At 65.7% G+C, this 56746-nt stretch carries 52 protein-coding genes and 1 tRNA gene (2 of these 53 cut by a window edge); 29 read left to right on the forward strand and 24 right to left on the reverse strand.

The window, feature by feature from the left end; all coding sequences use genetic code 11:
- Positions 1-265 carry the 5' portion of a VOC family protein gene (locus tag Q9R14_RS03585; protein ID WP_306003525.1) on the reverse strand. The gene continues 158 nt to the left of window position 1, outside the view, so 265 of the gene's 423 nt are visible here — the first part of the coding sequence; it begins with the start codon at positions 263-265; its stop codon lies beyond the left edge, outside the window.
- Positions 266-339: 74 nt separating this feature from the next.
- On the opposite strand from Q9R14_RS03585, the gene Q9R14_RS03590 reads away from it, so the two are divergent.
- The 7 genes from Q9R14_RS03590 (at position 340) to Q9R14_RS03620 (ending at position 5704) form a co-directional block, all read left to right on the forward strand.
- Entirely contained in the window at positions 340-1656 is a 1317-nt protein-coding gene (locus Q9R14_RS03590; protein WP_306003526.1) for a replication-associated recombination protein A, read from the forward strand.
- Between the two features lie 71 nt (positions 1657-1727).
- On the forward strand, positions 1728-2171 hold the full coding sequence (locus tag Q9R14_RS03595; RefSeq protein ID WP_306003527.1) for a hypothetical protein: 444 nt from the start codon (positions 1728-1730) through the stop codon (positions 2169-2171).
- A 39-nt stretch (positions 2172-2210) separates the two neighbouring features.
- Entirely contained in the window at positions 2211-2933 is a 723-nt protein-coding gene (locus Q9R14_RS03600) for an RluA family pseudouridine synthase (RefSeq protein ID WP_306003528.1), read from the forward strand.
- A 63-nt stretch (positions 2934-2996) separates the two neighbouring features.
- Positions 2997-3485 carry a hypothetical protein gene (locus Q9R14_RS03605; protein ID WP_306003529.1) on the forward strand — a complete coding sequence of 163 codons (489 nt, stop codon included), beginning with the start codon at positions 2997-2999 and terminating at the stop codon, positions 3483-3485.
- 40 nt (positions 3486-3525) lie between these two features.
- Positions 3526-3921: a fluoride efflux transporter CrcB gene (crcB, locus tag Q9R14_RS03610; RefSeq protein ID WP_306003530.1), complete on the forward strand. Its 396-nt coding sequence runs from the start codon at positions 3526-3528 to the stop codon at positions 3919-3921.
- The gene (locus Q9R14_RS03615; protein ID WP_306003531.1) at positions 3918-4943 is read left to right on the forward strand and encodes an RluA family pseudouridine synthase; all 1026 of its coding nucleotides are present in this window, start codon (positions 3918-3920) and stop codon (positions 4941-4943) included. Before crcB ends, Q9R14_RS03615 begins: the two co-directional genes overlap by 4 nt.
- Positions 4940-5704, forward strand: a complete 765-nt coding sequence (locus Q9R14_RS03620) for an ATP12 family chaperone protein (RefSeq protein WP_306003532.1) — start codon at positions 4940-4942, stop codon at positions 5702-5704. The genes Q9R14_RS03615 and Q9R14_RS03620 overlap by 4 nt, the downstream gene beginning before the upstream one ends.
- A gap of 22 nt (positions 5705-5726) precedes the next feature.
- Here Q9R14_RS03620 and Q9R14_RS03625 read toward each other — a convergent pair whose 3' ends face one another.
- The gene (locus Q9R14_RS03625) at positions 5727-6506 is read right to left on the reverse strand and encodes a pseudouridine synthase (protein ID WP_306003533.1); all 780 of its coding nucleotides are present in this window, start codon (positions 6504-6506) and stop codon (positions 5727-5729) included.
- A 366-nt stretch (positions 6507-6872) separates the two neighbouring features.
- On the opposite strand from Q9R14_RS03625, the gene Q9R14_RS03630 reads away from it, so the two are divergent.
- Positions 6873-7277 (forward strand): hypothetical protein, encoded by a 405-nt coding sequence (locus Q9R14_RS03630; protein WP_295197077.1) that lies wholly within the window; start codon positions 6873-6875, stop codon positions 7275-7277.
- On the opposite strand, the gene Q9R14_RS03635 is transcribed toward Q9R14_RS03630, so the two are convergent.
- Positions 7278-7913, reverse strand: coding sequence for a DUF938 domain-containing protein (locus Q9R14_RS03635; RefSeq protein WP_371929755.1), 636 nt, complete (start codon positions 7911-7913; stop codon positions 7278-7280).
- A 195-nt stretch (positions 7914-8108) separates the two neighbouring features.
- Between Q9R14_RS03635 and Q9R14_RS03640 the strand changes: the two genes are divergently transcribed.
- Positions 8109-9956, forward strand: a complete 1848-nt coding sequence (locus Q9R14_RS03640; RefSeq protein WP_306003535.1) for a phosphoenolpyruvate carboxykinase (GTP) — start codon at positions 8109-8111, stop codon at positions 9954-9956.
- Positions 9957-10004: 48 nt separating this feature from the next.
- The gene (locus tag Q9R14_RS03645) at positions 10005-11018 is read left to right on the forward strand and encodes an FAD-binding oxidoreductase (RefSeq protein WP_306003536.1); all 1014 of its coding nucleotides are present in this window, start codon (positions 10005-10007) and stop codon (positions 11016-11018) included.
- Here the strand turns inward: Q9R14_RS03645 and Q9R14_RS03650 are convergent.
- On the reverse strand, positions 11015-11746 hold the full coding sequence (locus tag Q9R14_RS03650) for a TonB family protein (RefSeq protein WP_306003537.1): 732 nt from the start codon (positions 11744-11746) through the stop codon (positions 11015-11017). The genes Q9R14_RS03645 and Q9R14_RS03650 overlap by 4 nt on opposite strands.
- A gap of 166 nt (positions 11747-11912) precedes the next feature.
- Here Q9R14_RS03650 and Q9R14_RS03655 point away from each other — a divergent pair, with 166 nt between their 5' ends.
- Together Q9R14_RS03655 and Q9R14_RS03660 are read left to right on the forward strand one after the other, a co-directional pair.
- The gene (locus Q9R14_RS03655) at positions 11913-12710 is read left to right on the forward strand and encodes a transglycosylase SLT domain-containing protein (RefSeq protein WP_026108427.1); all 798 of its coding nucleotides are present in this window, start codon (positions 11913-11915) and stop codon (positions 12708-12710) included.
- Positions 12711-12798: 88 nt separating this feature from the next.
- Positions 12799-13938 carry a DUF2336 domain-containing protein gene (locus tag Q9R14_RS03660; protein ID WP_306003538.1) on the forward strand — a complete coding sequence of 380 codons (1140 nt, stop codon included), beginning with the start codon at positions 12799-12801 and terminating at the stop codon, positions 13936-13938.
- 117 nt (positions 13939-14055) lie between these two features.
- On the opposite strand, the gene Q9R14_RS03665 is transcribed toward Q9R14_RS03660, so the two are convergent.
- From Q9R14_RS03665 to Q9R14_RS03675, 3 genes are all read right to left on the reverse strand, one after another.
- On the reverse strand, positions 14056-14532 hold the full coding sequence (locus Q9R14_RS03665) for an Hpt domain-containing protein (RefSeq protein WP_168189913.1): 477 nt from the start codon (positions 14530-14532) through the stop codon (positions 14056-14058).
- Between the two features lie 61 nt (positions 14533-14593).
- Entirely contained in the window at positions 14594-15364 is a 771-nt protein-coding gene (locus Q9R14_RS03670; RefSeq protein ID WP_055808736.1) for an NAD kinase, read from the reverse strand.
- A gap of 55 nt (positions 15365-15419) precedes the next feature.
- Positions 15420-16544: a DUF2336 domain-containing protein gene (locus Q9R14_RS03675; protein WP_306003539.1), complete on the reverse strand. Its 1125-nt coding sequence runs from the start codon at positions 16542-16544 to the stop codon at positions 15420-15422.
- A gap of 173 nt (positions 16545-16717) precedes the next feature.
- Here Q9R14_RS03675 and Q9R14_RS03680 point away from each other — a divergent pair, with 173 nt between their 5' ends.
- From Q9R14_RS03680 to Q9R14_RS03695, 4 genes are all read left to right on the forward strand, one after another.
- Positions 16718-17482, forward strand: a complete 765-nt coding sequence (locus tag Q9R14_RS03680) for a class II aldolase/adducin family protein (protein ID WP_055754843.1) — start codon at positions 16718-16720, stop codon at positions 17480-17482.
- Positions 17483-17667: 185 nt separating this feature from the next.
- Positions 17668-18252 carry a hypothetical protein gene (locus Q9R14_RS03685; RefSeq protein ID WP_371929756.1) on the forward strand — a complete coding sequence of 195 codons (585 nt, stop codon included), beginning with the start codon at positions 17668-17670 and terminating at the stop codon, positions 18250-18252.
- A gap of 112 nt (positions 18253-18364) precedes the next feature.
- On the forward strand, positions 18365-19468 hold the full coding sequence (locus Q9R14_RS03690) for an efflux RND transporter periplasmic adaptor subunit (RefSeq protein ID WP_306003540.1): 1104 nt from the start codon (positions 18365-18367) through the stop codon (positions 19466-19468).
- Complete coding sequence (locus Q9R14_RS03695) at positions 19468-22674, forward strand: efflux RND transporter permease subunit (protein ID WP_306004115.1); 3207 nt, start codon at positions 19468-19470, stop codon at positions 22672-22674. Before Q9R14_RS03690 ends, Q9R14_RS03695 begins: the two co-directional genes overlap by 1 nt.
- A 4-nt stretch (positions 22675-22678) precedes the next feature.
- Here the strand turns inward: Q9R14_RS03695 and Q9R14_RS03700 are convergent, their stop codons facing one another.
- Positions 22679-23182, reverse strand: a complete 504-nt coding sequence (locus tag Q9R14_RS03700; RefSeq protein WP_242078489.1) for a cytochrome c family protein — start codon at positions 23180-23182, stop codon at positions 22679-22681.
- 151 nt (positions 23183-23333) lie between these two features.
- Between Q9R14_RS03700 and Q9R14_RS03705 the strand changes: the two genes are divergently transcribed.
- Genes Q9R14_RS03705 through Q9R14_RS03715 form a run of 3 tightly spaced genes read left to right on the forward strand, consistent with a single transcriptional unit; the run spans position 23334 to position 26265 of the window.
- Positions 23334-23600, forward strand: a complete 267-nt coding sequence (locus Q9R14_RS03705; protein WP_306003541.1) for a FeoA domain-containing protein — start codon at positions 23334-23336, stop codon at positions 23598-23600.
- Positions 23600-25468 carry a ferrous iron transporter B gene (locus Q9R14_RS03710; protein WP_306003542.1) on the forward strand — a complete coding sequence of 623 codons (1869 nt, stop codon included), beginning with the start codon at positions 23600-23602 and terminating at the stop codon, positions 25466-25468. Before Q9R14_RS03705 ends, Q9R14_RS03710 begins: the two co-directional genes overlap by 1 nt.
- Positions 25469-25500: 32 nt before the next feature.
- Positions 25501-26265, forward strand: coding sequence for an A24 family peptidase (locus Q9R14_RS03715; RefSeq protein WP_306003543.1), 765 nt, complete (start codon positions 25501-25503; stop codon positions 26263-26265).
- Here Q9R14_RS03715 and Q9R14_RS03720 read toward each other — a convergent pair.
- On the reverse strand, positions 26262-26888 hold the full coding sequence (locus tag Q9R14_RS03720; protein ID WP_306003544.1) for a TetR/AcrR family transcriptional regulator: 627 nt from the start codon (positions 26886-26888) through the stop codon (positions 26262-26264). The genes Q9R14_RS03715 and Q9R14_RS03720 overlap by 4 nt on opposite strands.
- Before the next feature lie 21 nt (positions 26889-26909).
- Positions 26910-26985: transfer RNA gene (locus Q9R14_RS03725), tRNA-Thr, on the reverse strand.
- Positions 26986-27195: 210 nt separating this feature from the next.
- Between Q9R14_RS03725 and uxaC the strand changes: the two genes are divergently transcribed.
- From uxaC to Q9R14_RS03740, 3 genes are read left to right on the forward strand one after another with little or no spacing between them, the layout of a single operon-like run.
- Positions 27196-28611: a glucuronate isomerase gene (gene uxaC, locus Q9R14_RS03730; RefSeq protein WP_306003545.1), complete on the forward strand. Its 1416-nt coding sequence runs from the start codon at positions 27196-27198 to the stop codon at positions 28609-28611.
- Positions 28608-30077 (forward strand): mannitol dehydrogenase family protein, encoded by a 1470-nt coding sequence (locus Q9R14_RS03735; RefSeq protein WP_306003546.1) that lies wholly within the window; start codon positions 28608-28610, stop codon positions 30075-30077. Before uxaC ends, Q9R14_RS03735 begins: the two co-directional genes overlap by 4 nt.
- Before the next feature lie 4 nt (positions 30078-30081).
- Positions 30082-31581, forward strand: a complete 1500-nt coding sequence (locus tag Q9R14_RS03740; RefSeq protein WP_306003547.1) for an altronate dehydratase family protein — start codon at positions 30082-30084, stop codon at positions 31579-31581.
- 117 nt (positions 31582-31698) lie between these two features.
- Here Q9R14_RS03740 and Q9R14_RS03745 read toward each other — a convergent pair whose 3' ends face one another.
- The 8 genes from Q9R14_RS03745 to rhmD all read right to left on the reverse strand — a co-directional run bounded on the left by Q9R14_RS03745 (position 31699) and on the right by rhmD (position 43491).
- Positions 31699-34455: a TonB-dependent receptor gene (locus tag Q9R14_RS03745; RefSeq protein WP_306003548.1), complete on the reverse strand. Its 2757-nt coding sequence runs from the start codon at positions 34453-34455 to the stop codon at positions 31699-31701.
- 207 nt (positions 34456-34662) lie between these two features.
- Complete coding sequence (locus Q9R14_RS03750; protein WP_306003549.1) at positions 34663-36114, reverse strand: oligogalacturonate lyase family protein; 1452 nt, start codon at positions 36112-36114, stop codon at positions 34663-34665.
- Between the two features lie 28 nt (positions 36115-36142).
- Positions 36143-38428: a hypothetical protein gene (locus Q9R14_RS03755; protein WP_306003550.1), complete on the reverse strand. Its 2286-nt coding sequence runs from the start codon at positions 38426-38428 to the stop codon at positions 36143-36145.
- A complete protein-coding gene (locus Q9R14_RS03760) occupies positions 38428-39693 on the reverse strand; it encodes a sugar MFS transporter (protein ID WP_306003551.1) in 1266 nt (421 codons plus the stop codon). Before Q9R14_RS03760 ends, Q9R14_RS03755 begins: the two co-directional genes overlap by 1 nt.
- A 60-nt stretch (positions 39694-39753) precedes the next feature.
- Entirely contained in the window at positions 39754-40656 is a 903-nt protein-coding gene (locus tag Q9R14_RS03765) for an amidohydrolase (protein ID WP_306003552.1), read from the reverse strand.
- Positions 40657-40666: 10 nt separating this feature from the next.
- A complete protein-coding gene (locus tag Q9R14_RS03770; protein ID WP_306003553.1) occupies positions 40667-41419 on the reverse strand; it encodes an SDR family NAD(P)-dependent oxidoreductase in 753 nt (250 codons plus the stop codon).
- Positions 41416-42264 (reverse strand): fumarylacetoacetate hydrolase family protein, encoded by an 849-nt coding sequence (locus Q9R14_RS03775; RefSeq protein WP_306003554.1) that lies wholly within the window; start codon positions 42262-42264, stop codon positions 41416-41418. Before Q9R14_RS03775 ends, Q9R14_RS03770 begins: the two co-directional genes overlap by 4 nt.
- A gap of 30 nt (positions 42265-42294) precedes the next feature.
- Positions 42295-43491 carry an L-rhamnonate dehydratase gene (gene rhmD, locus Q9R14_RS03780; RefSeq protein ID WP_306003555.1) on the reverse strand — a complete coding sequence of 399 codons (1197 nt, stop codon included), beginning with the start codon at positions 43489-43491 and terminating at the stop codon, positions 42295-42297.
- Positions 43492-43631: 140 nt separating this feature from the next.
- Between rhmD and Q9R14_RS03785 the strand changes: the two genes are divergently transcribed.
- From Q9R14_RS03785 to lldD, 3 genes are read left to right on the forward strand one after another with little or no spacing between them, the layout of a single operon-like run.
- The gene (locus Q9R14_RS03785) at positions 43632-44438 is read left to right on the forward strand and encodes an IclR family transcriptional regulator (RefSeq protein WP_306003556.1); all 807 of its coding nucleotides are present in this window, start codon (positions 43632-43634) and stop codon (positions 44436-44438) included.
- Between the two features lie 24 nt (positions 44439-44462).
- Positions 44463-45224: an SDR family NAD(P)-dependent oxidoreductase gene (locus Q9R14_RS03790; RefSeq protein WP_306003557.1), complete on the forward strand. Its 762-nt coding sequence runs from the start codon at positions 44463-44465 to the stop codon at positions 45222-45224.
- 9 nt (positions 45225-45233) lie between these two features.
- Positions 45234-46367, forward strand: a complete 1134-nt coding sequence (gene lldD / locus Q9R14_RS03795) for an FMN-dependent L-lactate dehydrogenase LldD (RefSeq protein ID WP_306003558.1) — start codon at positions 45234-45236, stop codon at positions 46365-46367.
- 59 nt (positions 46368-46426) lie between these two features.
- On the opposite strand, the gene Q9R14_RS03800 is transcribed toward lldD, so the two are convergent.
- From Q9R14_RS03800 to kduI, 4 genes are all read right to left on the reverse strand, one after another.
- Positions 46427-48070: a pectate lyase gene (locus Q9R14_RS03800; RefSeq protein WP_306003559.1), complete on the reverse strand. Its 1644-nt coding sequence runs from the start codon at positions 48068-48070 to the stop codon at positions 46427-46429.
- A gap of 158 nt (positions 48071-48228) precedes the next feature.
- On the reverse strand, positions 48229-49272 hold the full coding sequence (locus tag Q9R14_RS03805; RefSeq protein ID WP_306003560.1) for a sugar kinase: 1044 nt from the start codon (positions 49270-49272) through the stop codon (positions 48229-48231).
- A 21-nt stretch (positions 49273-49293) separates the two neighbouring features.
- The gene (gene kduD, locus Q9R14_RS03810; protein ID WP_045811470.1) at positions 49294-50052 is read right to left on the reverse strand and encodes a 2-dehydro-3-deoxy-D-gluconate 5-dehydrogenase KduD; all 759 of its coding nucleotides are present in this window, start codon (positions 50050-50052) and stop codon (positions 49294-49296) included.
- Positions 50053-50074: 22 nt separating this feature from the next.
- Positions 50075-50920, reverse strand: coding sequence for a 5-dehydro-4-deoxy-D-glucuronate isomerase (kduI, locus tag Q9R14_RS03815; RefSeq protein WP_306004116.1), 846 nt, complete (start codon positions 50918-50920; stop codon positions 50075-50077).
- A 172-nt stretch (positions 50921-51092) separates the two neighbouring features.
- Here kduI and Q9R14_RS03820 point away from each other — a divergent pair, with 172 nt between their 5' ends.
- Positions 51093-51755, forward strand: a complete 663-nt coding sequence (locus Q9R14_RS03820) for an RpiB/LacA/LacB family sugar-phosphate isomerase (RefSeq protein ID WP_306003561.1) — start codon at positions 51093-51095, stop codon at positions 51753-51755.
- Positions 51756-51795: 40 nt separating this feature from the next.
- Here the strand turns inward: Q9R14_RS03820 and Q9R14_RS03825 are convergent, their stop codons facing one another.
- On the reverse strand, positions 51796-52845 hold the full coding sequence (locus Q9R14_RS03825; protein ID WP_306003562.1) for a LacI family DNA-binding transcriptional regulator: 1050 nt from the start codon (positions 52843-52845) through the stop codon (positions 51796-51798).
- 135 nt (positions 52846-52980) lie between these two features.
- On the opposite strand from Q9R14_RS03825, the gene Q9R14_RS03830 reads away from it, so the two are divergent.
- The 3 genes from Q9R14_RS03830 (at position 52981) to Q9R14_RS03840 (ending at position 56275) form a co-directional block, all read left to right on the forward strand.
- On the forward strand, positions 52981-53817 hold the full coding sequence (locus Q9R14_RS03830; protein WP_306003563.1) for a 2-keto-4-pentenoate hydratase: 837 nt from the start codon (positions 52981-52983) through the stop codon (positions 53815-53817).
- 88 nt (positions 53818-53905) lie between these two features.
- Positions 53906-55192, forward strand: coding sequence for an MFS transporter (locus tag Q9R14_RS03835; RefSeq protein ID WP_306003564.1), 1287 nt, complete (start codon positions 53906-53908; stop codon positions 55190-55192).
- Between the two features lie 96 nt (positions 55193-55288).
- Positions 55289-56275: an alpha/beta hydrolase gene (locus Q9R14_RS03840; RefSeq protein WP_306004117.1), complete on the forward strand. Its 987-nt coding sequence runs from the start codon at positions 55289-55291 to the stop codon at positions 56273-56275.
- Here Q9R14_RS03840 and Q9R14_RS03845 read toward each other — a convergent pair.
- Positions 56272-56746 carry the final stretch of a carboxylesterase/lipase family protein gene (locus Q9R14_RS03845; RefSeq protein WP_371929757.1) on the reverse strand. 1088 nt of this gene lie beyond the right edge of the window, so 475 of the gene's 1563 nt are visible here — the last part of the coding sequence; its start codon lies beyond the right edge, outside the window; its stop codon occupies positions 56272-56274. The two genes, Q9R14_RS03840 and Q9R14_RS03845, sit on opposite strands and share 4 nt — an antisense overlap.

Below are 56746 nucleotides of genomic sequence, written 5' to 3' on the forward strand. Positions count from 1 at the left end.
GAAGGTGCAGGGTCACGCCGGCCGGGCGGACATCTTGGGAACCGCCGTATTCCGGAAACTCGTCATTCAACATGACGCTGGCGCCGTTGATCCTCAGGTGGGCGTGCATCAGTCGCTCGCCGTCGTCGGCGAGACGGCGGTCCAACACCTCGGCCCCGAAGGCGATGATGTAGAAGTCGATCGCCGCAGAGGCCCCGCGCGACGGGATGGTCAGGTGGGGCGTCACGCCGGAAGTCGGACCCTGGTTCGGATTGGCGTCGGTCATGGGGCGGTCTCCGTGGCGGTTCGCCATACTAACGCGTGAAAAGCCTTTGGCGAACGCCTACATAGGTCGCACCCATGAGCGACCTGTTCGAAGCTTCCGGCATTCTGCCCCCCGACGCCCCATTGGCCGACCGCCTGCGTCCGCGCACGCTGGACGAGGTGGTGGGGCAGGATCATCTGCTGGGGCCAGGCGGGCCGATCCGGCGCATGATCGAGGCCGGGCGGTTGGGATCCATGATTCTGTGGGGACCGCCGGGGACGGGCAAGACCACGATTGCGCGCCTGCTGGCCCAGGCCGCGGGCTATGAATACCAGGCGATCAGCGCGGTGTTTTCGGGCGTCGCCGACCTGAAGAAGGCGTTCGAGGCGGCGCGGATGCGGCGTGCGGCGGGACAGAGCACGCTGCTGTTTGTGGACGAGATTCACCGCTTCAACCGCGCCCAGCAGGACGGGTTTTTGCCGTTCGTCGAGGCAGGCGTGGTGACACTGGTCGGGGCCACGACCGAGAACCCCAGCTTCGAGCTGAACGGCGCCCTCTTGTCGCGCAGTCAGGTCTATGTGCTGAAACGGCTGGACGATGCGGCGCTGGATCAACTGCTGAGCCGGGCCGAGACGCATATGGACCGGACCCTGCCGCTGACGCCGGAGGCCCGTCAGGCGATGCTGGCCCTGGCCGACGGCGACGGGCGGTATCTGCTGACCATGTCGGAGGTGCTGTTCGACCTGCCTGAGGGCGAAAAGCTGGACGTGCAGGGGCTGGCGGGCGTGCTGCAACGCCGGGCGCCCGCCTACGACAAGAGCCGAGAAGAACACTATAACCTCATATCCGCACTGCATAAATCGGTTCGGGGATCCGACCCCGACGCGGCGCTCTATTGGCTGGCGCGCATGCTGAACGGGGGGGAGGACCCGCTTTATCTGGCGCGTCGGATCGTGCGGATGGCGGTCGAGGACATCGGCGAGGCCGATCCGCTGTCGATCCTGGTCGCCAATGCCGCCAAGGACACCTACGACTTCCTGGGCAGTCCCGAGGGCGAGCTGGCCCTGGCCCAGGCGGTGGTGCACCTGGCCACGGCTCCCAAGTCCGTCGGGGTCTATGAGGCGTTCAAGGCGGCCAAGAAGGCGGCCTATGAGACAGGCTCGCTGATGCCGCCCGCCCATATCCGCAACGCCCCGACCAAGCTGATGAAGTCGCTGGGGTACGGCAAGGGCTATCAATACGACCCCGACACGCCCGAGGGCTTCTCGGGCGCCAACTTCTTTCCCGACGAGATGGACCGTCGCACCTTCTACAAGCCGAAGGGCGAGGGGCACGAGGAGAAGGTCAAGGCGCGTTTGGAGCGCTGGGCCGAGATGCGAGCACGGCTGGGGGCGGACGCGTCCGGCGACTGACTGAACGCTGTTCATTGTTGCCAGTCGATAAGGGGGTTAGCGTTCCGGCTTGACATCCTTGGGAGGGGACGATGATCGAGACGGTTAAAACGCCCTGGCATCTGTGGCTGGTGGGCGTGTTGTCTTTGTTGTGGAACGGGTTCGGAGCGTTCGACTTCATCCAGACTACGACGCGGGGCGAGGCCTACATGCGGGCGGCGGGTTTCGACGACGCCATGGTCGCCTATTACGAGGCCATGCCCGGCTGGATGTATCTGCCGTGGACGCTGGGAGTGTGGGGTGCGGTGATCGGTTCGGTGATGCTGCTTCTGCGCCGGCGCTGGGCGGTTCCGGCTTTCGGTCTGTCGCTAGTGGGCGCGTTGATCAGCCTGATCTATGGCAAGTTGATCGATCCTCCGCCGCCGGCGCCGCCCGAACTGGCGGCCATGAGCTGGATGCCGATCGTCATCCTGCTGATTGCGATTCTGCTTTTTGGTTATGCGTTCAATATGCGCAAACGCGGCGTGCTGCGCTGATGGGCTGACGCAGGGCGCGCCGTCGCGTATGGACGCCCCGTGACCCGCGTTCCTGCCGATCTTTCATCCGATGATATCGCCGCCGTCCGGTCGTGGGTGATCCACGAGGATGCGCACGTCATCGCGTTCTCAAAGCCGCCGGGCCTGTCCAGTCAGGGCGGGCGGATCAAGGCGCATACGCTGGACGACCTGCTGTGGGCGTTCGCGCGGTCAAACGGCAAGCGGCCGGAGTTGGTGCATCGGCTGGATCGCGACACCTCGGGCGTGATCCTGGCGGCCAAGACCAAGCCGGCGGCCAGTTTTCTGGGCAAGGCGTTGCAGATGCGGCGTTTCAGGAAACAGTATCTGGCCCTGCTGTCGGCCGCGCCTGATCCCAAGGCGGCGACCATCGACGCGCCGTTGCGCCGCGAGGAGATTGGGCGCGAGAGCTATATGCGGGTCGTCACCTTTGACGCGCCGGGCGCGCAAGGGTCGCAGAGCCGCTATCGGACCTTGGCCGCAGGACCTGAAGGGGCCGTGGTCGAGCTGGAGCCGCTGACCGGGCGGATGCATCAGCTGCGTGTGCACATGGCCCATATTGGTCGGCCGTTGATCGGGGACGTGCGCTACGGCGGCGCCCTGATCACGGCGGTCGGGCCGGCGCCGCGCCTGATGCTGCACGCTGCTAAACTGAGCTTTCCGCATCCCGAGGGCGGGACGACCACGGCCGAAGCCCCGCCGCCTGAGGATTTCGCGACGCTCAGGGCGGCGTTGGGTCTTTAGGCGCGGGCGCTTCAGGGAACGCCGTGTGCGTTTCGGCGCTATGTCGTTGAAAGGATACCTCTGATGAAGCGTCTCGCCCTTGCCCTGACTGGCCTTTCCGCCCTGGCTTTGACCGCCTGCGCCAGCCTGGCGCCCTATGGCGCGCAGATGGGACCGAACGGACAGGGGTATTCCGAGCAGCGGATTGAATCCAACCGCTATCGTGTCACCTACAACGGCGTCGGCGCCGCGGGCCGTGTCGCTGATTGGGCGCTGGTGCGCGCCGCCGACCTGACCACCGAACAAGGCTACGACTGGTTCGAGGTAACGCAGAGCTGGACCGACGGGCGGCCGGGAGGCGCAGGCGGCGTCAGCCCGAGCGTTTCCATCGGCGGCGGCAGCAGCAGATATGGCGGCTATTCAGCCTCGGGCGTCGGCGTGGGCCTCGGTCTGAACTTCAGTGGGCCGCAGCCGACCTCGACGACGCTGGAAGTCGTTTTGGGACGCGGCCAGAAGCCGGATCGTCCGAACGCCTATGACGCGCGCGCGGTCCAGAGCTCCATCCCGCGCTGACCATCGCTTTCGGCGCGGGCGGCGTATATATCGCCGCACGATGACACGTTTTCTTCTCGTTGCGGCAGGTGGCGCCATCGGCTCCATGGCGCGCTATGGCCTTGGCCTCGCTGCCGGGCGGCTCGCACCCAATGCCGGTTGGCCCGTGGGCACCTTCGCCGCCAATGTCGCCGGGGGTCTGCTGATGGGTTTGCTCGTCGGCTGGCTGGCGTTCCGGGGCGGGGCGCAGCAGGAGATGGTGCGCCTGTTCGCCGCCGTCGGCATGTTGGGCGGGTTCACGACTTTTTCGTCCTATTCGCTTGAAGCGGTGCAGATGATCGAGCGCCGCCAGATCGGCCTGGCCGCGGCCTATGTGATTGGCTCGGTGGTTCTGGCGATCGCGGCCCTGTTCGTCGGCCTGATGGTCGCCCGCCGCGCCTTTGGAGTTCCCGCTTGACCGATCAGCCGCCCGCAGCAGATGCGCCCAAACGCGAAGTCCTGACGATCTATGTCGCCGAGGACGAGGACGGCATCCGGCTGGACCGCTGGTTCCGCCGGCGCTGGCCGCACCTGTCCAACATCCAGGTGCAAAAAATGGCCCGCAGCGGTCAGATCCGCGTGGACGGCGCCCGCATCAAGCCCGAAGGCCGACTGACCGCCGGCGCCGCCGTGCGCGTGCCGCCGATCCCCGATGACACCTCTCGCCAAGCGGGGGACGCCCACACCTTGTCCGAAAGGGACATCGCCTTCGCCAAGTCGCTGGTGCTGTACGAAGACGACATGGTCATCGCCTTGAACAAGCCGCATGGCCTGGCGGTGCAGGGCGGGACCAAGACGAGCCGTCACGTCGACCGTCTGCTGTCGGCCTGGGGCGAGGGATTGGAGCGACCGCGCCTGGTCCACCGGCTGGACCGCGACACCTCGGGCGTCCTGCTGCTGGGCAAGGGGCCGGAGGCGGCCAAGCGACTGGCGGGCGCCTTTGCGCGGCGGCAGGCCAAGAAGACCTATTGGGCCATCGTCATGGGCAATCCGAAACCCTATTCGGGTCAGATCGACATGCCGCTGAAGAAGACCGGCATCAACGACTTCGAAATGATGCGACCGGCCGAGCGCAAGGACCCGCGCGCCGAACCGGCCGAAACAGCGTTCTCGACCATCAGCCGCGCCTCGCACCGGGCGTCATGGATGGCGCTGCGCCCCTTCACTGGACGGACCCACCAGCTGCGCGCCCATATGGCGGGGATCGGCCATCCGATCCTGGGCGATCCGAAATACGGCGACGAGAAATCGCGCGAACTGTCAGGCTCCCTGAAGCTGCAACTGCACGCCCGCAGCATCGAACTGGACCACCCGCGCGGCGGCGTTCTCAAGGTCACCGCCCCTTTGAGCCCCGAGATGAAAGCCGGCTTCGCCCACTTCGGTTTCTCCGAGGACGAGGCCGAAGACGATCCCTTCCTGGGCGTAAAGAGACTCCGATGAGCCATATCCCTCCGCTCGATCCCATGGTCGCCGCTCGCAAAGGGTTCCGCGAGACAGAAAACCGCATCTCCCGCTTCTGGACCGAAGCGACGGTGGGGCCGCATGCAGACGGGGGCTGGGCCGTGTTGCTGGATGGGCGCACGCCGAAGACGCCGGACAAGGCGGCGCTGATCCTGCCTACGCAGGCTGCGGCGCAGTTGGTCGCCGACGAATGGGCGGCGCAAGGGCAGTTTCTGGATCCGTCGACCATGCCCGCGACGCGGCTGGCCTCGACCGCTATCGACCGGATCGGTCAGGCGCGCGAGGCGGTGGCGGATGAGATCGCGGCCTATGCCGGATCGGACGTGGTCTGCTATCTGGCTGAGCATCCGACGCCGCTGGTCGAACGGCAGGCGCGGGAGTGGGGTCCCTGGCGCGATTGGGCCGCGCGCGAGATGGGTGTGGCGCTGGAGCCGGTCGAAGGCATCGTGCATCGGCCGCAGTCGCCTGACGCCATCGCAAAGGTGAAAGCGCATGCCCTGTCACTGGGCGACTTCCGCCTGACCGGACTGGCGACGGCCGTGCCTCTGCTGGGTTCGGCTGTATTGGCCTTGGCGGTGGAGCAGGGGGCGTTGGATGGCGGGGCGGCGTTCGACCTGTCGCGGATCGACGAGCTGTTCCAGGAAGAGCTGTGGGGCGTGGATGCCGAGGCCGCCGAACGCACCGAGGCGCGCCGTGCGGAGGCCCAACTGCTTGACCGGTGGTTCAGAGCGCTTGATTAGGGCGCTCGATTAGGGCGCTCGATCAGGGCGCTGGCGGCGTCGTCGAGGCCGCGATCAGCATCGCGCGTTCCTGATCGGTCAGGTGGCGCCAGCGACCCTCAGGCAGGTCGCCCAGCTCCAGCGGGCCGATGCGGATGCGATAGAGATCCACGACCTCCAGCCCGACCAGTTCGCACATGCGGCGGATCTGGCGATACTTGCCCTCGGTCAGGATGAAACGCAGGCTTTGCGGACCCGTCTGGGTGACACGGGCGGGCTTCAGCGGCTTGTCGTTCAGCGACAGGCCGTGGCGCAGCTTGCTCAGCTTGCCTTCGGTGATGTGGCCTTCGACGACGACCAGATATTCCTTGTCCAGCTCGGACGCCGGGCCGATCACCGCCTTGGCGACGACGCCGTCCGACGACAGCAGCAACAGGCCGCGTGAATCTTCGTCCAGCCGGCCGATGGGGGGCAGGGAGGCGTCGCGGGCAGGCGTCTCGCCCTCGCCGATACGATTGGGCGTCTTCAGCAGTCGCACGGCCGGGGTCTTGCCCGGATCGGGCTGGCCCGAGACGTAACCGACCGGCTTGTGCAGCACCAGGGTCATGCCCGTCGCCAAGGCCGCCTGGGCGGTGTCGTTCAGGGTCAGGGTTTCGCCGGGTTGAATCTTTCGGCCGGCGTCGCTGATCGTCTCGCCATCGATGGAGACCAGACCATTGGCGATCAGGGTATCGGCCTCGCGCCGCGAACAGACGCCGGTCTGGCCCAGCCACTTGTTCACGCGAACGGGTTCGTCGCCGTCATAGGTGCGGGTGAAAGCCATGCAATTCCGTCGTCCAGTCGATGCGGCTGTCTAGAGCCGGGCGGGATCGCGAGCAAGCGGGTCGCCATTTTCAGGATCAGCAAAGCCAGTCTTTTCAAACTGGCAGGTTGATCCAGACGGGATCTCCACTATATCTGGCGGCATTCCACAAATGATCAAGAGTGCGGGACGACACGCGTCGGACCCGTCGATTTTCTTTTTTCTGGTCATCGGCGTGGGTGGTTCGACAGCGTCGCTTGTCGGATCTGTATCAGTATTGAAACATCTCAAGGAGACGTCTTGTTCGCTCAAAACAAATCTTCCTCAGGCCCCCGTCGCACCGGTTACAACCGTCCTGTTCCCACCCGTCTGCGCATGGGGTTGGTGATGCGGCGTGACATGGCGTTTGGCGAGTTAGGCGACGTGGAGGGCGCGTTGCGGGCCGAGGGCGTGGGCCTGGCCCCGATCTCAACGGGCGACGCCAGCCTGATCGCCGGCGGCGTGACCGTGCTGGCCACCGCAACGGCCAAGGACATCGCCGAGGGGCGTTTGAAGGGTCTGGTCGTGCCAGGCGGTTCGACGGACGAGGCGTCGCTGGCGGCCGTGCGGTCGCTGATCGACCTGGCGCGCGTGAATGGCCTGACGGTCATCGCCTTCGCGGACGGCGTCGCGCTGGCGGCCGATAGCTTCGGCGTGTCAGCCAATGCCGAGGGCGCGGTGTTCAAGGACGGGGGGGTGACCCTGCTGAACGAGCGGGCCGAGTTGTCGAAACTGGTCGGCGCGATCGTCTGATCAGACGGCGCGAAACAGCAGGATCAGGTTGTTCGCCGGCATCTGAACCCGCAGCGTGGCCGCAAGGCCATGCGAGCGGGCCAGGGCCTCGACCGCTTCGCGATCACGCAAGCCCCAATCCACGTTTCGCGCCTTCAGGCTGGCGTCGAAGGCCGCGTTCGACTCCGCCAGCGGATCCTCGAACTCGCGGTAGGGGCCATAAAGCGCCAGCAGGCCGCCGGGGCGTCGCAAGACTCGACCGGCCAGATCCATCAGCCCCTCGGTCGCCGACCAGGGGCTGATGTGCGTCATGTTCGCACAATAGAGAGCGTCGAACGTGTCGGTCGGCCAAGTCATAGGATCGCTGGCGTCGAGGGACAACGGCGGGTTCAGGTTCGACACAGCGAGCTGACGGCTCCAGGCGGCGATGCTGTCGCGGGCCTGGTCGCTGGGGTCGCTGGGCGTCCAATCCATATCCGGCAGGGCGGCGGCGAAGGCGGCGGCGTGTTCGCCCGATCCGGACGCGATCTCAAGCACCGATCCACGCGCCGGCAGATGGGCGCGGAGCACGCGAAGAATCGCATCGGCGTTTCGACGCGCGGCGGGCGAAGTGAGCGCGCCGTCAGGCAGCACAGTGAGAGAATCCAGTGTTTGCACAGGCCCTTCTACCGCTCCGACGGCGCTCTCGCATCTGCGATCTTTTGCCGACGACACCGGTAGACAACGGCGCTTTCGTGCGCGGTTTGACGTGGCGGAAACGACGGCGCATTCCGCTTGTAACAGTGCGTGATCGTTATGTGTCGGGTCATGGCGGCGTCAGATCGCCGGGCTCTTTTTGCTCAGGAGACGTCCTTGTCCAATCCTTCCACGCCTGGTTTGCGCCCGGCGCCCACCGCCCATGCCGGGCTGATCGCCTGGGTCGAGCAGATCGCCGCCCTGACCAAGCCCGCCAAGGTCCATTGGTGCGACGGCTCAGAGGCCGAGAAAGAAGCCATTACCGCCGACCTGCTGGCCAAGGGCACGCTGAAGGCGCTGGATCAGACCAAACGGCCGGGCTGCTACTACGCCGCCTCCGATCCCCGCGATGTGGCGCGCGTCGAGAGCCGCACCTTCATCTGCTCGGATGACGAGGCTGACGCCGGCCCGACCAACAACTGGGCCGATCCGATCGAGATGCGTGAGCGTCTTGACGGTCTGTTCGACGGCTGCATGGCCGGGCGGACGATGTACGTCGTCCCGTTCTGCATGGGCCCGCTGGGGTCCGAGATCAGCGCCCTGGGCGTCGAGATCACCGACAGCGGCTATGTCGCACTGTCGATGGGTGTGATGACCCGCATGGGCAAACCGGCGCTGGATCAGCTGGGCGAGGACGGCGTCTTCGTGCCGGCCGTCCATACGCTGGGCGCGCCGCTGGCCGACGGTCAGGCGGACGTGGCCTGGCCCTGCAACGACGACAAATGGATCGTTCATTTCCCCGAGACGCGGGAAATCTGGTCCTATGGTTCGGGCTATGGCGGCAACGCCCTGTTGGGCAAGAAATGCTACGCCCTGCGCATCGCCTCGATCATGGCTCGCGATGAGGGATGGCTGGCCGAGCACATGCTGATCCTGAAGCTGACGGATCCGAAGGGCCGGGCGAAATACGTCGCCGCCGCCTTCCCCAGCGCCTGCGGCAAGACCAACCTGGCCATGCTGCAGCCCAGCCTGCCGGGCTGGACCGCCGAGACCATCGGCGACGACATCGCCTGGATGCGGTTCGGCGATGACGGGCGACTGTATGCGGTCAATCCCGAGGCCGGCTTCTTCGGCGTCGCGCCAGGCACGAGCCGCAACACCAATCACAATGCGCTGGAAACCCTGGCCTCCAACACCATCTTCACCAACACCGCCCTGACCAGCGATGGGGACGTCTGGTGGGAGGGTCTGACCAAGGAGACGCCCGAAGGCCTGACCGACTGGAAGGGCCGTCCGCACGATCCGTCGTCAGGCGAGCCGGCGGCCCATCCCAACGCCCGTTTCGCGGCGCCCGCCAGCCAGTGCCCGGCCATCGCGCCGGAGTGGGAAGATCCCAGGGGCGTGCCGATCGACGCGATCCTGTTCGGCGGGCGTCGCGCCAGCGCCGTGCCGCTGGTGACCGAAGCCTTCGATTGGGAGCACGGCGTCTTCATGGGCTCGACCGTGGCGTCCGAAGGCACGGCGGCGGCTGAGAACAAGGTGGGCGAACTGCGCCGCGATCCCTTCGCCATGCTGCCCTTCTGCGGCTACAACATGGGCGACTATTTCGCCCACTGGCTGAAGATGGGCCAGGGGCGAGACGCCTCGAAACTGCCGCGCATCTTCTTCGTCAACTGGTTCAGGAAGGATCAGGACGGCCGCTTCGTCTGGCCCGGTTTCGGCGACAATGCGCGCGTGCTGAAGTGGATCAGCGAGCGCATCGACGGCGACGCCGAGGCGGTCGACACGGCGGTCGGGCGCGTGCCGTCAGTCACGGCCTTGGACCTGTCAGGCCTGGACCTGACGGCGGCGCAATTGTCGACCCTGCTGGACGTGGACGCAGGCGTCTGGGCGGAGGAGGCGGCGCTGATCCCCGACTTCTATCGCCAGTTCGGCGATCGTCTGCCGACCGCCCTGTGGGACCAGCACTCGGCCCTGGTCGCGCGTCTGGACGACGCCGGCGCGGCCTCGATGGCGGCGGAATAGGCGAACGCCATCTTGCAATAGGATCGTCGCGGGTCGATCAGACGACCCGTGACGTCTTCCTCTCCCATCGTGATTGTCGGCGCCGGCGTGCTGGGCCTTTGCACGGCGTTCGAACTGCATCGGCGCGGCTGGGCGGCAGTGGTGGTCGATCCGGGCGAGGTGAACGCCTCCCTGGTGGCTGCCGGGATGATCGCCCCGGCGATGGAATCGGCCATCGACGACGTATCCGTTGATCGCGCGCGGCTGTTCCGAGTAGGCCGTAATTTGTGGCCCGCGTTCGCGACGGCAGCCGGCATCGCTCTGGCGCATCGACCCGCCGAATGGCGAGCCGGCGACGTGGAGGCGATGGAGACGCGGTTGCGCGCGCTGGGCTTCGACGCGCGGCGCGATGGCGCCGGCGTCACGACCGATGACGATTATCAGGTTGAGCCAGCACAGGCTCTAGAGGCGCTGAGGCAGTCGCTGGGCGAGGCTGTGATCGCGGGAAGGGTGACGACGATCGCCCGCACCGATGGCGGCTGGCGGCTCGAAGTCGGCGATCAGTGGCTGGATGCGGAGGCGGTCGTGCTGGCCACCGGCGCTGGTGACGCCATTGCGGGTCTGCCCGAGACCGCGCGCCGTTTGATCGCAGATATCGAGCCGATCCGGGGACAGATCGGCGTCGCAGTCGGACATCTTGTCGATCATGTCGTGCGCGGGCCGGGCGCCTATGTCGCGCCGATGGCGTGTGGCGCGGTCATCGGAGCGACGATGGAGCCGGGGCGGCGGGATACGGCGCCGGATGCCGAGGCGTCCGAGCGCCTGACGCAGGCGGCTTGGGCTGCGCTGGGGCGGTCGCCTGAGCCGCTGTCTATCGAATGGCGCGTCGGCATCCGGGGCGCGACGGCGGATGGTCTGCCGCTCGCGGGCGCGGCGCCCGGTGCAGAGGGTCTGTTCATGGCCTTGGCGCCACGTCGAAACGGCTGGCTGCTGGGGCCCTTGGTCGGCGCCGTGGTCGCCGATGCGATCGAGGGGCGGACGGCGTCGCCGCACGCCCGCGCCCTCGACCCTGGTCGGTTCTAGCCCTCCATCGCGAACCGGACGGTGAAGTTGACGGTCGCGCCGTCGACGGGGCGACCGTCCACGGTGCGCGGGTTCATGCGGAACGACCGCGTCAGGCTCTGCGCGGCGCGGCCGAAGCCCTGGCCGCTCGGCGTCTCGCCCACGACCCGGCAGCCGTTCAGGCCGCCGTCCGCATTGACCACGCAACTGAGCGTCGCCGAACCCGGCGTGCCGTTATCCGCTGCGCGGGTCGGATAGGCGCGCGCCATCTGCGCCGCCGACGGACGGCTGGCCCAAGACGGATTGTTGATCACCGACGGCGGACGCGGCGGCGTCTCGACGGTCGCCGTGCCGCCCTCGACGCCGGTGGGGGCGACGCTGATGGTCGGCAGACCGGGTTGAGCGGTCAAGACGCCGGGCTCGGGCGGCGTCAGCGGGATCGTCTGCACCGTCGAGGGCACGGGGATCGCCGACTTGTGAATGGGCGTGGGCGGCGCCGCCGTCTCAGGCGTGGGCAAGGGCTTGGGTTTGGGCGGCGCCATCATCACCGAGACCGGCGGGTCAAGGATGTCTTCGATGGGCGCCGCACTCAACTCGAACCGCTGATTATACAGCGCCACCCCCGCCGCAACGTGCAGGACCACCGAGACGCCGATGGCGCCCAGCATCCAGCGCGGGATAGGCTTCTTGCGTTCCCCGAAGTCGATCGGGCTGATCAAGCCGGGACCACCGGCAGCACGGATCATCATAACGTCACTCCCTCGTTCACCGCCCCCGCAGCGCCCGTAACTGGAAGTTGAGCGCGCAGGTTGTGGCGGCTTTACGGCGAAGTTTTCCCGTTCGACGAAGGTCGAGGCGTTAACGCGTCTGTTAAGAATTAAGAGTTGATTAACTACGTTCGCCGACCCTTCGCACATGGGTATCGGAGCGATTCCATCGACAGGCGGGGTAGAAGCGGCCATCCGGCGCGCATCGAACGCCGTTGGCGTGGACTATGACTTCCTGGTCAAGACCGCGCGGCGCGAGAGCGCGATGAACCCGTCGGCCAAGGCTCCGACCTCGTCGGCCGCCGGCTTGTTTCAATTCATCGAACAGACCTGGCTGGGCACGGTCAAGCAGCACGGGGCCCAGCACGGTTATGGCCAGTACGCCGACCTGATCCATCGCGGTTCGGACGGCCGTTGGCGCGTCGAGGGTTCGGCGCGCAATGTGGTGCTGGACCTTCGATTCGATCCGCATGCGGCCTCGACCATGGCGGCTGAGTTGACGGCGTCCAACGCCGCCTATCTGCGCGGACGCACAGGCAAGGAACCGGGCGCCGGGGATCTGTATGCGGCTCATTTTCTGGGGCCGGCCGGCGCCGCCGGTTTGATGGAGGCGATGGATCGCAATCCGGGAGGCAGCGCCGCTGCCCTGTTCCCGGACGCCGCGCGGGCCAATCGCAGCATCTTCTATCGCAATGGACGCGCCGCCACGGTCGCCGAGGTCCACGCCAATCTGCAGCGCACAGCCGGCGAGGGCGCACCCGCCGCCGGAGCCGGCGAGACGAAATACGCTGTGCCGAATCTGAGCGACAAGGACCAGATGCTGGCCGCGCGTCTGGATCGGCTGAAGCAGGATCAAGGGCTGCTTGCGCTACTGCTCGGTCAGGACGGATCGTCGAGCAGCGGCTTCGGCGGCGCTTTCTCGCCAAATGGCAAGGAAACAACCTGAGTCGTTGCATTGCAACCGATGGTAAACCGCCCGTTAAGCATGGCAGTCTCATTCTGGGATCAACGTCCGATTCCATCACGAGCCGTCCATGACCGCCTTCCGCGCCCGCCTGACAGAAGTGGACATTCGACGCCTGATCAAGGCGACGGACGACGATGAGCGGGCCGAGGCGGCGCACAAGCTGTGCCGCAACATGGAGCGCGCGGAACTGAATGAGGACGACCGGGCGGCGGCGCAGAAAATCCTGCGTCTGCTGGCCAATGACGCCGCCGAATTGGTGCGCCGCGCCATGGCCGTCACGCTGAAGGCGTCCGATCTGATTCCCAACGACGTGGCGCGCAAGCTGGCCGGCGATCTGGACAGCATCGCCCTGCCGATCATCGCCTCGTCGCCGGCGTTCAGCGACGAGGATCTGATCGAGATCGTGCGCGCCGGATCGGTCGTGCGCCAAGTCGCCGTGGCGGGGCGGGCGCGGGTGTCGCGCGATGTCGCGACCGTGCTGGCGGCAGAAGGATGCGAGCAGTCGGTTCGCACCCTGGCGGCGAATGACAACGCCGACCTGTCCGAAGGCGCGTTGGCGACGGTCGTCGATCGTTTCGCCGAAGCGCCCGAAGTCCTGACCGCCGTGGCCTATCGCCAGGTCCTGCCGCTGCATGTGACCGAACGGTTGATCCAGCTGGCCAGCGAGGCGGTGCGCGAACATCTGATCAGCCATCACGCTGTGGCGCCGGAAACCGCGATCCGTCTGGCCCAATACTCTCGTGAGCGGATGACGGTCGATCTGGTCGATCAGGCCAGCGTCAGCACTGATCTGGCGGCGTTCATGGCCCAGCTGAACGCCCGTCGTGTCCTGAACGCTTCACTGCTGTTGCGCGGACTGGCGCGGGGTCAGATGGCGATGTTCGAGTACGGGCTGGCCGAACTGGCCAACACGCCGCATCACCGCGCCTGGTTGATGGTGCACGACGCCGGTCCGCTTGGGCTGAAGGCCATCTATGATCGCGCGGGTTTGCCGCCGCGCCTGTTCCAGGCCTTCCGCGCGGGCGTCGACACCTGGCGCGCGCTGGCGGCGGAGGGGATCGATACATCGAGCGCCTATTTCCGCGATCAGATGCTGGAGCGGTTCCTGACCCAGCGTCCGGCGGTGCTGCGCGACGATCTGGCCTATCTGATGGAGCGGCTGGATCAGTCGCCGTCGCTCAGCCTGACCGCCGCCAGCGCAGCTTGATCCTGAGAGCCTGATTCACGGTATCGACGAGATCGCGAAGCGATTCGTCTCAACCGATCAGGCTCAAAGAAAAGGCCCGCCGGAGACGACGGGCCTTCGCAAGCGGCTGGAGGGACTTCAGCCTGCGAGGTGATCGGCGACGCGGGCTTCCAGCGTTTCGGCCAGGGCGCGGCCGGTCGGATGTTCGTCGGTCTTGATCTGGTCGCGGACGACGGCGCGGATGGCGTCGATGTGCGCGTCCAGGATGGCGATGGGCGCAGTCATGCGGCGATCGGCGTCGTCCAGCATCTTGCACAGCGAACCGGCGATGCGCGTTACCAGCGGATATTCATAGGTCGTGCCCAAACCCTTCAGATCATGAGCCCGGAAATACAGGGCCTCGGCGGTGGCGGGGGTGTAGCCCTGCTCACGGATGTCGGCCTGGGCCTTGTCCAGCTTGACGATCTCGTCGTTCAGCCATTGGCCGAACTGGGCCGACATGGCTTTCAGCGCCTCCTCAGCCTTGGCGATGGCGTCGGCGTTGATGCCGAAGCCGCCGCCGACCTTGAGCCGCAGCGAGTTGGTCGGAGGGGTGATCTGCGCCGGATTGCTCATGGCGGGCTCCATAGGACGTTCAGGCCAAGATACGGTAGCGGGCTTAAGAAGCCGTGACCGTTCAGTTGGCGAACTGTTCGGCCATCACGCGTTCGTCGAACGACCGGCCCGCATCGAAAAGCATGGTCAGGGTGACGTCACGACGCTCGCGCACCTCCACGCGGGCGACGCGTCGGACCTCGAAGTTGTCGGCGGTGGCCGAGACCGGGCGTTTGTCGGCCTCCAGCACTTCGAACCGCACCTTGGCGCCGTGCGACAACAGGGCGCCGCGCCAGCGACGCGGCCGGAAGGCGCTGATCGGCGTCAGGGCCAGGATGCGGGCGTCCAGCGGGATGATCGGGCCGTGAGCCGACAGGTTATAGGCGGTCGATCCCGCAGGCGTTGCTACGAGGCAGCCGTCGCAGGACAGTTCTTCAAGCCGCACGCGCTCATCCACGGTGATGCGCAGTTTGGCCGACTGGCGTGTCTGGCGCAGCAGCGACACCTCGTTGATGGCCAGGCCGGTGTGCACCTCGCCGCTTTCGGTCCAGGCGTCCATCTGAAGCGGGTGGATGACCGTTCTTTCAGCCGTCGCGATTCGCTCCAGCAAACCGTTGTCGTCGTAATCGTTCATCAGAAAGCCGACCGACCCCCGGTTCATCCCGTACACCGGCGTGCGCTGGCGCAGGTTGCCGTGCAGGGTTTCCAGCATCTGCCCGTCGCCGCCCAAGGCCACGATCACATCGGCCTCGTCTTCGGGCACAGCGCCATAGCGGTCGATCAAGGCCTTGCGTGCAGCCTGGGCTTCGGGCCGGTCGCTGGCGACGAAGGCCAATCGGGGCGACGACGGCACGGGAGAGGGGCTTGACTGAATCACTTGGCGACGTGGCCCGAGCTTGGGCGCAGAGTCAAACGGTCGCGGGCTTGTGCATCATCTGATGGAAGGCGCGAGAGGCGGCGTGCGCGCTCATCGGCGTCGCCTTCCAGCCGCCGTCGGCAGGCATTCCGCCCGAAAGTTTGCGCACCTCGACCAAGAGGGAGGCGAAGACGGCCTTATCCACGCCCACGGCGATGCAGGCCAAATAAAGCGGCTCGGCGGTTGGAGCCCGGATGGCGTGATGCACCTGGGCCTCGCTGAAGCCGCCCAGGACCGCCAAGGTCTGTTCGAACAGTTCGAAACGCTGTTCTCGCAGCGCGCGCACCAGCAGGCCAGGACGCAGTTGACCGGCGGATTGAAGCTTTTCCACCAGTCGTCGTTCCGCGTCGATGCGAGTGCGATCTTCGGTCATCCGGGCGGACATGGCGCGCCACTCGGGACTGCCGACAGCCTTCGCCGCCGCGTCCTGAACCGCCGCATTCAACTGGGCGTCGTCGATGCGGAAGCGTTCGCCGATCGACTGGCGCAGAGCCTGGCCGACCCATTGATAAAGCTGCTGAGCCAATTGCTCGTTCAGCCTGGGGTGACGCGTCAACGGCGCGCGCAGGCCCGCGATGCGGCGGGAGTGATCGACCAGCTTGCGCATGGCGTCTTCGCTGATGTCGGCCGTGCGGTTGGAAGCCAGCGCCGTCATGGTGACGGGTTCGGCGCGATCGACGATGGTGTCCACGACCGGCCGCGCCAGCTGCGGGCGCCGGGCGACGGCGATCTGATGCTCCAGCGTCGCTTCGATCAGCAGGCGTATCAGGTCGGCGTTCTGTAGAAGCGGGCTGGAGGTGATTACCGGGCGGGCGATCTCGATCTCATCCAGCGCCAGCATGTTGACCAAGGCAGGCGGCGCCCAGTCGACGCCCGCGATCCGTTCGGACAGGGCCAGGCGAATATCCCGCTCGGCCTGGGCTGTCAGAGCGAGGAAGATGTCGCTGAGCAGCGGCGCGACCTTGGGCGGCGGCGGATTGGATTCACAGAGGGAGGTGACCTTGAGCAGCAGGCGCTGACGGTCGTCGGCCGAACGGCTGCTGGCCAGCGCCAGAAGCTCAGACACAGTCCGGTCGTCCCAGGCGTCGCGGGGCGGCTCCAGTTGAACGACAGACAAGGCGGCTCCCCGAACCGGCGACGATGCTTAACCATATGCTTGCGTGATGAAGACCGGGTTAAGCAAGGTCGCCGCAGCGGGTGACGTGACGTCAACGGCGGCCTTGTCGGCTTGACGACGCGACCGCGCGGGGTGACGGTTTGTAAAAGCCCATCCAGAGGCAGGAGGAAATCATGGCGGACGGCACCAGTCCCTCGATCAAGTCGCGCGTGTCCGAAGCTGAATGGCAGGTCCGCGTCGAGCTGGCGGCCCTCTATCGGCTCGTCGCCCTGAACGGTTGGGACGACATGATCTTCACCCATATCTCGGCGCGCGTGCCCGGGCCGGAGCATCATTTCCTGATCAATCCCTACGGCTTCTACTTCGACGAGATCACGGCCTCGTCGCTGGTGAAGGTCGATCTGGAAGGGAATATCGTCCAGGACACGCCCTATTTCATCAATCCGGCGGGCTTCACGATCCACTCGGCCGTCCACGCCGCGCGCGAGGACGCCAAGTTCGTCATTCATCTGCATACGGTGAACGGGGTGGGCGTTGCGGCTCAGGCTGAAGGTTTGCTCCCCGTCAGTCAGAACGCGTGTTTACTACAGCATCAGGTTGCGTATCATGGGTACGAGGGGTTGGCCTTGAACCATGACGAACGCGAACGTCTGGTCGCCGACCTGGGGGACAAACCGCTGATGCTGCTGCGAAACCACGGCACGCTGGCGGTCGGGGAAACGGCGGCTCAGGCATGGATCGGCATCTTCTTTCTGGAGAGAGCCTGCGCGCAGCAGGTTGCGGCGTTGTCTGGCGGGCGCGAGCATATTTTGTTGGCGCCGGACGAGGCGCAGGCCGAGACCAAAGAGCAGGGGCGCGGCATCGGCTTCATCTCGTCTCTGGCCTGGCCGGGCGCGTTGCGACAGCTGGATCGCAAGTCGCCGGGCTACGACGCCTAGTTCCCTTTATCGCGGGGGCGCTGGTCCTCGCGGCGCTGACGCCGACCCAAGCGCTCGCCGGCGCCTGGACCCAGCCGAAGGGCAAGGGCCAGGCCATCGTCAAATACGAGCGGCTGAGCGCCGAGGCCGGCTTCGACGCTGCTGGCGATGAGCGTGACCTGCCTGGCCGGCGGCGTGACGCGACCTTGGCTCTGTTCGCCGAATACGGCGTGGCGGATCGGCTGACGCTTCAGCTGAAGGCGGACTGGCAGGACGGCGAGGACGCCTTCGTCGAGTACAGCGGGCGCGGCCCCATCGAGATCGGTGCGACCTGGCAGGTCTGGCGCGACGACCGAAACGCCGTCAGCCTTTACGGCGGCTATACTCAGGCCGGGGAGGGGCGCAACGCCGGCTATGCCGCGCCGGGCGTCGGCGATCACGATTGGGAGGCGCGAGTCTCGGTCGGCCGGTCCCTCGGCGACATGGGCGAGCGCTGGGGAATGGAGGGCGCATTTGTCGAGCTTCAGGCCGCACGCCGTCTTCGCGACGGCCTGCCGGATGAAACCCGCATCGACGCCACGGCGGGCGCCCGGATCAGCGAAGATTGGATGGTGCTGGGTCAGGCGTTCGGCGGCGCGGCCGACGGCGGCGCGCGCTGGCTGTCCCTAGAAGCCTCGGTCGTGCGCGATTTCGGTGCGTGGAGCATGCAGGCCGGATGGAGACAAACCGTCGCAGGCCAGGAGATTCCCATCAGTCGCGGGCCCGTTCTCGCGATCTGGCGAAGATTTTAGGGAAGATTTCTGCGACGGAAAATGTGATCCGGCACGTTACTGATACGTAACATTGCGCGCACTTCATTACCCGGTAATGCATGCGGCGTCCCCCTGACCGAGAGACCCCCGCGTGATCAAACGTCACTTCTTCCTCGTCGCCGCCGCCGTCCTGCTTGCCCTGATGGTCGTCGCCGCCATCGTCAAAGTCTCCGCTGGAGATGAAAAGAAGGCGGCTGGGCCGGGTGGCGGTCGCGGACGCGGAGCGCAGCAGGTGTCCGAGGCCGTCGTAGCGCAGCGACCCTTCTCGGATCAGATTCGCGTTTTGGGCGTGGCGCGCGGCGAGCGGTCGGTGAACGTCACCTCTTCGACCACCGAACTGATCACCCGCGTCCTGTTCGCGGACGGCCAGTACGTCTCGGCCGGCGCGCCACTGGTCGAACTCCAAGCGCGTGAAGAAGACGCCGCCATTATCGAGGCTCGCGCCAACGTCAATCAGGCCCAGCGCGAATACGATCGCTACAAGGCCCTGGCCGACCGGGGCATCGCGCCCCAGGTCATGCTGGAACAGGCCGAGACCGGGTTGGAAACCGCGCGGGCGTCGCTGCAGGCGGCCCAGGCCCGTCGGGGCGACCGGGTGATCCGGGCGCCTTTCTCCGGCCGTGTCGGTCTGACCACGGTGACGCCCGGCACGCTGATCAACCCGGGCGCGGTGATCACGACGCTGGACGACACCTCGACGATCCGCGTCGATTTCCCCCTGCCTGAGCGCTATCTGAACCTGCTGCGTCCCGGCGCCCAGCTGACCGCGACGGCAGACGCCTATGGCGACGAGCCGTTCACGGGCCGGATCGCCCTGATCGACACGCGCGTCAACGAAACGACCCGCGCCGCAACCGCGCGCGCGGAGTTCCCGAACCCCGGTGGTCGCATCCGTCCCGGCATGCTGATGCGTGTAGCGGTCCAGCAGGGCCAGCGTCAGAGCGCCGCCGTGCCCGAGTCGGCCGTGCAATATGAAGGCGCCGGCGCCTTCGTCTATCGCATCGCGCCCGGCCAGAACGGCTCCACCGCGCAGCGGGTCGAGGTCGAGACCGGGGCCGTCGAGAACGGCTTTGTTGAAATCCTGTCCGGCATAGAGGCCGGCGACCGCATCGTCGGATCGGGCCTGAACCGTATTCAGCCGGGCGCACCGGTCAGCGTGGGCGGCCAGGGTCGCAAGTCGGGCGCCGCCAAATGATGCTGTCCGATGTTTCGGTCCGGCGGCCCGTCTTCGCGGCCGTCGCGGCCATCGTGCTGTGCGTCATCGGCGCGGCGGCCTTCTTCTTCCTGCCCGTGCGTGAACTGCCCGACGTCGATCCGCCGATCGTCTCGGTCAACACCAGCTACGCTGGCGCCTCGGCCGAGGTGATCGAGAGCCGGATCACCGAGCCGGTGGAGCAGCAGATCGCCGGCATCCAGGGCGTCGAACGCATCAACTCGACCAGCCGCGACGGACGCTCCAACGTGAACATCGAGTTCTCGCTGGACCGCAACATCGACGATGCCGCCAACGATGTGCGCGACCGCGTCAGCCGCGTGGTCGGCCGCCTGCCGGACCAGGCCGACCCGCCTGAGGTGGCTAAGGCCGATTCCGACAGCCAGCCGATCATCATCGTCTTCCTGCGCTCGACCAGCATGAGCCGGCTTCAGCTGACCGACTATGCTGACCGCTATCTGATCGACCGGATGGCGACGGTGCCCGGCGTGGCCCAGGTCAACATCTATGGCGAGCAGCGCTATTCGATGCGGATCTGGCTGGATTCCGCCGCCATGGCGGCGCGGGGCCTGACGGTCAACGACGTCGAGACGGCCCTGACGAACCAGAACGTCGAACTGCCCGCCGGCTCGCTGGAATCGACGGACAAGGACTACACCGTCCGCGTGGCGCGCACCTACGCCCTACCGGAAGACTTCCGCCAACTGCCAATCGGCACGCGCGGCTCGGCCTCGACCTCGGCGACAGTCGCCACAGGGACCGGCAGCGGCTCGTCTGCCATAATTCAGGGGCAGCCGACCTATGTGACGCGCCTGGGCGACATCGCCCGCGTCGAGGAGGCGCCGGAAGAAGATCGTCGTCTGTTCCGCGGCAACGGGATGGATCAGATCGGCCTGGCCGTGACCCGGCAGGCGCAGTCGAACGACCTCGCCATCTCGGACGGCGTCCACAAGATGATCGAGGAAATCCGGCCGACCTTGCCGCCGGGCGTAACCATCGAGGTCGGATCCGACAACTCGGTCTTCACCTCGCACGCGATCGACGAGGTCTGGATCACCATCGGCATTTCCATGGCCCTGGTGGCCTTGGTCAACTTCATCTTCCTGGGCAGTCTGCGGGCCGCGCTGATCCCGTCCATCGTGGCGCCGATCTGTCTGCTGGCGACCTTCATCGTCTTGGCGCCGCTGGGCTTTTCGCTGAATCTGCTGACGCTGCTGGCTCTGGTGCTGGCGATCGGCCTGGTTGTGGATGACGCCATCGTCGTGGTCGAGAATATTCAGCGTCGCCTGGACCTGGGCGAACCGCCCCTGGTCGCGGCCGAACGCGGCGCGCGCCAGGTCTTCTTCGCGGTCGTGGCCACGACCATCGTGCTGCTATCGGTCTTCGCGCCCCTGCTGTTCTTGCCCGGATATGTCGGGCGTCTGTTCGTAGAGCTGGCGGCGGCGATCGCGGCGGCCGTGGCCTTCTCCGCCTTCCTGGCGCTCAGCCTGTCGCCGATGCTGGCCTCCAAGATTCTGCGACCCGCCCATGGCGGCGGCTGGGTGGCGCGCAAGGTCGACTGGAGTATGGACCGGCTGAAGTCGTCCTATGGCCGGTCGCTGGACATGCTGTTGGGCCGTCGCATCGCCGTGATCGGCGTCGGCGCCTTGATCCTGCTAGTTGCTGCGGGCGCGGGCGGCATCTTCCTGACCCTGCCCAACGAACTGGTGCCGGACGAGGATCGCGGCCGGGTCACGGTGCGCGTCGCCGGGCCCGAAGGCGCGGGCTTCGACTACACCCGCAAGATCATGCTGGGGCTGGAGCCCCTGCTGGCCGAATACAAGACCAGCGGCGAGGCCGACAGCTATCTGGTGTCCGCGCCCGGCTTCGGCGGCGGCAGCTTCAACTCGGGAAACGCCGTTCTCACGCTCGCCGACTGGTCCAAGCGCGACCGCTCGGCGGCCGAGATCGCTCAGGAATTGAACGGCAAGCTGCGCGGCCAGACGGGCGCCCAGGTCAACGCCTCTACTCCCGGCGCCTTCCAGCGGGGCGGCGGCAACTCCAACTCCATCGAGTTGATCGCGACCGGCAGCGACTACCAGCAGATCTACGCCTGGCTTCAGCCCATGCTGGCTGCGGCCCAGGCCAATCCCGGCTTCTCGCGTCCACGCCTGAACTATGAGCCGAACTCGCCGCGTCTGCTGGTCGATGTCGATCCGCAAAAGGCGGCGGCGCTGGGCGTTTCGTCTCAGTCTATCGGCCGCACGCTGGAGACCATGTTTGGCTCTCGCCGCGCCACGACCTACATCAAGGGCGGTCAGGAATACGATGTCATCCTGCAGACCGAGCGCGATAATCGTCGCGAGGTTGCCGACCTGGAAGCCCTGTATGTTGCAACTGGGGGCGGCCAACTGGTGCCGCTGTCGGCCGTGGTCACGACCAAGACCAGCGGCGACACGCCGGACCGTCGCCGACTGGACCGACAGCGCGCGATCTCCCTGCAGGCCGACCTCAATCCCGGCACCACCATCGACGATGCGATCCAGTTCCTCAACGCCGAGGCGGCCAAGCAGCCGCAAGGCGCCGTCGTCACCCAGTGGGGCGGGGCGGCGCGCGATCAGCAGGAGGCGGGCGGGGCCGTGTTCGCGGCCTTCGGTCTGGCGTTGTTGCTGGTTTTCCTGGTTCTGGCGGCCCAGTTCGAAAGCTGGATCACGCCTGCGGTCATCATGCTGACGGTGCCGCTGGCGGCGGCGGGCGGGCTTTTCGGCCTGCTGATGGCGAGCTCCAGCCTGAACATCTACAGTCAGATTGGCCTGATCATCCTGATCGGGGTGGCGGCCAAGAACGGCATTCTGATCGTCGAGTTCGCCAATCAGCTGCGCGACCAGGGGCGGTCGATCCGGGAGGCGATCATCGAGTCGTCGTCCTTGCGTCTGCGTCCGATCATCATGACCTCGATCGCAACCGCCTTCGGCGCCCTGCCGCTTGTGCTGTGGCAAGGCGCAGGCGCCGGCAGCCGTCAGACGATCGGCGTGGTGATCTTCACCGGCGCCATCTTCGCCACCGTCCTGACCCTGTTCGTCGTGCCGGTGATCTACGGCGTCCTGGCGCGCTTCACCAAGTCGCCGGAATGGACCGCCCGCAAGATCGAGGAGTGGGAAGCCCAGGAACTGCGCGAAGGCGGCCCCAGGGAACTGTCCGAGGCTTGACCGATCAGGCGGCGGGCGCAGGCTCCGGCTTGTAGCCCGTCTCCACCTTCAGGAAGGCGATGACGTCGCGGCGATCCGTGGCGTCGGGCAGACCGGGGAAGGTCATCTTGTTGCCGGGCAGGAAGGTGCGCGGGTTTTCCAACCAGTGATCCAGCTTCTCGGCGTCCCAGGTGAAGGTCGCCGTGCGCATGGCGTTGGAATAGTTGTAGCGCGGGCGATCTCCCGCCTTGCGGCCGAACACGCCGTACAGGTTTGGCCCTGCCATGTCTGGGCCGCCTTCGCCGATGGTGTGGCAGGCGCGACAGCGGGCAAACGCCCGACGCCCGTTCTCGAGATCGCCCGCATTGTAGGGGGCGGGCAGGGAGGCCAGCAGTGTCGCCTTTTCCACATCCGTCAGCACGTGGACCGGCGCGGCAGGCGTGGTTGCGGACGGCTCACCCTGACCACAGGCGGCCAGGGTCAAAAGCGGGGCCAGAAGAAGGGGGGCGACGAGGGCGTGGCGGGTCATGGCGGCTTCCTGTTTGCCTTGTGATAGCGCAACGCACCGGCGCGGCAATTGGTCAAGCTGTCCTGCTGGACGTAGCCCCCTCGCACCTGATAATCAGTGTCAAAGAAACGCGGAGCCGTTGGGGAGCGGCCTCGCCCGTGCGAGCGTAGAATTGACCGACACCATCAAGTTGAGCCAGGCCCGACGCGGCGATCGCGGCGTCATCGTTCAGGTGGGCGCCCATTGTCACCATCAGGGCGAGGCGGTCGAGTTGGAACGCCGTCTGCTGGAACTGGGCTTTGTCGAAGGCGCGCAGATCGAACTGCTGCACGAAGGTCTGTTCGGACGCGACCCGATCGCCATGAAGGTGGACGACATGCGCGTGGCCCTGCGTCGTCACGAGGCGGACAGCCTGTCGATCCGGCTGGGCGCCGCCTGATGGACATTGCGCTGAAGACCGCTCGCGTCGCCCTGGTCGGCAATCCCAATAGCGGCAAGACGGCTCTGTTCAACGCCCTGACCGGCGCCCACCAGAAGGTCGCCAACTACGCCGGCGTGACGGTGGAGCGCAAGGAAGGCCTGATCCGCGCCGCCTCGGGCCGCACGATGTCGGTGCTTGATCTGCCCGGCACCTATTCCCTGCGCGCGCGTAGCCCGGACGAGGAGGTCACGCGCGACGCCGTTCTGGGGCGATTGGTCGGCGAGACGCCGCCCGACGTGGTGGTCTGCGTCGCCGACGCCACCAATCTTCGCCTGGTCCTGCGCCTGATCCTGGAGCTGAAGGCCGTCGGCCGGCCCATGGTCCTGGCGTTGAACATGTACGACATCGCCCAGCGTCAGGGCCTGCGCATCGACCTGGAGCGACTGCGCGCCGAACTGGGCGTGCTGATCATCACCACCGTGGCCACGCGCAAGCGCGGCATCGACGATCTGGTCGCCGCCATAGAGGACCAGGCCGCCGTCGCGGCCGTGACCGAAAGCCAATGGCGCAGTCCGGACGCCGCCGAGCTACGAGCCGCCGCCCGCGAAGCCGAGCGGATCATGAAGGCCTGTGTCCGGCCGCCTGAACGGCCCGACACCCTTACCGGCAAAATCGACTCGGTGCTGCTGCATCCGGTCGGCGGGCTGCTGATCCTGTTCGCCCTGCTGTTCGTGATGTTCCAGGCCGTGTTCAGCTGGGCCGCACCCGTGATGGACGGGATCGAGGCCGGCATCGCCTGGTTGGGCGGCTTGGTCGCCAACGTCCTGCCCGACGGTCTGCTGCAAAGCCTGATCGTGGACGGCATCATTTCCGGCGTCGGCAGCGTGCTGGTGTTCCTGCCGCAGATTCTGATCCTCTTCCTGTTCATCATCGCGTTGGAAGACTTCGGCTATATGGCCCGTGCGGCCTTCCTGATGGACAAGATCATGGGCGGCGCGGGGCTGCACGGTCGGGCCTTCATCCCGCTGCTGTCCAGTTTCGCCTGCGCCATTCCCGGCGTCATGGCGGCGCGGGTGATCGATTCGCGACGCGATCGCCTGACCACCATCCTGGTCGCCCCGCTGATGACCTGCTCGGCGCGCATCCCGGTCTATACGCTGATCATTGCCGCCTTCATTCCGAACGAGACGGTTTGGGGCTTCGCCAATCTGCAAGGCCTTGTGATGTTCGGCCTCTACGCCGCCGGCATCGTCAGCGCCCTGATCGTGTCCCTGCTGATCCGCAAGGTGTTCTGGCGCGGTGCGGTCGAGCCCTTCATGATGGAGCTTCCGGCCTACAAGACGCCGGACCTGCGCAGTGTCGGCTTCAATCTGTGGCTCCGGGCCAAGATCTTCCTGAACCGCGCGGGCCGCATCATCCTGCCGTTGGTGATCATCTTGTGGGTGCTGGCGACCTTCCCCTATCCGCCGGAGAATGCGACCCTGCCAGCCATCGACTATTCGTTCGCGGGCATGATCGGCCGTGCTCTGGAGCCGATCTTCGCGCCCATCGGCTTCAACTGGCAAATGGTGATCGCCCTGATCCCCGGCATGGCGGCGCGTGAGGTCGCGGTAGCGGCGCTTGGCACGACCTACGCCATCGCTGACGCCGAGAATGCGACGGGCGTTCTGGCCTTGACCCTGGCGTCGCACTGGTCGCTGGCGACGGCCTTGTCCTTCCTGGCCTGGTACATCTTTGCGCCCCAGTGCGTGGCGACGCTCGGCGTCGTACGGCGCGAGACCAACTCGCTGAAATGGACTTGGATCATGATCGGCTACATGTTCGGTCTGGCCTATCTGGCGTCGCTGGTGACCTATCATGTGGCGGTGGCGCTCGGAGGCGGTTAAGCCTGAGCGGTTCGCCGCCGTCTGGACCCCTGATGAATCCTGTACTCGCCGCCGCCGTCATGGGCGGGCTGGGCCTGATCGTCGGCAGTTTCATCGCCGCCGTCAGCGTTCGCCTGCCGCGCGACGAGGACATCGTGGTCGCCCGCTCGCGGTGCCGAGGCTGCGATCAGACGCTCCGTCCCTGGGAGCTTGTGCCGGTCTTCAGCTGGCTTGGTTTGCGCGGGCGGTGCGCGCGATGTCACACGCGGATTTCGGCGCGTTATCCTCTGATCGAACTGGCGTCAGCCGGCGTCGGGATCTGGGCCGGGGTGTGGGGCGCGACAGGCGCCGCCTCGGCATTCATGATCGCCGCCACGGCCGTTCTGGGTTGGCAGCTGTTGCTGATCGCCATCGTCGACGGTGAACACTTCTGGCTGCCGGACAGTCTGACGCTGCCCTTGATCTCTACAGGCGTCACGGTCGCGCTGATTCTGGATTGGGGCCTCGGTTTATCCAATCTGATTGGCGCGGCTGTCGGATTTTGTGGTCTGTGGCTGGTCGGCTGGCTGTACCAGCTCGTCCGAAAACGCCAGGGATTGGGGGGAGGTGACCCCTTCCTGTTCGCAGGAGCAGGGGCCTGGGTCGGTTGGATGGGCCTGCCCAGCGTGCTGCTGTGGGCCTGCGCGGTCGGGCTCAGTCTCGTCTTCGGTATTTTGGTGGTCCGGCGCAGCGTCAGCGGATCGGAGAAGCTGCCCTTTGGCGTCTTCCTGGCCGTCGGGATCTGGTTGACCTGGTTGTACGGGCCGTTGGGGCTCTAGCGTCCCGTCGTCAGCTTCACGATAATGATGGCCGCCGTATCCAGGATGGCTTCGGGCGTATCAGCCCGCCGCAACAGATCGAAACTGGCCGCCGTCGATTCCGCAATCGAGGCGATCTGATAGGAGGCCAGACGCGGATTGTAATCCCTGGGATGCAGGCCGCTGGCGTGGGCCTGCGCCACACGGCGTTCGATGGACAGGTGCAGCCGGCGCAAACGGCGCACCCGGCTTTCGACGAAGGCGGCGTCGCCGTTGTCCGCCAGCATATGTTCGACACGCAGCACCTGACCGTGACTGCGCCAAATGGCCATCACGTCCAGAATGAAGGCGCGCGCGATGACGAAGGCCTTATCGCCCGGCCAGTCGGCCTGGAAATGCGCCGCCAGCCCCTGAAAATCCGTCGCGGCGACCTCGCACAACGCCAGAACAGGTTCTTCGACCGTCTTGAAATAGGTGTAGAAGTTTGAAGGCGATACACCGGCGGCTGAAGCCAGATCGGCGACGCGGATTTCCCCGTAATGCCGCTCGTTCAACAGGCGTTGGGTCGCGTCGAGGATCGCCTGGCGGGTTCTGCCGCCTCGCGCACCGATCTTGTGGCCCAGCTTGTTGGTTGTGTCGGCCATGTCCCCGATGGTCGAAAGGCGTGGTGCCGGCTGCAGGAATCGAACCCGCGACATCCAGTTTACAAAACTGGCGCTCTACCAACTGAGCTAAGCCGGCCCGCACGGGCGGTGAGCGGCCCTTATGTCCAGCCTCGCGCCCGGACGCAAGGCGCCAGCGCAGGCTTGCGGAGAATCCAACGTCTGACGCCGAAAACAAGCTGAGGTTCGACTATGGTAACCGGTGTCTTTTTGCGGCCCATGGTGTAGGTTTGTTGGATCAAGATCGAGAGGCGAACCAAGCCTCCGCCACGAGGCCATGAGGAACGCTATGGTTCATCCGCTCAAACTGAACCCCGATCGCCTGTTTCCGGCGGACGCCGACACCCGGGCGATCGCGCGTCGTCTGTATGGTGAGATCAAGGGGCTGCCGATCATCAGCCCGCATGGTCATACGGACCCGCGCTGGTTTGCGTTGAACGAACCCTTCGCCAATCCGGCCGAACTTCTGATCACGCCCGACCACTACGTCTTCCGCATGCTGCACTCGCAGGGCATGGCGATGGAGGATCTGGGCGTGCCGCGCGCCGATGGCGGGCCGGTCGAGACCGATCCGCGCAAAATCTGGCGGCGCTTCGCCGAGAACTATCACCTGTTCCGCGGGACGCCTTCGCGGATGTGGCACGACTGGGTCTATGCCGAGGCCTTCGGCATCGACGTGCGGCTGTCGGCCGAGACGGCCGACCACTATTACGACGTAATCGATGCGGCCCTGAAGACCGACGCCTTCAGGCCGCGCGCCCTGTTTGATCGCTACAATATCGAGGTCCTGACCACGACCGAGAGCCCGCTCGACACGCTGGAGCATCACAGGACCATCGCAGCCTCGGGCTGGAAGGGAAGGGTGCTGACCGCCTATCGCCCGGATCCGGTTCTGGATCCCGACTATGAAGGCTTTCGCGACAATCTGAAAATCCTGGCCGAACAGACCGGCCGCGACACCCTAAGCTGGGACGGGTACCTGCAGGCCCTGCGCGACCGGCGCGCCTTCTTCATCGAAATCGGCGCCACCTCGACCGATCACGGCCACCCGACAGCCTTCACTGCCGATCTACCCAAGGCCGAAGCCGAAGCCCTGTTCCGGCGCGTCTCGACCGCGCCCGCCAGCGCCGCCGACGCTGAACTATTCCGCGGCCAGATGCTGACTGAAATGGCCGCCATGTCGGTCGAGGATGGTCTGGTGATGCAGCTTCACCCCGGCAGCTTCCGTAACCACTCGGCCACCGTCTTCAACCGGTTCGGCCGTGACAAGGGCTGCGATATCCCGACCCCGACCGATTACGTCCGGGCGCTGAAGCCGTTGCTGGATCGGTTCGGCTCGGACAGCCGTCTGTCTTTGATCCTGTTCACCCTGGACGAGACCACATATAGCCGCGAACTCGCGCCGCTCGCCGGCCACTATCCGGCGCTGAAACTGGGGCCCAGCTGGTGGTTCCACGACAGTCCAGAGGGGATGCGTCGCTTCCGCGAACAGGTCACCGAAACGGCCGGCTTCTACAACACCGTCGGTTTCAACGACGACACCCGCGCCTTCCTGTCCATACCCGCCCGCCACGACGTGGCGCGGCGTATGGACTGCGGCTTCCTGGCGAAGCTGGTCGTCGAGCACCGGATGGAGGAGGACGAGGCCCACGAACTGGCCCACGCCCTGACCTATGGCCTGGTCAAGGCGGCCTACAAGCTGTGAGCAGACTGAATCCAGCCGCCCTGAAGGGGCTGCCCGCCGACGTCGCCGTCCCCGGCTACGACCGCGCCCAGGTGAAGACGGGTGTCGTCCATCTGGGCATCGGCGCCTTCCACCGCGCCCACCAGGCGGTCGTGTTTGATGATGCGATCAGGCGAGGCGATCAGCGCTGGGGCGTGCTGGGCGCCTCGCTCCGGTCGCCCGGCGTGCGCGATCAGCTGAATCCGCAGGACGGGCTGTACACCTTGGTCGTGCGTGACGGATCGGACGAGCATCTGCGGGTGATCGGCGCCTGTGCGGGCGTGATGGTCGGGCCGGATGACCCCGCCGCCTTGGTCGCCGCCATGGCCGCCGCCGATGTCCACATCATCACCCTGACCGTGACCGAGAAGGGCTATCGCCTCGACCCGGCGACCGGTGACCTGCTGCTGGACGACGCCGATGTGGCGGCGGACCTGGCCGACATCGCCTCGCCCCGCACGGCGCCGGGCTTCATCGTCGCCGCGCTTCAGGCCCGCAAGGCGGCGGGGCTAAAGCCCTTCACCGTCATCAGTTGCGACAACCTTCCCCATAATGGCAAGCGGATCCGTGCCGGGGTCATCGCCATGGCGCGCCGGATCGATCCGTCGCTGGCGGACTGGATCGAGGCCGAGGGCGCCTTCCCCCCGACGATGATCGATCGGATTGTCCCGGCGACCACCTCCGACGACATCGTCCGCCTAACCGCGCGTCTCGGAGTCGAGGACCGGGGCATGGTCAAGGCCGAACCCTTCACCCAGTGGGTGATCGAGGACTGGTTCGCCGGCGAGCGGCCGGACTTCGCCGCCCTCGGCGTGCAAGTGACCGACGCGGTCGAGCCTTGGGAGGACGCCAAGCTGCGCCTTCTGAACGGCGCACACTCGGCCATCGCCTATATGGGCGCTTTGTCGGGTTATGAGTATGTCCACGAAGTCGTGGCCGTTCCCGGCTTCCGCGCCTATGTCGAGGCTCTGTGGGACGAGGCCGAAACGACGCTGAAACCGCCGCCGGGTCTGGACATCCCCGCCTATCGCGAGGCGCTGATGGGACGGTTCTCCAATGCGGCCCTGATGCATCGCACCCGCCAGATCGCCATGGACGGCTCGCAAAAGTTGCCTCAGCGACTGCTGGCCGGGGCCGCCGAACGTCTGGCGGCGAGGCAGGGTATCGATGCCATGGCCTTGGGCGTCGCCGCCTGGATGAAGTGGCAGTTGGGCGTGACCGAAACGGGCGAGACGATCGTCGTCGACGATCCTCTGGCGGGCAAGACCTGCGAACTATTGGCCGACGCCCACACTGATCAGGCGCGCGTTTCGGCCTTGCTGAGCCTGTCCGCCGTCTTCCCGCCCGCGCTGGCCGCTGACGACCGGTTCGCCGCAGCGGTCACGTCCGCCTATCTGTCGCTCAGCCAGAACGGCGCCGTCGAGGCCGCGCGTCTGGTCGGGGAGTGAATCTATGTCTCGCGTCCTGATCCTGAACCCCGCCGACGACGTCGCCATCGCCCTGGACGACATCGCCAGCGGCGATACGCCCGATGCTCTGAACGCGCCGGCGCGCGCCGACATCCCCACCGGCCACAAGATCGCCCGTCATGCGGTGGAGGAGGGCGGTCTGGTCCGCCGCTACGGTCAGGTGATTGGGCGCGCGAAGGTCGCCATCGCGGCCGGCGATCACGTCCACGTTCATAATCTGGCCATGGCCGAGGATGGGCGTGAAGCTGAGGTTGGGGCCGACTTGCGTCCGCCGGCGCCGTTGTCTGGCGCGACGTTCAACGGCATCGTTCGCCCGGACGGTCGAGTCGGCACGCGCAACTACATCGGCGTCCTGACCAGCGTGAACTGTTCGGCCACTGTGGCGCGCCGCATCGCCGACGCCTTCCCGGACTCCAGTCTGCCTGCGGGCGTCGATGGCGTAGTCGCATTCACCCATCAGGGAGGTTGCGGCGGCTCGTCACTCAGCAGCGACGTGACGCTGCTGCAGCGGACTTTAGCGGGCTATGCCAAGCATCCGAACTTTCATGCCATCCTGATCGTGGGTCTGGGCTGTGAGGCCAATCAGATTCCCGCCTGCCTCGCCAATGAGGGCCTGCAATCCAGCCCGCGTCTGCACGCCCTGACGATCCAGGAGGTCGGCGGCACGGCCCGTGCTATCGAGGCCGGGATTAAGGTGGTGCGCGAGCTGGTTGTGGAGGCCGCAAAGGTCCAGCGCCAACCTGTTTCCGCATCTCACTTGACTGTCGGTCTGCAATGCGGCGGTTCGGACGGCTGGTCCGGCGTCACCGCCAATCCGGCCTTGGGCGCGGCTGTCGATATGCTGGTCGCGCACGGCGGATCAGCCATGCTGTCCGAGACACCCGAGATATGGGGCGCCGAACATCTGCTCCTGCGGCGTGCGGCGTCGCAGGATGTGGCGGACAAACTAAACGCGCGCCTGGAATGGTGGCGCGACTATGCGGATCGCCATCAGATGGAGCTGAACAACAATCCGTCGCCGGGCAATCTGAAGGGCGGTTTGACGACCATTCTGGAGAAGTCGCTGGGTGCGGTGGCCAAGTCCGGCTCGAGCCCGCTGAACGAAGTGATCGGTTATGCCGAACCGCTGACGACCAAGGGCCTCAGCTTCATGGACAGCCCCGGTTACGACCCGTGCTCGGCCACGGGCCAGATCGCCTCGGGCGCCACTCTGATCGTCTTCACCACCGGCCGGGGCTCGGTCTTCGGCGCCAAGCCCGCCCCGTCGATCAAGGTCGCCTCCAACGCCAAACTGGCGAACTGGATGGACGAGGACATGGACATCGACGCCTCGCCCATCCTGACCGGGACCAGCCTGGCCGGGGTCGGCGAGGTCATCTTCCAGAAAATGCTCGATGTGGCCTCAGGCGAGCCATCCAAATCCGAAGCCCTCGGCATCGGCGACAACGAGTTCGTGCCCTGGCAGGTCGGAGCGTTTTTGTAGAGGCGGCGAGGGATCCGAAAACCTCAATCGCCGCTTTTTGCCTGGCTAAAAAGAAGGCCCGGAGCTGTTCGCTCCGGGCCTTTAGTTTGTCGCGCTGGAGGCGTCAGGGAGGGAAGCTCAATACTTCCAGCGCAATCCCACGGCGATCTCTCGGCCGGTGTGACGGTAGTCGGACACGCGGTTGGTCACGTCGACATAACGGTCGGTGTAGGCGTCGGTCAGATTGATGCCTTCGAGCGAGAAGGTCAGGTTCGGCGTGAACTCGTAGGACATCGAGGCATCGACATTGGTGGTGTCGTTGACCCCTTCTTCGGAGTTGCCGTTCGCGCCAGGGAAGGACAGCAGATACTGGCTGCGGTGTGCGACCGAGACGCGGGCCTGGAATGGGCCGTCCTCGTAGTACAGGGTCGCGTTGGCGGTGTTCTTCGACTGGCCTGTCAGACGGTTTTTGCCGGCCGTGCCGTAGCTGACCTCGGAATCAACCCAGGTGACATTCCCGGTGAAGCCGAAGTTGGACCAAAGACCGGGCAGGAAGGTGAAGGGTTGCTGATATTGGATTTCGATCCCCTTCAGCGCGCCGCCTTCGCCGTTCAGGCGGCGCGTGACCTGGAAGATGTCGGTCGGGCTTGCAGCGCCCTGAAGCAGTTCGTTGGGCAGGCCCAGCTGGTTGTAGGGGATGCCGACGGTTTCGGATGTGATGAAGCTGTCGATGTCCTTGTAGAAGACGGCGGCGGCCAAAAGGCCCTCAGTCTGGAAATACCACTCGACGGAGAAATCGTAGTTGGTGGCGCGGAACGGATCGAGAAGCGGGTTTCCGTAGGAGACGGTGCGGGTTGTCGGTGAGACGCTGCCGCCCGGGGTCAGATCGCCGAGAGTCGGACGCGACATCACCTTGGCGGCGCCCAGGCGAATCACGACGTCGTCACGCGGCTCCAGCGCCAGATTGAAGGACGGCAAGACGTCGTCATAGTCGTTGTCGGTCGTGACATAGTCATAGGTCGTGACCGGCGGCGTCCCCACTGCGATGGTTTGCCAGCCTTTGGCCGTGACCTCGGTCTGGGCATAGCGGATGCCCGCATTGCCGCGCAGGACCATACCTCCGACAGTCGTATTGAAGTCGGCCTGGAAGAAGACGCCCTTATCCGTTTCGTCCACCTCACGTTCGCTGCGATTAGGGACAAGGGGATCGTCATAGAAGCTGAGGAAGTCAGCAATCTTGGAAATGTCGGGAACGATGAAGCTGAGGTCCGAACCTGCGCCGGCGCTTACACCGTCCCCGATGCTGACGACGCGTCCGATGCTGTCGACCCCGGTAAGCCGATCGGCGCCGGTCGGAGACGTTTTGGTCCGCGTCAGGCCGAAGGTCTCGAACCCATAGGTGCGATACTCGCCGCCGATCTTGATGGTCAGGGAGTCGGACCAGTCGTAGGCCAAGGAGCCGGCGCCGACCTTATTGTCAAAGTTGCCGCCGGCGTTGCTGCGCGTCGCATTGACCAGGGTAAAGCGCTGGCCCGAAGTGACGTCAAAGCCGTAGTTGATGCGCGGCCGGCGATCATCCTCGCGGAAGTCGAACGTATAGCCGTTTACACCCGCGGCCTCGAAGGCATAGGCGACATTGAGCGGCGTGCGGGCTTCGGATCGGTTGGCGCCGACCTTCAGATTGCCATGCAAGCGGTCGCTGAAATCGTGGCGGACGTTCAAAGAGGCTTGGTAGAAGTTGCTTTCGTTGCGGGTGAAGCCGTTTTCGGCGCGCACCAGCATGTTGTCGAAGACGCCGTAGGACAGGATGTTCTTGTCAGCGTCGATCGCATAATCGCGCACGACGACGCTGTTGACGTTGGCGCGACTGAACGACCAAGCTTCGATGTTGGGGCTTTCCAGTTCCGAGTTAAAGCGCGACCACAGGACGTCCAGCACCGCCTCGGTGCGGTCGCTTGGCCGCCATTGCAGCGCGCCCGTCATGCCTAGGCGGTCTTCCTGAGTATTACCCAAGGTGTAACGCGGGATGCGGGGATAGAAGGCGTTCAGGACGGCGTCACGTTGCGCTGTCGTGGTGCAGGGAATGCAGCCGCCGAAGTTCTGGCCGCGCCCATAGGGATTGCCGGCGGCGTTGACGTTTGACGGGTCGCCCTTCTGCCAACGCGTCGTGTTGAAGCTGCCCAGGATTGGCGACCGCTCGGAATAGGCAATTGACACCAAGGCGCCGAAAGTTCGGTCCTCGTTCGACCAGCTGAGCAGACCCGCGAGCCGCGGCACCGTCTTCTCAGACAGATCATTGTACGAACCCTGTACAGACAGGGCGGAGTTCAGGCCGCTGCCGCCGAAGTCCAAGGGGCGACCCGTTTGCAGATCGACCGTGGCGCCCAGCGAGCCCTCCTCGATCTCGGCCGATTGCGTCTTGCGAACCTTGATGCTGTTGAACAATTCGGACGCGAACATCGAGAAGTCGAAGCTGCGGTTGCGGTTGCCGCCAGACGCAGCCTGGGCTTCCAGGCCGTTGATGCGGGTGCGGGTGAAATCGGAACCCAAACCACGCACTGAGATGGTGGTGCCTTGGCCGTTGACGCGGTCGATGGTCACGCCGGGCAGGCGCTGGATCGCTTCGGCCAAGTTCTGATCGGGGAAGTCGGCCATGTCTTCAGCCAGGATGGCGTCCACCGCTCCGGCTTCGCGGCGCTTGATGTTCAGCGCCTGTTGCAGGCTGGACCGGAAGCCGGTGACGACGATTTCATCGACCACGGTTGCATCTTGGGCGGCGTCTTGCGTGATGGGTTCTGAGGCAGGAACCGCCTGAGCCGCAGCCGCCGACGCACCCATCAGGGCCGCCAGGGATACGCCAACCGCGCACAGAGTCCGGGTGTTGATCCGTCGCATTCGTTCTCTCCCCATCCCGGCGTCCATCTGGCACCGGTGTCATTTTGTGGCATGCTGTCGCGTATATTCGGATTGGCGACGTGTCGCTTATTGCAACAGCTTCCCGCATTTTGCAACAAGGTGATGTCAGGGCCGAGAGATTCCGCTGATTACGTCGGTAAATCCTCGACATCGCAGGCGTTAGGGTTCGAGCGATTGGCGATGTTTCTAAGCACCACGGTCGATTTCGACAGCATAGACGTGGTTGGCGCCGTGCATGTTCGACACGAAGACGATCCATTTTGCGTCCGGCGTGAAAGTCAGATTCGGCTCAAGCCGGTAGTCGTGGTTGGACAGATCCACGAGCCGCTCAGAGCGCAGATATTCGACGAAGATCTGGTTGTCCTTGTCGCTGGACGGATCTTCATCGACGATCGGTTCGGGGCGCAGCAGGACCAGCCATTTACCGTCGGGCGCATGAGCGACCATGTCGCCGTCGCCGCCGTCGCCAGCGAACAGACGGCCGTCCGGTGAGACGTTGTAATGGACCGACCAGTCGTTCTGCTCGACCCGACGATAGACCCGGCGGCCCGTTTCCAGATCGACCGAGGCGACCCAGAAGACCTGGCCGCGCGGGGTTTGCAGGTCATAGAGCACCTGTTTGCCGTCCGGGCTGAACCATTCGTGGCCGAAGATCTCGAAGTTCATCGTCCGCTGATGGGTTTTTCTCAGGCCAGTGCCATCTGCGCGGATAGCCCACATTCGATCCACGCGGTGCCAGGGGCCTTCATGGCAAAAGATGATCTGCTGGGGATCGGTAGGGGAGAACTGCGTGTGGCCGATCCATTCGTTGGTCTTGTGGATCACGCGTCGCTCGCCCGTCGTCAGGTCGATGACGAAGATCTCCATCGGATAGCGCGCGGCCCAGCGTTGAAGCATCCGGACGCCCTTGGCGCGGGCGAAGTTCAACGGCTTTCCGTCCGGCCCATCAGCTTCGTATTCGGCCTGATCGAAGCGGCGGTTGCGCGGATCGGGCACGGTCGGCTGGAGCGGTTGGCTGTCAAAGGCCACGAAGCCCAGCAGCAGGGTCTCATCCGCATTGACCGAGTTGATCTGGCCGTTCGAAATCCGGCCGATCTCGCGACGCTGCTTGGTGTCGACGTCGATGACGAACAGGGTCTTGGCGCGGTCCATCAACTGGCCTTCGCCAGGCGCGGTCACCGAATAATAGACGTTGCGCCCCTTGCGGCCCGTGAACATCAGGTCGGCGTCATGGTCGGGGACCAGAATATCGACGGCCCAGGTCGCCAGATTGACGGTCGAGATGCCCTGAGGCGTCGAGATGACCATCAGGTCGGGCGCCCCAACCTTCTTGGGCAAGAACATGTTCTTGTAGAAATAGGGCTTTCCGCCCCCGCCATCGGGCGAGACGCGGCGGATGCGATGGCCGGTCTTGGGATCGACCCACTCGGTCGGCACGGGGCCGTCCCAGCGCGGCCGCTCGACCGGCGTCTCTTGAGTCGAGGGCGGGGCAGTGTTGGGCGCGGGCCAGGCGGGGGTCTGTCCCGGCGCCGGTAGGACGGCCGGTGTGGCCTGCCCCTGAGCGGTCGTCGTGGCGAAGGCGCCGACGGCTGGGGCGCTGAGCAGGGCCTTCAGGGCGGTGCGTCTCGAGGTCGTCATTGGGGCGGTCCTCTCGGGTTTTTATGGATTAGGGCGCGGGGGTCAGGCCTTCGACGCGGACGGTCCAGCCTTCCTTTGGGAAACCGGGCGCATGGCCGCTGGACCCGTCCCAACCTGCTGCCATCAGACCCACGGCCATCAGCAGCGACCCGTTGGACGGGAAATAGGTCTCGGCCGCGCGGCGATAGCCGGGACCGTCGGGATTGACCGCCATCGTCACGCCGCCGGCGCCGGCCGAGACGGGCACCAGTTCGTCGGCGTGTTCGTCCAGGTGAACGCGCGGGGTCATCCCGGTTACGCCCCACTGATTGTTCTTCAGGTCGGCGAACAGCCAGTTCACCGCCTTGTCCGGTTCGCCAAGGCGAGCGGCCGTCATCGCCATCATTGGGAAATCCCAACCCCAGGTCTGGCGGACGTCCCAGTTCTGCTCAACCGCTTCAAACGTGCGGCGCATGGTGGTGGGATCGATCCGCGCGCCGGGAATGAAGCCATAGGCCATCAGGAAGGAGGGATGGTCGCGGTTCTTGCACTGAGCCGCCGCTGCGTGTCGGCGACAGGCTTCGGACATGGCCGTCTCCCAGAAGTCCGGCACGCTCTCGACAGGCAGATACAGGCCGTCCCTCATTGGCGGCGGCGCGATCTTGGCCAGGGCCTGATCCCAGTCGATGCGGCGGGCCTGACCCTTGCGTTCGCGCCACTGTTGCGCGGTTTCGAGGGCCCAGCGGAAATACTCGACTTCAAACGTCGGGTTCACCGTGGTCAGAGGATCATAGTTTTCCTGCGCCGGGATCATCGGCGTGCCTAGGTTCAACTGGCCGTCGCGTTCGATGGGCCAGGTGGCCAACAGGTCGGCGGTCGCCTCGACCACCTCGCCGTATCGGTCGAGCACGGCCGGATCCTTGTCGGCGCGCCAGACCAGTTCGGCCAAAAGGATCGGATGCGGCTGCTGCCACATGATGAAGGGCGAGACCAGGCTGGGGCTATTGCGACCCTCGGGCCCGACCATCTTGGGCCACCAGGCGCCCTTGACGTGGTGACGGGCGGCCTCGGCGCGCGCGTTGTCCAGATTGCCGACGTACCAGGGCAGACTGCGTTCAAGCATGTCGGGATGGCCCCACATGGCCTGCCAGCCGGCGTGCCAGGGGTGCATTTCCAGGTGGAACTTGCCGTACCAGCTGTTGGAGAAAAGACCCTCTTCCTGGGGCGGCAGTTCGCCGGCGCCGTTCACCGCCGACAGGTACTGCGACAGGACGACGCGACGTTCCAGTTCTGCCGCTCGCGGATCGGTAGAGCCCGTGAAATCAACGGCGCCGCCCTGGGTCCAGAAACTGTTCCAGTGTGCAGTCGTTGCCTGGACGCTGGCGGAGTAAGCAGGCGTCTTCTCAACGGGCTCTTGCTGATCGAAGCGGACCATGAGGGTCAGCCGGTCGCGACCAGCAGCGGCCACGCGGAAGGCGTCGGGGCCGCTTTGTTCGATCTTACCGGATGCGGTGATGCCAGAATAATAGGTGGTGTCGTCCAGGGTGCGGCGAATGTGGACGTCACCTGTGTCGGAGGCGACGATATTCAGGCTCTGGTCGCCATCGCTCTGGAACATCGTCGGGTCGGGATTGATGGCGGGGTTCACGCCCGGATAGCGGACCTGGACGCCGAGGCCCTGAGATGAAACGAGAGGCGAGGCAATCTCGACCATGAGCATGTCCACCGTCGGGTGGACGCGGGTCACGATTTCGACCGGCTGGCCGTCGTATGTGAAGCGGCTGGTAAGGGCGCCGGACCACAGGTCCAGCGTTTGTTGCGTGTCGGCGATCTTGGCGAATTCCAGCGCTTTGCCGTCGGCGAAGCTCAGGCCGATCCGACTCAGCGAGAACCGGTGCGGATTGGCGCGCAGCCAGGTGTAGGCGGGTTGCGTCTCGGCCACGGACCACGACTTCATCCAGGCGTAGGGCTGTTCACCCCGGCCCGGCACGGGAACATCGATCAGGCCGTCCTGTTCAGTATAGCCGTGCGGGTTAGGAAAGCTGTGCCAGGCCCATTGGGCCATGGTCAGCAGAGGCGCCAATTCCGAATACTGCTCCGGGAAGGTTTGAAGCCCGGTAATGTCGGCGGTGAAGCCCAAATTACCGTTGCCCAGCATGATGGGCGCATGGCGATCGATGGCGGTCAGGGTCACGTTGTGGCGCGTGACCAGGGCGTGGCGGTCGATCGGAGACGCCGCCGGCGCCAAGGCGGCGGTGGGCGCGACCGTTTGGGCGCAGGCGGTCGTGGAACCGGCCAACAGCGTGAAGGCGAGGAGGGCGGTGCGAAGACGCATCACTTCGCCTCCGCCTTCAGCCCCAGTCCCGCACCTTTCCAGCCGTACCAGGCGACGACGGCGAAGCAGGCGGCGGGCAGGAGGAAGGCGACATTGGCGCCGTAGAGATCGGCGATCCGGCCCATCGGCCAAGGCAGCAGAACCCCCCCGCCAATGGCCATGACCATGAGGGACGAGGCCTTTTTGGTGCCGGCGCCCAGGCCGGCGGTGCCCAGGGCGAAGATGGTCGCGAACATGGTGGACATGAAGAAGAAGACGGCCAGCAGGGCGATGGGCGAGACCTTGTCGACGCCGGCGGCGACAATCAGCGTCAGCACGACATTGATGACGCCATAGGCCGTCAGAAGCACGCGTGGCTTGATCTTCAGCAGCAGGGCGGTGGCGAAGAAGCGCCCGACCAGATAGCCGATGGCCGCGAGCGACAGCATGAAGGCGCCCTGCTGGCTGGTCAGGCCCTGCCAGTTGTGGGTCACCAGATTGATGAAATAGGCGCCGATGCCGACCTGGGCGCCGATGTAGAGCGCCTGGGTAATCGCGCCGGCGATGAAGTGCGGCTGCTTCGACAGGGGCCGGGCAGGGGCGTCGCCCTCCACCGCGCCGCCGTGGTCCGACAGACCGGTCTCGGGCAGGCGGGCGCGCCAGACCGCGAGCGCGAACAGGACAACGCCGACGGCGATCAGCCCATACACGATCTGGATCGAACGGGTCGCGCCGCCCAGGGCTTCGGTCGTCGTCGGGCTGAAAAAGACCGCGCCACCGATCAGAGGGCCGAAGAAAACGCCAAGCGCATTGAAAGACTGGGCCAGGTTCAGCCGCTGTGAGGCCTTGGCCGGATCGCCCAGGACGTTGACGTAGGTGTCGGCGCTGGTCTCAAGGATGCAGAGGCCGGCGGCGAGGACGAACATCGAGCCGACGAAGGGCAGGAAGGCGCCCGCGCCCGCCGCCGGGATGAACAGCAAGGCGCCGACGGCGGTGACCGCCAGGCCCGACACGATCCCGAACTTGTAGCCCCGCGCATGCAGCAGCATGCCTGCCGGAATCGACAGCAGCAGATACGCCCCGAAATAGGCGATCTGCAGCCAGGCGCTGTCAGCCTGGCTGATGCTCAGCGTCTCCTGGAAGTGCTTGTTCAGCACGTCCAGCAGGCCGTAGGCTAGGCCCCAGATCAGGAAGCAGGCGATGGCGAAGGCCAGCGGACCCTTCAGCGACCTGGCGGGCTTGGCGAGCCCTCCGGAGGTGTGGGCGGCGTCGGTCTCGATGACCATGGGGATACTCTCCTGGTGTTTCTCGGGCCTTGCCGTCTTGGTGCGGCTTCGGCGTATGGGTCAGATGCGATAGATCGCCTCGGCATTGCGGGCGAAAAGCCGGTCGCGCTCATCCGCCGAAAAGCCGGCCGTGATCGCGTCGAAGGCGGAATAGAAGGCGTCGAAGGTTCCGTGGACGCTCTCGACCGGAAAGTCGGAAGCGAACATGGTGCGCTCGGTTCCGAAGGCATCGATGCACTCCAGAACGATGGGGCGGATGCTGTCGGGCGTCCAGGCGCGGTCGGTGATGCCCAGGCCCGAGATCTTGATCGAGACCTGCGGCTGGGCGGCCAGCAGGCGCAGGCCGGTGCGCCACCGCTCCATCCCCGCCGCGTCCCGATCGGTCGGCAGGCCGGCGTGGTTGACGATGATCGGAATGTCGGGGTGGCGGGCGGCGATGATGGCGGCGGTCGCCATCTGGAATGGATAGAGCTGGAGGTCGAACGACAGGCCGTAGCGCGCCAGCTTGGCGAAGCCCTCGACCCATTGCGGATCACGCAGCAGGTCGCGGTCGGTGTAGGTCTTCAACGGATCCTCGTGCCAGCAGACGATCTGGCGCACGCCGCGCACATTCGGGCGGGCCGCGTGAGCTTCCAGTAGAGCGTCCAGGTCGGGGTCAAGCAGGTCGGCGCCGGCGACGATGGCGTGCGGATAATCGGTGTCATCAGCGATCGACTGAAGCCAGTCGGTCTCGGCCAGCTGCTGACCCATCGGCTGACCCGCCTCGACGTGAACGATCTTGTCCACGCGCCAGCCGGCCGTATCAGCCAGATAATCGTCCAGCAGATAGTTTGCGTGGGCGATGGGCGACATGTCACCCGCCGGATTGTTCGTCAGGGGATCGTCCTGAAGCCAGCCATAGCGCGCACGCGACAGGTCCCACAGGTGAACGTGGCCGTCGACAATGCGAAGGTCCGAAGCCACGCGCTCGTCCTTAGTATGTCGTTCTGCCGCCCGACGTGTCGAACGTCGAGGCGGTGGTGAAGCTGCATTCTTCGGAGGCCATGAAACAGACCATGGCGGCGCTTTCCTCGATTTCGCCAAGACGTCCCATTGGGATCTTGGAGCGCATGTAGTCGACCTGGCTCTGCGGCAGTTGCTCCAGGATGGGGCTTTCGAAGGTGGCGGGGGTCAGGCTGTTGGCGATGACGCCCCTGCCGGCCAGTTCCTTGCCCAGCGATTTGGTGAAGCCGATCACGCCGGCCTTTGAGGCGGAATAGGCCGAGGCATTGGGATTGCCTTCCTTGCCCGCGACCGAGGCCACATTGACGATCCGGCCGTAACCGTTGGCCAGCATGAAGGGCACGATGGCGCGCGAACAGTAGAAGACGCCGTTCAGATTGATATCGACGACGCGCTTCCAGCTGTCGACGGGAAACTCATGCACCGGCACGGTGGCGCCGGTGATGCCGGCCGAGGCGACCAGGATGTCGATGCGGCCGTCCAGCGCCTGGGCCGAGGCCTCGGCCGCAGCAGCGACGGCGTCGGGGTCGGCGACGTCCAGGGCGATCACATGGACGGCTCCGACCTCGGCAGCGGCGGCCGTCAGAGCGTCGGCGTTCAGGTCCCACAGCACGACCTTGCCGCCCTCGGAGACGATGCGGGCGGCGGCGGCCTTACCCAGACCCGACGCGCCGCCGGTGACGACGGCGGTGCGGCCTGCGAAACGGTCTTGATAGGCGCTCATCGCGTCCACTCCACGAAGGTCTGGCCTTGTTCACCAAGCTTCTGGATGCCCAGGCGCACCGTGTCGCCGGCCTTCAGATACAGCGGCGGCTTCTGGCCCAGACCCACGCCGGGCGGGGTGCCGGTGGTGATCAGATCGCCGGGCTCCAGCGTCATGAACTCCGACAGATACGACACGATCTCGGCAACGCCGAAGATCATGGTCTTCGTATTGCCGGTCTGCATCCGCTGGCCGTTGAGGTCCAGCCACATGTCCAGGTTCTGCACGTCGCCGACCTCGTCGGTCGTGACCAGCCAGGGGCCGACGGGGCCGAAGGTGTCGCAGCCCTTGCCCTTGTCCCAGGTGCCGCCGCGCTCGGTCTGATAGGCGCGCTCGGACACGTCGTTGATCAAGACGTAGCCGGCGACGTGATCCAGCGCCTCGGCCTTGGAGACGTAGGAGGCGGGCTTGCCGATGACGATGCCCAGCTCGACCTCCCAGTCGGTCTTTTCCGAGCCGCGCGGGATGACCACGTCATCGTTCGGCCCGTTCAGACAGGTGATGGCCTTGGTGAAGACGACCGGTTCCGCGGGGATCGGCAGGTTGGATTCGGCCGCGTGGTCGGCGAAGTTCAGGCCGATGGCGATGAACTTGCGGCTGCCCTTGACCGGCACGCCGTAGCGGGGCTGGCCCTCGACCAAAGGGAGGGTGGTCGGGTCGATGGCCTTCAGCGCGTCGAGCGCGGGGCCGTGCAGTTGATCCGGCGTAATGTCGGCGATAACGCCCGACAGGTCGCGGATGCGCCCTTCGGCGTCCAGCGTGCCCGGCTTTTCCTGGCCCCTGGGGCCGTAACGCAGAAATTTCATGGTGGCGGAGGAGCTTTCGTCTTGGCGAAGTTAGGCGCGCGCATAGGGGCGATGCAGGGCGATGTCGCGGTTCAGCTCGACGCCGAAGCCGGGCGTATCTGGAACCTTCAGGCGGCCGTTTACGGGGACGGGTTCGCCGATCAGTTGTGGATGGAACATCGGCACGACCTCGTCGGCGCCGGGGGCCATCATCAGGAATTCGGCGAACGGGCTGTTATGGCGCGTCACCACGAAGTGGTAGGAATAGACCGACGAGCCGTGAGGGATCATCAGCACGCCCTTGGCGTCCGCCAAGGCCGAAATCTTCTGCAGTTCGGTGACGCCGCCGCACCAGCCCACGTCCGGCTGGATGATGTCGCAGAATTCCATTTCCAGCAGCATGCGGAAGCCCCAGCGGGTGGCCTCATGCTCGCCGGTCGTGACCAGCATCCCCTTGGGGGCGTTCTTCTTCAGCGCCTGATAGCCCCAGTAATCGTCGGGGCTGAGCGCCTCCTCGATCCATTTCAGACCTAGTTCGTGGGCTTCGTGGGCCAGCCGCGTGGCGTAGTTGAGGTCCAGCGCCATCCAGCAGTCGAACATCAGCCAGAAGTCGTCGCCGCAGGCGTTGCGCATGACCTCCAGCTCGGCGAGGTTTTTGTGCAGACCTTCCTCGCCCTCGGCCGGACCGTGGTGCAGCGGCATCTTGCCGCCGATAAAGCCCAACTCCTTGGCTTTGTCGGGCCGCGCGCCGGTGGCGTAGAAGGTCAGTTCGTCACGAACCGGACCGCCCAGCATGGCGAAGACCGGCTCCTGACGCAGGCGGCCCAGCAGGTCCCACAGCGCCAGATCGACGCCGGATATAGCGTTCACCACCAGACCTTTGCGGCCATAGTACTGGGTCGAGAAATACATCTGGTCCCAGATCTTCTCGACCTCGGCCGGATCGCGCCCTTCGAGAAAGCGGGCCAGGTGTTTCTCGACGATATAGGCCGCCGGTTCGCCGCCGGTCGTGACCGCAAACCCGACCACGCCGTTCTCGGCTTCGATCTCGACGACTAAAGTGCCAAGAACGTTGATGCCGAAGCTTCGGCGGCTCTGGCGGTACTCGGGGTATTTCGCCATGGGCGTGGCGATGTGATCGTCGATCCAGTGACCGTCGCCCTGATCGTGGTAGTCGGCGCCGCCCCCAGTTCCGTCATTCTTCACGACGAAGGCGCGGACGTGTTTGATGCGAGGCAGGCGGCTCATCGCGCAATCACCGAAAAATGGCGATCCGCTCCCATAATGCGGGATTTCACTGGCTTTCCTCCGTGCGTCACGTCAATGTTCCCTGTGTAGCCCCAGACGACTTGCACGTTTTGCTACATTCTGAGAATGAGGATTACGAAATGGGACGATCGGCGTCAATCAAGACCGTGCAGGTCGATGGGGAAGAAGAGGCGGGAGCGAAGGCGTCCGGCAGCCAGACCCTGCTGCGTGGTCTGGACGTCATCGACGCCCTCATCGAAGGCTCTCTGCCCTTGGCGGAACTGTCCGAAAAGCTGGAGCTGACGCGCAGCACGACGCACCGTCTTGCCTCGGCGCTGGTCGAGCGTCGCTTGCTGTCGTTCCGCCCGCGCGAGGGCTATTCCCTCGGTCCCAAACTGCTGGAACTGGGCCACGCCGCCAGCCAGCAGATGCATCTGCCGCGCGTGGCTCGGCCCTGGCTGGAGCAACTGTCGGCCCAGACGGACGACACGGTGCACCTCGGCGTGCTGGACGGCCGCCATGCGCTCTATCTGGACAAGGTCGCCGGCCGGCGTCGCATCAACATCGGCTCGCGTCTGGGCGAGCGGCACCCCATCGCCTCGACAGGCCTGGGCAAGGCGCTGATTCTGGACAAGACCGAGCCGGAATGGATCGACTTCTACGCCGAGCCGGGTGCCGCCTTCGACTCGTCGGCCCGCGCAGTCTGGCTTGAGCGGATGCATGGCTACGCCCAGAAGGGCTACGCTTTCGATCTGGAAGAGAACGAGGATCAGATCCGCTGCGTCGCCGCTCCGATCCGGTCGGTGAACGGACAGATCGTCGCCGCCCTGAGCGTCTCCTCGGCCGCGCAATACATGTCCGATGCGCGGATGGCCGAACTGACAAAGACCGTCACCGACGCCGCCAACGCCATCAGCGCCGACCTCGGTTGGTCGCCCAAACCCTGAAACCGAACTACCGCCGGAGCCCGCATGCTGCTTGAAAACAAGGTCGTCCTGATCACGGGCGCATCGCGGGGCATCGGGCGGGCGACGGCGATCGAAGCTGCACGCCAGGGCGCGGATGTCGCCCTCAATACATTCCGGGACGAGACCGCCGCCGCCCAGGTGGTCGCCGAGATCGAGGCGCTGGGCCGCCGGGCCATCGCCGTCGACGGCGACGTGGCCCAGCCCGAGAGCGCGGCAGCCTTCGTCGCCGCCGCCGTTCAGGCGCTGGGCCGGGTGGATGTCTTTGTCTCGAACGCCGGCATCTGCCCGTTTCACGCATTCCTCGACATGCCGGTCGAGACCCTGCGCCGGACGATGGAGGTCAATCTGCACGGCGCCTATTACATGGTGCAGGCGGCGGCCAATCAGATGGTCAAGCAGGGGGAGGGTGGCGCCGTCGTCGCCATCAGCTCGATCTCGGCCCTAGTCGGCGGCGAGATGCAGACCCATTACACCCCGACCAAGGCGGGGGTGCACAGTCTGATGCAGTCCTGCGCCGTCGCCCTGGGGCGTCACGGCATCCGCTGCAACTCGGTCCTGCCGGGCACCATCGCCACCGACATCAACAAGGACGACCTCGCCGATCCGAAGAAGCGCGAGTATATGGAAGGCCGCATTCCGTTGGGTCGGCTGGGCCGGCCCCAGGACATCGCCTCGGTCGTGGCCTTCCTGGCCTCGGACATGGCGTCCTATATGTCCGGCGCGGCCCTGCTGGTCGACGGCGGGGCCTTCGCCAACTTCCAGTAAGGCGCGGCCATGATCATCTCGTCCCCCAGCGACTATCGCGAGGCCGCGCGGCGCAGGCTGCCGCCCTACCTGTTCCACTACATCGACGGCGGCGCATACGCCGAGCAGACGCTGAGACGCAACGTCGAGGACTGGCAGGCCATCGCCCTGCGCCAGCGCGTGCTGCAGGACATGACCAGCCTCAGCCTGGAAACCCGGCTGTTCGACGAGACGCTGCGCCTGCCGGTCGTGCTGGCGCCGGTCGGTCTGACGGGCATGTACGCGCGCCGGGGCGAGGTTCAGGCGGCCAGGGCTGCGGCCTCGCGCGGCGTGCCCTTCACCCTGTCCACCGTCTCGGTCTGCCCGATCGAGGAGGTGGCGCCCGCCATCGACCGGCCCATGTGGTTCCAGCTCTATGTCCTGCGCGACCGGGGCTTCATGAAGAATGCGCTGGAGCGGGCGAAGGCGGCGGGGGTCAAGACCCTGGTCTTCACCGTCGACATGCCGACCCCCGGCGCTCGCTACCGCGACGCCCATTCGGGCATGAGCGGGCCGAACGCGCCCCTGCGCCGCATGATCCAGGCCATGACCCATCCGATGTGGGCCTTCGACGTGGGCCTGCGCGGCACGCCGCACGATCTGGGCAATGTCTCGACCTATCTGGGAAAGCCGACGGGCCTGGCCGACTATATCGGCTGGCTGGCGAACAACTTCGATCCGTCGATCTCGTGGAAGGATCTGCAATGGATCCGCGACTTCTGGGACGGGCCGATGATCATCAAGGGCGTGCTTGATCCGCAGGACGCCCGCGACGCCGTCAGCTTCGGCGCCGACGGGATCGTGGTGTCGAACCACGGCGGGCGTCAGCTGGACGGCGTGCTGTCCTCGGCTCGCGCTTTGCCCGCCATTGCGGAGACGGTGCAGGGCGACCTGAAGATTCTGATCGACTCCGGTATCCGCAACGGCCTCGACGTGGTTCGCGCCATCGCGTTGGGCGCCGACGCGGTCCTGCTGGGCCGGGCCTTTATCTATGCCCTGGCGGCGAACGGTCAGGCCGGCGTCGAAAACCTGCTGGACCTTTTCGAAAAGGAAATGCGCGTCGCCATGACCCTGACCGGCGCCAAGTCGATCGCGGGCATGACCCGCGAAATGCTGGCGATCTGACGCAGGATCAGTGCTCATCCCCGCCGTGAAAGCGGGGACAGCACACATCTTCGCAAGTCCTAAGCCCCCAATGCCTCGATTAGGTCGCCCATGTTGCGGATGAAGACCGAGGTGGAGACGCCCTCGACCGGGAAGTCGGTATTGTAAGGCGAGGTGTCCCACAGGTCGCCGACGCGGGTCATCTGGTATTCGCCGCCGGTCACGGCAATGGGCGAGGGGCCCTTGTACGGGTTTGACGTCGTGGTCAGCGGCGTGGGCCAATAGCCGCGCGCATTCAGCCCGGCCATGACTTCGGCCGCGCGACCGGCGTGAGGCGCGGTCGGGCGACGCGCGTCGCTGGACATGTCCCACACGTCCACATCCTGAAGCGTGAAGTACTTCGGCAGGTTCAACGAACCGGGGCGAGCCTTCAGCGGTGAACCACGCGTCGCCTCCTCGACCGGCAGGGCCGACAGGCGGGCGTACTCGGCGCGCAGGGCCGGGGTGTCGACGTTGCGGAACGAGCCGTAGTGGACGATCAGATTGGTGGGGTTGTCGTCGGCGTAGTACTGGCCGTTGGCGATGTTGGACCCGCGCCGGTGAATGTAGATCGGGGTGTTGGCGCCTTCCAGGATGAAGGTTGGGTGCGTGCGGCCCGGCGTGTTCAGCGGCGGCTTGGCCGCGACCTGATCCAGCCAGTCCATGGCCTCGGGCAGGCGAGCAAGATACTTGCGGTCGCCCGTCAGGCGATAGAAGCCCATCATCGACTTGATGTTGGTGCCGGTCGTGTGGGTGACGAAGGCTTGCGGCTCGATGGTCCGCGCGCCCGCCGGCTTCAGCGTGTCGGGGAAGTGTTGCAGACCCCAGGCCGGTTGCGGCTGCGGCTGCTGCGTCTTCACGAAGATGTCCATGCCGCGATTGATGGCGTCCAGAATCTTCGCATCGCCCCGCCCGTTCCGCGCCAGGCCGTGATAGGCGTAGATCAGGAACTCCAGGTTCTCGCCGGCCACGTCGTCGTTGAAGGTGATGTAGGGCGTATAGTCCGCATGGCCGTGCAGGCCGCCGTTCTCGACGAACGGATAGCGCTGGGGCCAGCCGCCGTTCTCATACTGGCTTTCCAGCACGAAGCTGATCGCCTTGTTCAGCGGCGCCAGATATTTGCGATCCTTTTTCTCAAGGTAGATCCGCAGCAACAGTTGCGACGCCTCGGCTGTCCCCGCGTCGTCGAACGTCGCGTTGCCGTAGTAGTGGTGGAATTCCTCCAACCGCCAGGCGTTGGCGGCGACCGTACCGTACCACTGCTTCAGCGACTCCTCGCCGGCGGTATCGATCACATAGTTCCAGCCGCCCAGCGGGTGCTGACCCTTGACCAAGGCGTCCGCAGCCTTCTTGGCCGCTTCGTAGTAAAACTCGTCGCCGGTGGCGTGATAGGCGTCCAGGAACAGATGGCCCACGGTCGCGGTGCCCGGCGGCTGGACCCAGATCATCGTCGGGTTGGCCTCAAGCTCGCCCCAACGGCGCGAGAAGTCGGGCAGATATTGCCAGACATAGCCGCCTTCGACGGCGGCCTCTTCGCTCATGAACCGAGCGGCGCGCTTCATGGTGTTCAGAATGGCGGCGCGCTCTGGCGACGCCTGGGCCAGGGCGGGGCCTGAAGCGGCGACGAAGGTGGCGGCGGCGCCCGCGGCCAAAAGAGCGCGGCGGTTCATGGACGTGACGGACATGGAAACTCCTGGTGTGACCTCTCTCGCACGGTTTCTAACGACCGTTCTGAACCGTCACTGAAGCATGATTGACACCGGTTTCCTAGCCCTTGGCGCGATTGAAAAAGGCCGCATGGACTTCTCCATGCGGCCTCCACCCAATCTCAATGTTCGCAGCCTCAGCGGCGGATATCGAACCCGCTGTCGCCCATGGCGGCGCGCACGTCGTCGGCGCTGAACAGGTTGAAGTCGCCGGGGACGGAGTGTTTCAGGCCGGCGGCGGCGAGGCCGAAGTCCAGCGCCTCTTGATCCGACCACCCGCTCCACAGGCCAAACAGGACGCCGGAGGCGAAAGCGTCGCCGCCGCCCACCCGGTCCACGACACCGGCCATATGGATGGCCTCGGCTTTGGTCTCGATCACGTCGTTGCCATTGCGCGTCAGCATGACGGCCGACAGGGCCTGGTCGGCGACGCTGTCTTGAACGCGCAGGGTGCAGGCGATGCGTTGCAGGCGAGGGAAGGCGGCGAAGGCGGCCTTGGCGGCTTCACGACGACGCACAGCCGGGTCCGGGCTGTCGAATGTCGTCTTCAGCACCAGGGCGAAGTCGCGGTCATCCGCGAAGGCGACCGTGGCGCCGGCCAGCATCTTGCCGAGCGTGGCCGGCGGATCGCCATCCCATTGTTCCCACAACTTGCCGCGGAAGTTGCCGTCGTAGCTGACCTTGACGCCCTTGCGGCCGGCGGCCTCGATAATGGCGACGGCGGCGGTCGAACCGTTCGGCCCTGTCGCCGGGGTCACGCCAGAGGCGTGCAGCCATTCGACGCCGTCCAGAAGTTGGTCCCAGTCAAAGGCCGTGTCGATATGTTCGACGAAGGCCGAACCGGCGCGGTCATAGAGAACTTCCGACGGACGACGCACAGCGCCGGGCGTCAGGAAATACAGACCCATACGGCCGGGTTTGAAGACGACGTGAGAGGTGTCGACTCCGTGCTTGCGCACCTCGTCACGCACGCCGCGGCCCAGCGCATTGTCGGCCAGGACCGTCGCCATGCCGGTCGGCGCGCCGAAGCGAGCCAGCGACACGGCGACATTGGCCTCGGCGCCGGCGGGACGCACGGTCAGGGCAGGCGACTGCATCAGCAGTTCGTTGGCGTTGGGCGAAAACCGCAGCAGCATCTCGCCGAAGCAGAGAATCCTACCGCCCGAGGCGCTGTTGGTCATGATCGCAACGCTAGCCCCGGATCAGCGCGCCTGCCAGCCGCCGTCGACCGGCAGGATGGCGCCCTGGACGTAGTCTGAGGCCCGGCTGGCCAGGAAGACGGCCGCGCCGCCCAGGTCCGACGGCTCGCCCCAGCGCCCGGCCGGGATACGGCCCAGGATCTCGGCCGAACGGACCGGGTCCTCTCGCAGAGCCTGGGTGTTGGCGGTGGCGAAGTAGCCGGGGGCGATGGCGTTGGCCGTGATGCGGTGCGGCGCCCACTCGTTAGCCATCAGCTTGGTCAGGCCGGCGACACCCGATTTGGACGCTGTGTAGGACGGCACGCGGATTCCGCCCTGGAAGGACAGCATGGAGGCGATATTGATGATCTTGCCGCCGTCGCCCTGTTTGATGAACAGACGGGCGACCGCCTGGCTCATGAAGAAGACGGTCTTCAGGTTGATGTTCATCACCAGGTCCCAGTCCGCCTCGGTGAAGTCGACGGCGTCGGCGCGGCGAATCAGGCCGGCGTTGTTCACCAGGATGTCGATCCGGCCCATGGCGGCCAGAGTTTCCTGCACGACGCGCTCGACCGGCTCGATCGAGGTCAGGTCGGCGCTGATGGCGTGGGCGCGACGGCCCATCGCCTGTACCTTGGCGACCGTGTCGTCAGATTCCGACAGGGCGACCGAGACGATGTCGGCGCCCGCCTCAGCCAAGGCCAGGGCGATGCCTTGGCCCAGGCCCACATTGCCGCCGGTCACCAGCGCGACCTTGCCGGTCAGGTCGAATGGATTGCTCATGCTTTTCTTCCTCTTGTCCTGATTACTTCAGCTGGCAGATGTCGAGTTTGTACATGTCGGTGTAGTCGAGGTTCTCGCCGCCCATGCCCCAGATGAAGGTGTAGTTCGAAGTGCCTGCGCCGGTATGGATCGACCACGGCGGGCAGATCACGGCCTCCCCGTCGGCAATGACGATGTGGCGCGACTTGTCCGGTTCGCCCATGAAGTGAAAGACTCGGTCGTCTCCGCCCAGACCGAAATACAGATAGGCTTCCGAGCGGCGGTCATGAATGTGAGGCGGCATGGTGTTCCATACCGAGCCGGGCTTCAGCACCGTCACGCCCAGCAGTAACTGGCAGGACTTCACCTTCGCCGGCACGACATACTGGTAGATGGTCCGTTCGTTCGACGTCTCCAACGCGCCCATGTCCAGCGGCACGGCCTCGTCGATCGAAATCTTTGTCAGGTCGTAGCGGGCGTGGGCGGGTGTGGCGACCAGATAGAATTTCGCCGGCTCGGCGGGGTTGTTCGAGGCGAAGCTGACTTCGCTCGATCCCATTGGCACATAGAGGCCATCGCGAAAGCCCAGTTTGATGGTCTCGCCGTCAACGGTGATCGAACCGGCCCCGCCGATATTGACCACACCCAACTCGCGGGCCTGCAGGAACGGCGCCCCGGCCAAGGAGGGCGGCTCCGACTGCGTGGGCAGGTTCAGGGCGGTCTCAACCGGGGTCGCGCCGCCGATGATCATACGCTCGTGGTGGGAGTAGTTCAGGCTGACCTTGCCCGGAACGAACAGGCCCTGGATCAGATAGCGATCGCGCAGCTGCTGGTTCGAGGCCCCGTCCATCATGTCGGGATGGGTGGCCTGATAGACTTTGTCGTACATGGGGTCGTACATGCCGGTCTCCCTGCGAACTCGCCGCGCGAGCCACCGAAACGGATCTTGCGCCCGTCCTTCTGTGGACTAGGTAACCGGTGTCATATAATGATGCAATCGATTAGACCAACGCCGCTCACATATGTCGGCATCGCTTCGCCACTGTCTTGAGGATTCCCCCATGAAGATCGCTCTCATCATCGAAAACAGCCAGGCCGCCAAAAGCGAGACGGTGCATTCCGCTCTGACCGCTGTCGCCGAACCGCTAGGCCATGAAGTTTTCCACTATGGAATGTACGCGGCCGACGATAAGGCCTCGCTGACCTACGTCATGAACGGCTTGCTGACCGGGATTCTGTTGAACTCCGGCGCAGCCGATTTCGTCGTCACCGGCTGCGGAACCGGCATGGGCTCGATGCTGGCCTGCAACAGCATGCCGGGCGTCTTCTGCGGTTTGGTGATCGACCCCACCGACGCCTTCCTGTTCGGCCAGATCAACGACGGCAACGCCATCTCGATGCCCTATGCCAAGGGCTTCGGCTGGGCTGCTGAACTGAATCTGCAGGACGTCTACCGCAAGCTGTTCGAGGGCGAGCGGGGCCTGGGCTATCCCAAGGAACGCGCCGAGATCATGCGCAAGAATCGCGGCGTGCTCAGCGACCTGAAGTCGGTGACCTGCCACGACATGCTGACGGTTCTGAAGACGATGGACCAAGACCTGCTGAAGGCCGCCATCGCCGGCGAGAAATTCCAGGACTACTTCTTCGCCAACGCCATCGACGAAGGCATTCGCGACTATCTGAAGGGCGTTCTCGCCGCCAAGCCTGCGCTCGAAACGGCCTGAGGCAGAGCGGTCGGCGCGCGATCACGCGCGCCGACCCAACTCACACTGACGGGATTGCCGACTTGCGCACCACCAGGGCCGGTCGAACTTCCGGCTGCTGCATCTTGGCCGGATCGACGCCGCGCATCGGCGCCAGCAGCTTTTCAGCCGCCATCCGTCCCATGTCGCGGATCGGCAGGCGCACCGAAGTCAGGTTGGGCCAAACCCGCGCCGCCATCGGCAGATCATCGAAGCCGACGACGGACAGGTCGCGCGGCAGCTCAAGGCCGCGATCTCGCGCCGCCTGCATAACCCCAATGGCCATGTCGTCGTTGAGGGTAAAGATCGCGGTCGGCGGCGTTTCCAGCGCCAAGAGGGCGTGGCCCGCCTCCACACCTGATTCGAACGTATAGGCGCCTTTGAAATCGTAAGCCGGGTCCAGCGGGATTCCGCGCTCGGCCAGAGCGTCCAGGAACCCCTTGCCCCGCACGGCCGACGACCGAAACAGGTCCGGCCCGCGCACCAGACCGATCCGTCTGTGTCCCAGGTCGGCCAGATGCGACGCCGCTTCGGCCGCACCGATCCAGTCATTGGTGACCACCATCGCCTGAGGCTCGTCCAACGCCACCGAGGCGATGCGGACATAGGGGCAGTCGAGATCGCGCAGCAGGTCGATGACCTGTTCGTCCTCGGACACCGACGGCGGCATGATGACGCCATACAGACGTTGGCGCTCGACGAAGCCTCTGATGTCTTCCAGCAGGGTAGGGGAGTTACGATTGCAAGGATGAACGACCAGTTCCAGGCCGGACCCCTTTAGCGCATCCAGCACGCCTTGCTGCATGTTCACGACGTAGGTCGGGCTGGGGTTGTCGTAGATCAGACCGACCAGGAACGAGCGTCGAAAGGCCAGGCCGCGCGCCTGTGGATCAGGTGTGAACCCCAGAGCCTTGATGACGGCGTTGACCTTTTCGCGCGTGTCTTCCTTGACGAACGGCGACTGATTGATGACCCGCGAGACGGTCTTCTTGGAGACCTGCGCCTCACGGGCGACATCGTTGATGGTTGCCCGCTTGCCCGGCTTGCCGGATCGCGGATCGTCTTGAGCCAAGGTTCGGCTCCTTCCCTATGTGCAGCTTGAAGGCATAGCCGCGACTCGCGGCCGACGCCATGGGGCTCAGTTAAAGCGCATTGACACCGGTTTCCTTCGTCGCTCTTATCGCAGCCTATTCACGAGGCGACACCTTTGACTTCGACCCCCTCTCTTGCGAGCCAGGACGACGCGCTGTCGGCCGACCCGGCGGCGATCGCACAGCAGTTCGTCGCCGCGCGTCTGGCGGCGCGCAGCACGCCAGACTATCCGGGCGTGATCCCTCAAAGCATGGCCGAATCCTACGCCATCCAGGACGTCGCCATCGGTCTGTTTCCCGATGAGGTCGTGGGCTGGAAGGTGGGCGGTGTCCCGCCCGAGCAGCAGCCGAAGCTGGGGATCCATCGTCTGGCCGGCGCCATTTTCGCGCGCAACGTCTGGCCGGCGCCCGGCGATACGGTCGTGCCTTTGCCCGAAATCGAGGGCGGGTTCGCGGCGGTGGAGGCTGAGTTCATTGCTCGGATCGGCGCCGACCCCGATCCAGCCAAGACCGACTGGACCATCGAAGACGCCATGGGCGTCGTGGACAAGGTCTTCATCGGCGTCGAGCTGGCCGGCAGTCCGCTTTCGACGATCAACGACCTGGGATCAGCCGTCGTCGCCTCCGATTTCGGCAACAATGGCGGACTGATGATCGGTCCCGAGGTCGAGAACTGGCGAGAGCGTCTGGACGGCATCGAGGTCGAAACGGTGATCAATGGCGCCAGCGTCGGCACCGGAGGGTCGCAGTCCCTCGCGGGCGGCGCGATGGAGTCTGTGCGGTTTTTGCTGGAACATTGCGCGCGCTGGGGCCGCCCGCTGAAGGCGGGCACGCTGGTTTCGACCGGCGCGGTCACCGGCGTCCACCGTGTTCACGCGGGCGACGAGGCCGTGTGCATCTTCAAGGGTATCGCAGAACTTCACTGTTCGGTCGTCAGGGCCGAAGCCCAGTAACATCATCGGACGCCTACCCCGCCGCCGTTCAGGGACGGAAAAGAGCAGGGACGTGTCGAGGAATATTCAGGAACGGGTTTTCATAACCATGTCAGACGCCTCCGTCGCGCCGCCGATCCAGATCAAGGCGCCATCCCCCGGCAAGTATCGCTGGATCATCATGTGGCTGCTGTTCGCGGCCATGGTCATCAACTACGTCGATCGTCAGATGATCGGCTTCCTCAAGCCGACGCTGTCAGCCGAGTTCGGCTGGTCCGAAACGGACTATGCCGACATCGTCTTCTGGTTCCAGGCGTCCTACGCCGTGGCCTACCTGTTGTGGGGCCGGATCATGGACCGGATCGGCGCTCGGTGGGGGCTGGGGATCGCCTTCGGCATCTGGCAGATCGGCCATATCATGCATGGTGCGGCGCGAGATCTGTCACACTTCATGATGGCGCGGATGGTCCTTGGCGTCGGTGAGGCCGGCGGTTTCCCTGGTGGGATCAAGGCGGTCGCAGAGTGGTTTCCCAAGAAGGAACGCGCCTTCGCGACGGGCCTGTTCAACGCCGGCACCAATATCGGCGCCATTGTCACCCCTCTGATCGTTCCGGGCCTCGTGCTGGCCTTCGGCTGGCAGATGGCCTTCGTTATCACCGGGGCCTTGGGCCTGATCTGGCTGCCGATCTGGCTCTTGGTCTATCGCAAGCCGCGCGAGCAGAAGAAGCTGTCCGTGGCTGAGCTGGCCTATATCGAGCAGGACCCGGCCGACGTTGTCGAAAAGGTCAAATGGACCAAACTGCTGACGGTCAAGGAAACCTGGGCCTATGCTCTGGGCAAGTTCCTGATCGATCCGATCTGGTGGATGTTCCTGTTCTGGCTGCCGGACTTCCTGGGCAAGACCTATGGGCTGGATCTGAAGACCTTCGGCCCGCCGCTGGTCGCCATCTATCTCCTGTCCGACATCGGCTCGGTTGGCGGGGGCTGGCTGTCGTCGCGCTTCATGCACAGGGGCATGAGCATCAACAAGGCTCGCAAGATCACCATGTTGATCTGCGCCCTGTGCGCCGTGCCGGTGGCCTTCGCGGCTGAGGCGTCAAACCTTTGGCTCGCGGTCGGCATCATCGGATTGGCGACGGCCGCGCACCAGGGCTTTTCGGCCAATCTCTATGCGCTGCCGGGCGATGTCTTCCCCCGCTCGGCGGTGGGATCGGTCGTCGGCATCGGCGGCATGCTGGGCGCCATCGGCGGCATGGCCATGGCCAAATACGCCGGATACGTCCTGGAGAAGATCGGCACCTATACGCCCATCTTCATCGTGGCGGCCTCGGCCTATCTGATCGCGCTTCTGGTCATTCACCTGATCACGCCGAAATACGAACTGGCCAAGGTCTAACGAAAGGCTGCGTGGATCAGCGCCGCGACGTCATCAAGGATTGCGGCCGGGCGAGCGATCGTCCGGCCGTCGTCTTTTCAGGAAGAGAGAACCGTGATGGATGTGAAACGCAGGACGCTTTTGGGTCTGGCGATGGGGGCCGTGGTTGGCGCATCCGGGGCGCGGGCGCAGACAGTGGCGGACGGCGGCCGCGCCGGTCCGGCCGACCCAACCGAGATCATCCGCCTATGGCCCGACGGCGCGCCGGGTGGGCAGGGTGTGACGGTCACGCCGGTCGTGCCAGAGCGCTCGACCGATCCCGCCTTCCACGACCGCTACGCCCAATATACGACCGACCCGATCCTGACCGTGTTCCGTCCCGAGCGGCCGAACGGTTCGGCGATGCTTCTTATCCCCGGCGGCGGCTATCGCTGGGCTGTGCTGGACAAGGAGGGGTATGACGTTGCGCGCGTCTTCGCGGCCAGCGGCACGACCTGTTTCGTCCTGCGCTATCGCCTGCCGGCTGACGGCTGGGCGGCCGGAGCCGATGCGCCCCTTCAAGACGCCCAGCGTGCGGTCCGTGTGATCCGCAGCCGCGCCGCTGACTATGGCTTCGATCCACTTAAAATCGCCGTGCTGGGCGCCTCGGCGGGGGGGCATCTGGCGGGCCTGGCCAGCGCTCGGACGGACGCGACCTATGAACCGGTCGACGCCGCCGACAGCGCAGCCTTGCGACCGGATCTGACCGTTCTGATGTATCCGGTCGCGACCATGGCGGACCCGTACGTCCACGCCGGATCGCGGACGCATCTGCTGGGCGAGACGCCGTCGGCCGAGCGGATCGCGGCCTATTCTCTGGAGCAGATGGAGTGGCGCAATGCGGCGCCCGTCTTCCTGCTGCACGCCATGGACGACGCGTCCGTGCCGGTGGAGAACAGCCTGCAACTGCTGACCGCGCTCAAAGCCGCCTCTGTCCGGACCGAGGCGCATCTGTTCCAGGAAGGCGGCCACGGTTTCGGCGTCCGCCTGATCCAGGGCAAGCCTGCCCAGGTCTGGCCCGATCTGGTGCGCGCCTGGGCCGCCCGGCTGGATTTTCCGCTCTAGGTTCCCGGCTGGATATAGGGAATGGCCGAGAAGAAGGCCCGCTCGTCCCCGCGCGGATCGTCGACCATGCGCGGCTGGATATCCATCAACATGGTCTGGCGGCGAGGCAGCTCATAGCGGTCCCAGCGCGGCAGTCCGGCATGATTCGGATCGCCGTCGCGGGCCAGGGCGATGAAGGCGTCGCTCATCCGGTCCGACATAATTTGCGCGCCCGGCCCGCGCATCCGTGAGCTCGTCGCCTCAACATTGTCGAACACCAAGGGGATGTCAGCGGTATGGAAGGCGCCCCGGCGACCCGAGGCCAGTTCGCCAGGGAAGTCGAGTTGATAGACCCAGGCGGGTGCGCCGGCTTTGGCCCGCTCCTCGGCCTCGATCACAGCGCCGCGCCAGGACCGGCCCGCTGTCGTCGCAGCGATCAGCACCTGGTCGGGCGACCATTCGGGATGCATGGCGCGATAGCCGGCGATCACG

It is taken from the genome of Brevundimonas sp. C43 (genome assembly GCF_030732185.1).
GTDB lineage: Bacteria > Pseudomonadota > Alphaproteobacteria > Caulobacterales > Caulobacteraceae > Brevundimonas > Brevundimonas diminuta_C.

What these genes read in the sequence shown, in the direction of transcription:
- Q9R14_RS03590 (WP_306003526.1), top strand. Translation starts at nt 340, where the DNA reads ATGAGCGACCTGTTCGAAGCTTCCGGCATTCTGCCCCCCGACGCCCCA.
- Q9R14_RS03595 (WP_306003527.1), top strand. Translation starts at nt 1,728, where the DNA reads ATGATCGAGACGGTTAAAACGCCCTGGCATCTGTGGCTGGTGGGCGTG.
- Q9R14_RS03605 (WP_306003529.1), top strand. Translation starts at nt 2,997, where the DNA reads ATGAAGCGTCTCGCCCTTGCCCTGACTGGCCTTTCCGCCCTGGCTTTG.
- crcB (WP_306003530.1), top strand. Translation starts at nt 3,526, where the DNA reads ATGACACGTTTTCTTCTCGTTGCGGCAGGTGGCGCCATCGGCTCCATG.
- Q9R14_RS03620 (WP_306003532.1), top strand. Translation starts at nt 4,940, where the DNA reads ATGAGCCATATCCCTCCGCTCGATCCCATGGTCGCCGCTCGCAAAGGG.
- Q9R14_RS03625 (WP_306003533.1), bottom strand. Translation starts at nt 6,506, where the DNA reads ATGGCTTTCACCCGCACCTATGACGGCGACGAACCCGTTCGCGTGAAC.
- Q9R14_RS03630 (WP_295197077.1), top strand. Translation starts at nt 6,873, where the DNA reads ATGCGGCGTGACATGGCGTTTGGCGAGTTAGGCGACGTGGAGGGCGCG.
- Q9R14_RS03650 (WP_306003537.1), bottom strand. Translation starts at nt 11,746, where the DNA reads ATGATGATCCGTGCTGCCGGTGGTCCCGGCTTGATCAGCCCGATCGAC.
- Q9R14_RS03655 (WP_026108427.1), top strand. Translation starts at nt 11,913, where the DNA reads ATGGGTATCGGAGCGATTCCATCGACAGGCGGGGTAGAAGCGGCCATC.
- Q9R14_RS03660 (WP_306003538.1), top strand. Translation starts at nt 12,799, where the DNA reads ATGACCGCCTTCCGCGCCCGCCTGACAGAAGTGGACATTCGACGCCTG.
- Q9R14_RS03665 (WP_168189913.1), bottom strand. Translation starts at nt 14,532, where the DNA reads ATGAGCAATCCGGCGCAGATCACCCCTCCGACCAACTCGCTGCGGCTC.
- Q9R14_RS03680 (WP_055754843.1), top strand. Translation starts at nt 16,718, where the DNA reads ATGGCGGACGGCACCAGTCCCTCGATCAAGTCGCGCGTGTCCGAAGCT.
- Q9R14_RS03695 (WP_306004115.1), top strand. Translation starts at nt 19,468, where the DNA reads ATGCTGTCCGATGTTTCGGTCCGGCGGCCCGTCTTCGCGGCCGTCGCG.
- Q9R14_RS03700 (WP_242078489.1), bottom strand. Translation starts at nt 23,182, where the DNA reads ATGACCCGCCACGCCCTCGTCGCCCCCCTTCTTCTGGCCCCGCTTTTG.
- Q9R14_RS03710 (WP_306003542.1), top strand. Translation starts at nt 23,600, where the DNA reads ATGGACATTGCGCTGAAGACCGCTCGCGTCGCCCTGGTCGGCAATCCC.
- Q9R14_RS03715 (WP_306003543.1), top strand. Translation starts at nt 25,501, where the DNA reads ATGAATCCTGTACTCGCCGCCGCCGTCATGGGCGGGCTGGGCCTGATC.
- Q9R14_RS03720 (WP_306003544.1), bottom strand. Translation starts at nt 26,888, where the DNA reads ATGGCCGACACAACCAACAAGCTGGGCCACAAGATCGGTGCGCGAGGC.
- uxaC (WP_306003545.1), top strand. Translation starts at nt 27,196, where the DNA reads ATGGTTCATCCGCTCAAACTGAACCCCGATCGCCTGTTTCCGGCGGAC.
- Q9R14_RS03740 (WP_306003547.1), top strand. Translation starts at nt 30,082, where the DNA reads ATGTCTCGCGTCCTGATCCTGAACCCCGCCGACGACGTCGCCATCGCC.
- Q9R14_RS03745 (WP_306003548.1), bottom strand. Translation starts at nt 34,455, where the DNA reads ATGCGACGGATCAACACCCGGACTCTGTGCGCGGTTGGCGTATCCCTG.
- Q9R14_RS03750 (WP_306003549.1), bottom strand. Translation starts at nt 36,114, where the DNA reads ATGACGACCTCGAGACGCACCGCCCTGAAGGCCCTGCTCAGCGCCCCA.
- Q9R14_RS03755 (WP_306003550.1), bottom strand. Translation starts at nt 38,428, where the DNA reads ATGCGTCTTCGCACCGCCCTCCTCGCCTTCACGCTGTTGGCCGGTTCC.
- Q9R14_RS03760 (WP_306003551.1), bottom strand. Translation starts at nt 39,693, where the DNA reads ATGGTCATCGAGACCGACGCCGCCCACACCTCCGGAGGGCTCGCCAAG.
- Q9R14_RS03770 (WP_306003553.1), bottom strand. Translation starts at nt 41,419, where the DNA reads ATGAGCGCCTATCAAGACCGTTTCGCAGGCCGCACCGCCGTCGTCACC.
- Q9R14_RS03775 (WP_306003554.1), bottom strand. Translation starts at nt 42,264, where the DNA reads ATGAAATTTCTGCGTTACGGCCCCAGGGGCCAGGAAAAGCCGGGCACG.
- rhmD (WP_306003555.1), bottom strand. Translation starts at nt 43,491, where the DNA reads ATGAGCCGCCTGCCTCGCATCAAACACGTCCGCGCCTTCGTCGTGAAG.
- Q9R14_RS03785 (WP_306003556.1), top strand. Translation starts at nt 43,632, where the DNA reads ATGGGACGATCGGCGTCAATCAAGACCGTGCAGGTCGATGGGGAAGAA.
- Q9R14_RS03790 (WP_306003557.1), top strand. Translation starts at nt 44,463, where the DNA reads ATGCTGCTTGAAAACAAGGTCGTCCTGATCACGGGCGCATCGCGGGGC.
- lldD (WP_306003558.1), top strand. Translation starts at nt 45,234, where the DNA reads ATGATCATCTCGTCCCCCAGCGACTATCGCGAGGCCGCGCGGCGCAGG.
- Q9R14_RS03800 (WP_306003559.1), bottom strand. Translation starts at nt 48,070, where the DNA reads ATGTCCGTCACGTCCATGAACCGCCGCGCTCTTTTGGCCGCGGGCGCC.
- Q9R14_RS03805 (WP_306003560.1), bottom strand. Translation starts at nt 49,272, where the DNA reads ATGACCAACAGCGCCTCGGGCGGTAGGATTCTCTGCTTCGGCGAGATG.
- kduD (WP_045811470.1), bottom strand. Translation starts at nt 50,052, where the DNA reads ATGAGCAATCCATTCGACCTGACCGGCAAGGTCGCGCTGGTGACCGGC.
- kduI (WP_306004116.1), bottom strand. Translation starts at nt 50,920, where the DNA reads ATGTACGACAAAGTCTATCAGGCCACCCATCCCGACATGATGGACGGG.
- Q9R14_RS03820 (WP_306003561.1), top strand. Translation starts at nt 51,093, where the DNA reads ATGAAGATCGCTCTCATCATCGAAAACAGCCAGGCCGCCAAAAGCGAG.
- Q9R14_RS03835 (WP_306003564.1), top strand. Translation starts at nt 53,906, where the DNA reads ATGTCAGACGCCTCCGTCGCGCCGCCGATCCAGATCAAGGCGCCATCC.
- Q9R14_RS03840 (WP_306004117.1), top strand. Translation starts at nt 55,289, where the DNA reads ATGGATGTGAAACGCAGGACGCTTTTGGGTCTGGCGATGGGGGCCGTG.